Below are 41,198 nucleotides of genomic sequence, written 5' to 3'. Positions count from 1 at the left end.
TATGTCGAAGGAGACAAGGCCACAGTGATCCTCTCCACTCAAGTAATTGGCATTACGCGTAAGGAAGTGGCCAAACGCCTGGACCTGGAATTGGAAGCTGTTAATGTCATTCCCACATATCTCGGAGGAGGCTTTGGCAGGCGCTTGCATACACCACATGCAGTTCAGGCTGCCGTGATGTCCAGAGCTGTTGGGAAACCTATTAAATATTATTTCTCACGACAGGAGGAATTTCAACACGATATGTTCAGACCACCAACACATCATATTGTGAGGGGTAAAGTAAGTGAAACAGGCCAATTACAGGGATTTGAGCACCATTTTGTGAGTGGTGATGTAGCGAATAATTCCGCCTTGATGCCTAAAGTACTCCCTGGCATCATCGGTGCAGATATTGGCGCTGTCAGAGGTGGTATGATCCAATATACCGAGATCCCAAATTATCGGGCAGTATATTGGCATGTAGATCTGCCTTTCGCTACAAGTTGGTGGCGCAGCCTGGGGTTATTGGCCAATACCTTTGCCATTGAAAGCACCATAGACGAGCTGGCATTGCAAGCAAAACGTGATGTTATTGAATTCCGAATGGAAAACCTTGGGGAAGACCCAATGAGTGTGCGTTTAAAATCTGTTATTGAAGCTGCAGCAGATAAGGCTGGTTATACTGAAGAAATTAAAAATGGCAGAGCAATGGGGCTAGCTTCTTCAATTGATGCCGGAACGCCATGCGCACAGGTAGCAGAAGTCTCTATTGTAGATGGAGAAATTAAAGTACACAAAGTAACCGTAGCCATGGATCCCGGGATTGCCGTGAATCCAGACCAGGTTCGGGCGCAATGCGAGGGTTGCGTTATCATGGGAATGAGTGCATCCATGTTTGAAGAAATGACGGTAGTTAACGGATCCCTCCAGCCCATCATTTATGGCCCTTACCGTATGGCATTGATGAAGCATGCACCCAAAGAGATCGATGTGGTTTTATTGCAAGGCATAGATAAACCCGGTCCCGTAGGGGAGCCGCCACTTGGGCCTATAGCGGCAGCAATTGGGAATGCGTTAAGGCGACTCACAGGGAAGCGGTTGACAAGGATGCCTTTGAATTTATCACAAGCCTAGTTCTTCACTGGAGCATTTAGAAATTCGAGTGTATTTACGGCGGTTAGCATGGCTCCTTCATCTACTTCATCATTCTTGAAGATGAAATAGACATCTTGCTTCCCTTGAACTTCTTTAGTAAGATTGGCAGCAATTGCTTTCATGTCCATATCGGCCAAAGCCACTTCTATAGTAAAAGTACCTATCAGATCGCCTTCCAGGCCACCAAGCCTCACTTCTACTTGCCCACCTTTAACAAAGGCCGATGTAACGGCGAAAGTTCCGGATACAGCTTTAACACCACTCAGGTCCAGATCTTTGAACATCAGATAAGAATCTTTCAGCCCAATTACAATGCCCATATCTTCGACTAGTCCGGGTACCATATCCGGCGTAATGGTCATTTTAGAGGCAGAGCCTTCATCGTACGATTCTGCTTCTACCATGGGGTGCTTGAGCATAAAGGAATTCTGTGCTGTAAGCGGCTCAATTTCACCTCCTCCGTTATCAGTATAACTGGCAGTGAAAATATAAGTCCCATGGCTTTTAGTTTCCAGATGATCAGCACTGGTAAAGCTACCTTGGGTTGGTTGACTCTCTTCTTGTGCACCCGATGGGCCATACAAGGAAAGAATATATTCTACCATTTGCCTGGATTCGGCTTCTGAAATACTGGGATGTGCTGCCATAGCCGTTTCCCCCCAATTTCCTGCACCGCCATTCCTGATCTTTTCAGAAAGCATCCCTGGCGCAGTTTCCTGACCGGCGTATCTTTCTGCGATCGCATAATAAGAGGGGCCTATGGAGCTATCTTTTTCTTTGTGACATGCCAGGCAGTCTGAGCCTTCAATCAGGAACTTCCCGATATTTGAATATGCGACATTGGCCATGTCTGCGTGTGTCTTCGCGCCTATTATATTATCACTTCCCTGTGGCAGGTAATTGTATGAAACGGTCACACGTGAGGGGTCTAAACTGCCTTCAGAAAGGCTGCCATCTTCCTCATCCTGCACATTAACCTTATATTGGATATCTAATTGCTTATCCGGCCAATAAAAGCTGCTATTGCCATTAACGATCTCCCAAGATATCTCAGGTAATTCATTGCCAACTAATATTTCTGTCTCTGTAAGGTCTGTGATCCCGGCATCGTCCGTAACTTCTAACAAAACCTTGTATCTGCCTGATTCATTAAAGGTATAGCTAGGATTCATCTCAGTTGATTCGGCCCCAGAATCGCCAAAATCCCATTTGTATGTTAAAGGATCCCCGTCATAATCAATAGAATTCCGCCCTTCAAATTGCACGGTTAATGGAAGACCCCCAATAGTTTGATCCGCGGTAATTTGAGCCAGCGGTGCCCTGTTTCCTTTTACGAATTCTATTCGTGATAAACTTGCATCTGGATTCTGGGTAAACCATCCGGTTCCGTACTCAAGTAAATATAAGGCCCCGTCAGGACCAAAGACCAGATCAATAGGATTGTATAATTTCATATTTGGAACGATCTGTGTCATTTTGCTGAATGCACCATTGTCGTCCATGGCAACTGCAAAGATCCAGCCCCGCATCCAATCATAGGCCAGTAATTTTCCATTAAAGTATTCAGGCCAATTATGGCCGCTATCTTCGTAATCATCACTGTAATATATGGGCCCTGCCATAGCATTTCTGCTACCTGAACCCAAAGCTGGAAACTCTTCCGAAGTACTATATGGGTAATAGATCATCGCCGGTTGCGCCGGAGGCAACTCCTTTAGTCCGGTATTATTCGGAGATTGATTGAGGGGTTTTAGAGAATCAAAGACCGGACCGGTAGTTTGCGCAGCAAAGTCCCTCGTATTATAGGCCTTGTTATTTGCGATAAAATGTGGCCAGCCAAAATTTCCAGCTTGCCTTGCCTGGTTAATTTCGTCATATCCTTTTAGACCTAGATTGAGCGAATCAGAATTGGCATCGGGACCTATCTCACCCCAATAGAGATAATTGGTCTTTGAATCGATAGAAAAGCGATAGGGATTACGATTTCCCATCACGTAAATTTCTGGGCGGGTCTGAGCTGTTCCTTTCGGGAAGAGATTGCCGTCTGGTATGCTGTAGGTGCCGTCGTCTTCCGGTTTTATACGAAGGATTTTTCCTCTTAGATCATTTGTATTTGCACTCGATTTTTGAGCGTCCCAAGGACTGCGGCCTTCCCGTGTATCAATAGGCGCAAAACCGTCTGAGGCATGCGGGTTGGTATTATCGCCCGTAGATAAATACAAATACCCATCCGGTCCAAATTCTAAAGATCCTGCAGAATGACAGCACTCCTCTCGTTGAGTAGGTACTTTGAGCAAGATCTTTTCTGAATCGGGAAGTAAATTAAAGCCAAATAGATCAAACCGCGACAAGTGTTGCACGTCTTCATCAGGATTCGAATAGTATAAATAAACCCAATTATTATCTGAATAATTCGGGTCGATAGCAAGGCCAAGTAAACCGTCTTCAAGTCCTGAAAATACGTTAAGAGTTGTAATTAATGAGTCGTTCTTTTCCTTTATATCATATATATGGACACCGCCTCTTCTTTCTATGTATAGGATTTTATTTTCGTTAATGAAATCCAGTTCCATAGGTTCATATAAATTCTGAATGAATGTGACTTTGCTAAACCTATTTTCTTCGGGAACCAATTCGGCATAAGCCTTACTATAATCCACAGGCATTCCTAACCCAATTGCATATTTGATACCTCCCAAAAGGTGATTGATATAGAGCGGATCTTTGAACTGTTCTATCGTATGCCCCAGTGCGGTGTAAAAAGACCTTCCCCCGTCGTATTCCTTATACCATGCCATAGGGTGAAAGCTCCCATTAGTACCTCCTTCGTAAGTGGTCTCATCGATAGTCATCAATACCTGGTTATTAGGGTCCAAAGATTTGAAATTGTAAAATTCATCATGGATCTTCCAGGTTGTCGGGAGGTGTTCTGTTGAAATATGATTGGAATTTGTCACTTGGATAACTCCATCCTGTACATTCGGATTATTAGGATGACTTTCAAAATAAGCGCCGACAAGTTCCCCGTACCAGGGCCATCCATATTCCGTATCTGTAGCGGCATGTACACCGACAAATCCACCCCCGGCCTGTATAAATCTTTCAAACTGACTTTGCTGGACGGGATCCAAAACATCGCCGGTTGTATTTAAAAAGACTACGGCCATGAAGTCCTTTAAATTCTCTTCATTGAAAAATTGGGGATCTTCCGTAGCTACAACCGTGAACCCATTTTCTGCACCAAGTTGTTCAATGGTCTTAATCCCTTTTTCAATAGAATCATGCCGGTAAACCTCTGTTTTCGAAAAAACAAGGACTTTTACTTCGGCTGGTCTAAAAAGGAAATATCCAATAATGGCAATTATGCCAACAAGGATCCCTAGTCCGAGGAGGAATTTTTTAAGCTACTTTTTCATACTAAATACGGGTTTTGTAGGGCTTTCAAAATAAATTTGAGAAAGATACATTTATTTGTTGAATCTAAAGAAGCATATCTTGTCAACAATTGATTTTAATGATCTCAGCGGTGGTTATCCGAAACAAATTGTTAATCAATGCATTACACACGATACTTGAGTCTTTCACCTATTTTTTTTTAATTCTTTTCTAGCTGTCAATAATTTAGTTTTTAAACTCTAATAATTTAATTGACCTTGCAGACCATTAGGGCGCAAAAGTAAGATCGTAAAGGTAATCAGGGAATTGATGAATGGAATATTCGACTTATGGGTAGCTTTGTTATCAGACTATGACGGGTCAATTAAAAAGAAATATGAAAGAGGCAGATGGCACAAAGGAGGCTGGGGACTTGATTCAAATTAAGTCGGACAATACTTTGGATAATGGGTCAATTAATGGATCAATGAAAAAGGAGAAAGACTTAAAAATAGGGGTAATAGGTGCTGGTTTGATGGGTCTTACTCTTGCCTATCGTATTTCGAAATCGAATGCTACAGTAAAAGTTATTGAACGGGATTCACAACCAGGAGGGTTATCTACTTATTTTAACTACGGTAAATTTATTTGGGATAAATTCTACCATGTTATCGTTCCCACCGATGGAAGTTTAATTGGATTGATCGAAGAGATCGGCCTGGGTTCTAAATTGAATTTTACACGTGCCTTAACTGGTTATTATGTAAATAAGTCTTTTTACTCTTTGAATGGCCCTAAGGATTATTTGCTTTTCCCCTTGCTTAATATTTGGGATAAAATGAGATTGGCATATACCATTTTTTATGGCTCACGTATTAAAAACTGGAAAAAACTAGAGCAAGTACACTTAAAGGATTGGTTGGTTAAAATGGGAGGCCAGAAAAACTTCAATAAATTCTGGGCACCACTTTTACTAGCCAAATTAGGAGAGAACTACAAAAGAGTATCAGGGGTATTTATCTGGACCTATATCAAGAGATTATTCAAAGCAAGGGAATACCCCGTTGAGAAAGATTATATGGGATATGTCACAGGAGGGTATAAAACTGTTTTTGACAAGTTGGAGCAGCTTCTCAATGAGAATAATTCCAGTTTGCTTTTAGATACTGTAGTTACCAGTATTGAACCCGCGGAAGGAGGAGGTATTAACGTGCATTATGGAGAGTCAGTCGAGTATTTTGATAAAGTCGTTTTTACAGCACCTCTCAATGTTTTAGAGAAAGTTACAGATCCTCGTTTATGCGAAGTTGTTAGACATGAGCGAGCCATAGAATACATGGGTGTCGTTTGTCTCGTATTAACAACTCATAAGGCACTCACACCATACTATATTTTAAATATTAGTGATACCCAATCTCCGTTCACTGGGGTAATTGGGATAAGCACGCTGGTAGATCAGGAGCAAACCTCAGGGCTTCAGCTTACTTATTTTCCAAAATATATACCTGCTGATCATGCTTTTTGGTCTAAGTCGGACTCCGAATTAAAAGCCATATTTTTAGAGGGTGTTAAAGATCTTTATCCCGATTTTGACGAATCGGATATCGTATCTGCCCACATAAACAGGGCATTTAAAGTGCAGCCTTTACAGGTCTTGAATTATTCCGAAATAATCCCTAAAACACATACTAAACATCCAGATTTTTACGTACTTAACACCTCACAATTCGTTAATGATTCAGTCAACAATAACTCAGTTGTTACGCATGTAAATTCATTCATAGATGAATATAAACATGAATTTCAGGCAGTTAATAAAAAATAAACCAAACTCGTATTAGGATGTCAAAACCTATTGCCAGCCTTTCCCTGGACTTGGACAACCAGTGGTCTTATATGAAGAACCACGGGGTAGACGGTTGGGAAAATCATCCTTCATACTTAGAAATAATTGTTCCTCATATACTTAGTTTACTTGAGGAATTAAAGCTAAAGATCACATTCTTTATCGTGGGTCAGGACGCTGTTTATGAGCATAATAAGCCATTTATCAGAATGTTGGCGGAGTCCGGCCACAACATTGCAAATCATTCTTTCAAACACGAAACATTCCTGCACCTGTATTCCAAAGAGGAATTAATTGAGGAAATCAATCAATCGCATGAGATTATAACATCAGTAAGTGGTAAAGAACCCAAAGGATTCAGGGGGCCTGGGTTTAGTTGGAATGAAACGCTATTAGAGATCCTGGCCGATAAAGGATATACCTTTGACGCTTCTACTTTTCCTACAAGTATTGGACCCCTAGCCCGTATGTATTATTTCAGAACGGCAAATCTAACGATGGAGGAAAGGAAGGAAAGAAAGGAACTATTTGGAAAATTTTCGGATGCCTTCAGGTTGCTACGGCCTTATTTTTGGAATTTGAAAAATGATCGGCAATTACTTGAAATGCCGGTCACCACAATGCCATTATTCAGAACTCCTATGCATATGACGTACTTGATGTATCTGAGTTCTATATCCAAAAATTTAATGCTGCTGTATCTGACATGTGCTGTTTATTTATGTAAGCTGACCCGAACTAGGCCTAGTTTTTTATTACATCCATTAGACCTGATCGGTGGCGATAAGGTAAAGGGGTTGGATACCTTCCCGGGAATGAATATTTCGAGTGAAGAAAAAGAGATAATATTTAAGAAAGTAATGTCGGTGCTTCAGAAGCACTTTACATTAGTTACTATGGAAGAACACGCTTCCACAGTATTGAATAATGCCAAACTAAAGTATATAACACCATAAGTAAGGTAAGGCTATAGGTAAGAAAAACATTGCCTATTATACCCAAAAAGACAGCGAAAATTTTATAATATAGAGAGAAATGGAAACGGCACAAAAACCACATGAGAAGGCCAATACAGTTAGGGAGGGTTCAACCAAACCTTCAGTGACAGTCTTATTGCCCGCATTTAATGAAGCCAGTATAATTACTGAATGCTTAACTATTCTAGCGAATAAATTGAGTCTGCTGGATCAGAAATACGATTGGGATATACTAATTGTTAATGACGGCAGTAGTGATGATACGGGATCCCTGGCAGAAGAATTCGCAAAATCACGAACTAATGTTTCCGTATATCATAATATCGTCAATCAGAATTTGGGCGGCGCATTGAGACGCGGATTCAAAGAGGCTGAAGGCCAGTATATAGTCGTATTGGATATTGATCTTAGTTTTGGACCTGAACATGTAGAAAAATTGATGGACGCAGCGATTAAAGAAGATGCTGATGTTGTAATTGCCTCGCCCTATATGAAAGGAGGTAAGACTACAAAAGTACCTTTTCACAGGCTTTTGTTAAGTAAAGGCCTTAATAAATTAATGCGACATACATCGGGCATAAACTTGCACAGTTTTACGGGTATGGCTCGTGCTTATCGAAGGGAGTTTCTTGACACCTTAAACTTAAAAACCAACAATTATTCTATCAATCCAGAAATCATTCATAAGACCGAAATATTAAGAGGGCGCATCATTGAGATCCCCGCACACCTGGATTGGACTTATCAAGTGGAATATGGGCAAAACAGGACATCCAGTGTTCGCATCTTTAAGGGTATAATGAATGGACTTATGTCTAGTTTTATATTCAGGCCCTATGGGTTATTTATGATGGTTGGATTGATATTGTTGTTTCTATCACTTTACATGATAGCATGGATATTTTACCATGTATACGCGATTTATCCTGAAGTACAGGTGGCAAATGAATTTTTTGACGATCGATTCACAGAGGCGGTGTCTCAGGTTTATAATAAGAGGCCCCATGCTTTCCTTATCGGTGGATTTACTTTTGTAACAGCCATACAATTTTTAGGCCTTGGATTTATTTCGCTTCAGAAAAAGCGGTATTTTGATGAGTTATTTCATCTGAATTCAGCTATTCTGAAGCGCACTAAAGACTCATAGTTAAATGAAGGAATATTTCTCCGGAAATCGAAGTGTATGGTGGATATTTATTCCACTATTCCTGTTTTACTTTTTGATCATCCTGATTTTTAGTGCTGATACCTTGAGGGGTGATGAAACTCGGCATATGCACTATGCCGTGAATTTGACAAACGGCTTTTATACTTCCCCAGATGATCCGGAATTAATTAATGGTCCTGGTTATCCATTGGTGCTAGCAGCATTTCTATTGACCAAAGCTTCAAAAATGGTCATGATTTTGGCAAATGCCGTATTCATGATTTTGGCTGTTGTCCTTTTTTATAAAGTAGTATCTCTCTTTTTAAAGCCAAAACAAGCTTTGCTCCTGAGTTTAATATTTGGATTGTATCCGCCTTCCCTAAAGTGGATGGTTTATTTATATTCAGAATCATTGGCCATCTTCCTAGCATGCGGTTTTCTTTATTTCTTTTTTCAGGTACACAACCAAGAACAAAAGCGTAAACGAAATATGGCAAAGGCTGCTATATTTTTAGGACTTCTCACGCTCACCAAGGTGATATTTGGGTATGTCATTATTACAGCATTACTGTTTTATCTATTGGTTTACCTTTTTACAAGATCTAAAAAGGCCCTGGCCGGTATATGGGTACTGATTGGTGCATTTTTTGTTTGCTTGCCTTATTTGATTTATACACATTCACTGACGGGAGAACCCTTGTATTGGGGTAGTGGAGGAGGCGAAATATTGTACTGGAGATCATCACCTTATCCCAATGAATATGGGGATTGGATAAGTACGGATGTAGTTTTTGGTAAACGGACTGATGATTATTTTGATACAAGCAATATTGTGGAGAATCACAGACCTTATTTTGAAAGTATTCAGTCATATACGCATATTCAACGGGATAAGCTGCTTAAAGAAAAAGCCATTGAGAACATAAAAGAATACCCATTAAAGTATATGCAAAACACACTGGCAAGCGGACTCCGGTTATTCTTCAATTACCCTTATTCCCATACACAACAGAAAATGGCATCTTATGTCTATATAGTGCCAAATGGACTCTTGCTACTTCTTTTGTTACTATCTGCATATCTCGGAATAAGAAGGCCTTCCTTTCTCCCTTTTGAAATACGCTTTATTGGGTTTGTAGCACTTGTTTTCATTGGGGGACTTGTAATGGCCAATGGCATGATCAGGCATCTGCTGACTATTTTTCCTTTACTGTTGATTTTTATCGGATTTGTGCTTTCCAGGGGTATCCGGATCACATTAATTCCGGAGTGAACTAACTATATTATCTAAGATCGATAGGTGCTTGGATAAATAAGGATCTAACACTTATTGCGGACTAACTTCGAAGTAAGAGTTTTTCCCATAGTTGACATCTCCCGGTTTTCTCGTTATCATCCTGATGGCCCCTAGATAAGTCTCCAATTGTGTTATTCCCTGGTTTAATGATTTTTGCACTCTTGCCTCCTCTTTCCAGGGCCATTTGTAAATACCCCACTTGGCATTACCTCCCCATGGAGCATCAGAAGTAACGGTAGCAATTTGTTCATCATAGACCACCTCATTATTAATCCAAACCTGCAAAAGGCCATTTGAGTGATCGCCCCATATAACATGTATTACTACATCAATTGTCTGGCCTGCTTGGGGAGTAATTCCGGTGCTTGCATATTTCTTATCACCAGTTCCTGCCTTGTTCACCACATAAATTTCACCGGCAGCATGACCATTAAATTGATCTCCGTGAATCACTTCCAAGCTGATTTGTGGGCCCCCACTTGCTGTTCCTGGATACACCTGGAAAAACTTCCATTGATTATTTTGATCAATTATATAAGTATCGCCAAATTCATAGCTCCAGCCAAACCATTCTTCAGTTCCCAATTCATTGCGCACCTGCCAGGGAGCAGTTCTTACTTCCGCACGCATATTGAAGTTATTGGAACACCAGGAACCAATTTCTGGGCCCAGGGGATTAACTCGAAATCTTAGTTTATTGCCTGATTTAGTTACTTGTTGCTCATAACATTCGGAATCTATAACGAGTTCTTTGTTACTGAATGAAACTCCTTTACTATTCGTATAAACTGGAAGGGTAATATCTTCCCAACACCATACTTTTAACCCGGTATCGCCAGCACGACCACCATTAGTTACACACTCCTGGCTTTCCACTTGATCTTCGTCATTGGAATCGGATGCTTCCGAACTATAGTCTATAGTCTGATCATTGGATTCATCAGCTATTTGCTCTTGTTCTGCAGATGCCGGATTATCGGAATAATCATTTGCGTCGTAAACTTCGCAGGATATAAATTGAATAATAAATAGAAAAAAGACACTTATCATTAGGGATTTCATGCCATGCAGTTTTAGGATCTGTCACTTCCTTCACTAACTTTTTGCGACAGATGTAGGTTAAGTTCTAATTACATGTCCAGTATGCTAATAGCAACTGGTTTTGGGCAATCTATCTATATTGGTTGTTGGTCGATGCTGTTATAAGGTTAATGGCCTTAATTTAGTTGCTTTGGGACAAGACAACTTTCGGACCATTATTCAGCATGTTTATTAAACGTTTAAATCATAAAAATGTTGTTTTATTGAGGGTGATTTTAAAGATAAGACTTAATGTCAATAAGTACGCTGATACAGTTCAATATAAGCTTTGGTCATTTCTGCTAAATTGAACTTCTCGGCTACAGTTTCACGGCCTTTGCGCCCCATTGTACGAGCTTCTTCTATATTTTCAAGTAAATAGTGTATTTCATTCGCCAAATCCAAGGCAGAATGGGATGGAATTAATATGCCTGAAATACCATGTTCAATTATTTCGGGAGTACCACCTCCTTTTGTCGCAATAACAGGCTTTTCTAAGGCCATGTACTCAAGAATAACGTTCGATATACCTTCGCCATGAATATGTGAATTTGTCGACAATACACCAATGTCAAGGATGTTAATCACAGATTCTACATCGGTTCGAATACCCGGAAATATAAAATTTGACCTGTACTTTGACGGAACCATTTGCAGGTGTTTCCCCAATTCAGGTCCCTCACCTACGGCCAGGAAGGTTACATCGGACCTTTTGCCAAGTATTTTTATTCCAGCTTTGATAAAGGTCTCAAAGTCTTTTCTTTCAGAGAAACTTCCTATCATACCAACTACCTTGGGAGTTTGAACCTTGAGTTCATTTTTTAACTCAGATCCCTGTTTGAGATTTGAGATCCTATTACTATCAAACCCATTATAAATACAAATGGCCTTATGTTTAGGCACTTTATATGCATTTAACCCTGCTTTTGAGTTGCTTACTATGAAAGATGAAAAGGGATAAGTTAATCGAGCCCGAAATAAACGCTTGTCAAAAAAGGACAATCCTTCAGGCGCATCCATTATATTTCCGTTGATCAGGGAGATGCCTAATAGTTTTGCAGTTGGGATAGCCCAAATGGCAGACATAGTTCCCCAACAGTGGATTAAATCCGGCCCCAATTTCTTGCAAAGCTTATAGAACCGAACGAAAACCATTGGATTCTTCTTGGGCACCCGTTTTAAGATAGTGATGGGAATATCCAGATCATGGATCTCTGGATAGGCAATTGTTTCTGAAAAGACTACAAGATTCAGTTCAATTTCCGGATATCGCTTCAGGCCTTTGACAAGTTCTATTAACCTCCGTTCCATCCCGCCACGGGCAAGGCTATCTACAGCGAGTAAAATCTTCATTGAGGTGTGTTTCATCGATCCGGTATCTTAACGAAAAATCGAATAGCCATCCCACGACTTCCCATTAGCAACACTAATATATCAGCAATTAGCTATTTATGGCAGAATTCACCATTTCTTTCAATATCCTATCCATATTATAATCGTATTCAAAATCGGGGTAATGGGCTCTGAATTTTCTAATATCTGAGACATACCAGATATGATCTCCTGCACGTGCTTTGTCTGAAAGCGTATAAGGAACTCTTTTACCACATATCTCCTCGATCTTATTTATCGCCTCTAACATGGAAATATTAGAATATCTGGATCCTCCCATGTTATATACTTCACCGCCTCTTGGATTTTGGCAGTACAACCAAAAGGCTTTAATTAAGTCGGAACTATGGATATTATCCCGCACTTGCTTCCCTTTATACCCAAAGATTGTATAAGGTTTCTGATGGATCGCACACTTGATCAAATACGCTAAAAAGCCATGTAATTCTGCTCCCTGGTGAGCGGGACCTGTTAGACAACCCCCACGAAATGCAACTGTTTTCATTCCGAAATATTTGCCGTATTCCTGGACAAGCACATCTGCAGCCAATTTGCTTGCACCGAAGAGACTGTGTTTGGATTGATCCACTGACATATGTTCATCTATGCCATGTTCAAAATAGGGGTGACCTTCTTCAGGCTCCCATCTGTATTCTAACTCTCTAAGAGGCAGTCCGTTGGGCGTATCTCCATATACTTTGTTAGTACTGGTAAAAATGAAGGAAGCATCGGGGCAGTAGATCCTCGTCAATTCCAACAAGTTTAAAGTCCCGGTGGCATTAACGGAAAAATCAGTCAATGGCTCTTTGGCGGCCCAATCATGAGAAGGTTGTGCAGCTGTGTGGATGATCACTTTGATATCTGAACTATACGTTGAAAATAGAGTTTCCAATTTGTCGTAATTCCGGATATCTATTCTGTGACTTTTAAAATTAGCCAAGCTAGCGTTCAATTGATCTTCTACCTCTAAGGTACTTGCTTCTTCACCAAAGAAATAGCTTCTCATATCATTGTCAATGCCGATCACAGAAAATCCTTGCCTATCCCAAAACTTACAGGCTTCACTACCGATTAATCCTGAGGAACCTGTTATTATTGCTATCTTCATTTGTTGTTTTTACTATGTGCTACCCCCGCTTTATTTGAAATAGTATTATTGTCATTTATTTTCGAAGTAAAATTGCCCAATAGCTCCAGCATTCTGCCTCCATGCTGGGTATAATCAAAATTTTCCAGCCCCATTTGCCGCCCGTTAATACCGATGGAAGCCGAATTCTCAGGATCGGTTAATATGAACTGCATCTTTTGGGCATAGGATTCCTTTTCAAAGTCTTCCGCAATAAGCGCAGTTTTACCATCTATAAAATCGTAATGAGCTATTTCCCCAAAAGCTGTGGTAATCACAGGGCGTCCGGATGCCAGATATTCACCAATTTTGTGAGGAAACCTTGCTGCATCCTGCACGGTTGGCCTAAGGGGTATCAATAAAGCCGATGCTTTCGCATATAAACTCGGAATTTGATCATGAGGTACGTTCGTTACAAGATTGATGTGATCCTTATTTCGCGCGGACGCTATGCGATCGACAATTTTTGATATTTGCCCTTCTTTACCACCCAGAACAAGTTTCAGGTAGACATCATCGCGATTTATATTCAAATGATCGAATGCTTCGATTACAAAATCGACCAGTTCGAAGTAAGATGCTGCCCCGCAATACAGGAATTCAGTCCCATTTTTGTTCTTGGGATAATACTGAAATTTCTCAAAATCACATAAAATGGGAAGTTTTAGGCAGGGTTTATTGGGCGAGATATGCATGTAGTATTCCATCAGTTTTTCGCTGATAGGGAAAGCGCCATCTACTAATCGAAGGAATAAATTGTCGTATATGTAATCATTTGTCTTTTTTAATATCGAATCCCTTTGCTTCATTGATGAGGCCAATTCTACGAAATTCAATACAATTGGAAATCCAATAACCCATGAAACAAGGCGATATCGGATCAGGTGAAAGCTACTCATGGTAGATAAAAAACCAATATCAAGTTTCCCTTGTTTCTTAAGTGAACCTAAATAGACAAATTCCCTATAAATACCCCTAAGCTTTTCCATATTTCGCTTGAAAAAACTCTTTGGCCTGTAGATACTTTTAGAGGTGTATATGTAATCAATTTCTTTGTACGTACCCCTTAAAGGAAAATCATCTTGCGCACCTCTTTCCCAAACGCCTTTCCTGCATACAACTTGTGTGGCACATCCTGCATGGACCAAAGCTCTGGCCATTAAGGTCATTCTTTGGATAGCGGCAAGCCCTAGGGGGAATCCAGCTTCTCCCAGAAATACTATATGTGGTTCGTTACTATTGTTTTCCTTTTCCAAAATCTGATTTATGACTTATTATTGGTTACTGGGTCTAATTTTTCATACCGATGCAAGTGTCGATGTATGCTGAGTTGTCAACCATTGATCCAAAAATATTAAGGACCAGATCTTGCGACTAAAATCGCGCATGCCATTATTATGATCGTGAATTATTTTTCGAACATAAGTTGGATCCAAATATTCGTACAACGGACTATTTGTTGATAAAAGTCGATCATTAACATATTCTTTAAGGTCCTCTTTGAACCAAAGTTCCAAGGGAACGCTAAAACCTTGTTTCTTGTGTGAAATAATGGAAGGAGGTAGCAGATCCTTCATGGCTTCTTTAAAAATGTACTTACTCGTCTTACCTTTTAGTTTCAGCTTTGCAGGTATATTGAATGTCAATTCGGCAAATTCATGATCCAGCAAGGGTACTCTGACTTCCAGGGAATTCTGCATACTTGCACGGTCAACTTTTGTCAGTATATCATCTACCATATAGGTTTGCATGTCCATACGCTGCATATTGAACAAATAGTTTGACGAATTACCATTCGTATAGAAGTAAACCTTTTGTTGTTCTGCTGGTGACGCTTTAAGCATTTCCCAGCATTCTTTTCTAAATAGTTGCTGGCGTTCATGAAGCTGCCATATTGAATGGTAGGCGGGAGCGCTGCTTTTAGGTTTGGAGAGATAATAGGTAGCTCCTTTGCCTTTTACGCCGTTTGGTATAATGTCGTGAAGTCCCCCCCATAGATAGCGGCTTAAGGACGAGGGAAGAATATTGTACTTATGTATCCTTTTAAATTTCAAATGATGATGATATCCCAGGAATAATTCGTCACCTCCGTCACCAGACAAGGCCACTGTCACATTTTCCCTGGCAAATTTTGACACATAATATGTGGGTATAGCTGAGGAATCCGCAAAGGGTTCATCATAGGCATCTATTAAATCGGGTAAGAGGCTTACGGATTCTGGTTCTACAATTAGTTCGTGATGTTCTGTTTGATATTTGGCAGCTACCTCCCGTGCATATTTTAATTCATTAAACCTGGCTTCCTTAAATCCAATTGAAAATGTCTTTACAGGAGAGGAAGAATGCTGGGCCATAAGCGCAACTACGGAGCTGGAATCTATTCCACCACTGAGAAAGGCTCCCAATGGAACATCACTCATTAAATGGGATTTGACTGTTTCTGAAAGCTTTTCCCTTAGCAATTCACTCCATTCACTTTCTGATTTGCTGTAGTCCGGTTCATAATTTGCATGCCAATATTTGGAAACTTGTATGTGGCCATTGTCTTTTAATAGCAGACTGTGCGCTGGCTTTAACTTATGGATATTTTGAAAAATTGTGCCGTCCTGAGCGGAATAACCAAAGGCTAGGTAATAGTCAAGAGAAAAGATAGACAAGTCCATGGAATTCTTACTCTGACTCATAATGCATTTCATTTCCGATCCAAATAGAAAGGTATCCTTTTCAAGACAGTAAAAAAATGGCTTTATGCCAAAGCGATCCCTCGCACAAAAAAGACTATTCTCATTTTCATCCCATATGGCAAATGCAAACATACCCCTCAGATGGGATACACAATCTACCCCGTATTCTTCATATGCGTGGACAATAGTTTCTGTGTCTGATTTAGTCTTAAACTCGTGCCCCTTTTGGATAAGGGATTTTCGCAATTCGTTGTGGTTATAGATCTCACCATTAAAGACTATCCAGATTGTGCCATCCTCATTCGATAACGGCTGATGGCCTTTTTCCAGGTCAATGATACTTAATCTGCGGAATCCGAGCCCTACATTCTTTTTTAAATATTGACCACAATCATCCGGCCCCCTATGACGAATTAAATTAGTCATAGTGAGGAGATCATCTTTCCGGACGGGTCTGTCCCGATCAAAATGAATTTTACCGCATATTCCGCACATATTTCTCGTTTGGCTACTAGGATATTAGAAGATGCAAAATAATCTAAAAACTAGCAGTTTACACAGGAATTCGCACTAATAAAATTCAAGAAACGATGAAGTGATCTAAATTGAGGTTTAAGATGTATTCAATACTTTATTTAGAGTTAATTAGCTAGTCGTGATAGACACTAACAAAAGGCATCGATTTATACTCACATGAACCTAATGGAATATAAGGCAAGGGGTAGGTGTCTGATGTAAATTAATTACCTTTTTGCTAACAATTGCTCATAAAGTGCTCCGTACTTTTGTGCAACTACTGCGCTGGAATATTCACTGATGACCCGTTTTTTTGCACGTAATGACATCTCTATCATTTTCGAAGTATTGGTCATGGCCCAGGAGAATTTATCTGCTAAATCGGTACTGTTATTCGCTTCAAAATAAAGAACTTCATCCAAGGCAAAAACTTCAGTGTTTTCCGGAATATCACTGCAAATAATAGGTGTAGTTCCCCTACATGCTACCTCAAGCAGCATGAGAGACAAGCCTTCGGTCAGGGATGGAAAAATGAAAAAATGGGATCTGTCTATAAGCCCCATTAGTGTTTCTTTGCTATCAATGTAGCACAAAAACGACACATCCAATCCTTCGGCTAATTTGTTAATTGATCTCATATACGCTTTAGCGTGTGATTCCTGACCTGCAATGACGACTTTACCCTTGTAATCAATTAAATGAAGTGCTTCGAGTAACGTATGACAGCCTTTGGTGGCCATAATCCTTCGGGCGGCAAAGAAAATGAACGGTTCCTCACCACTAATATCATGTTGTTTTAATAGCTCTGCTATTGGAGGAACTTGCTCATTCGTATTGATATTTACACCATTCGGGATATAGTGTACATTTTTAGCATATCGTTGCATATAAACCTTGGCTAAGGGATTAGAAACAGAGGTGCGTACCGTTGAGCCATAGATGAAAAATTGCTCCATAAGACGCATATAGGCCTTTCCGAGAAAATTCCACTTATCGCGTAAATATGGAGCTTCCTGAGAGGTGGCTATGACCTTGGCTTTTAGCCTTAATAGCGGAATAAAGATGGCGCTATCTGTCTTATGTACATGGATCACATCATATTTCTTTGAAAAAAGAATATGCAAACAGCACAAGAAATAATATAAGAAGACCCCAACTTCTTTTAGTGGGATTCTAGGTAATTGTATTGCCCTGACATTTTCCAAATGGGTTTTAGCATGCTCGTCATTATAACAATAAACTGTGATGCTGTATTTCAACTGGAGTTCTTTGGCAATATTTTCAGCTATTCTACTTGAACCTCCTTGAGAGGGAAAGTATTTAATTCCGAAAAAAGCTATTCTCTTAGTATTCATCAATCGCTTGTAAAGCGGTCAAAACTACCTAATATTATTGGTTTTCGCCCAAATTTTGGCACCAGTTACATCTATGCCCGATATATGGCCCCACAGAGCACTAACGGAAGTACGAACAGCTGTTGCTTACCTCCATAAATTCTCTTAGTTTAGTCATTCGACCTAGGTCGATCTCCCTTAAGCATTTTACCTAAATGAGCTATGTGGGTGGCTGCCTATTATTTAATTCTAATCTTTCCTAGTCTAAAAGAGGATTATTAATGTACATTTTGATCAGATCCAAACAATGAAAAAATTATTAGATGAACTTTTAACTGATATTAGAAGCCTGTCCAGGAAGGAGCATATGATCTATTGGATTATCCCCCTCATTGTTTTGGGTATTTGTTTGATATTCTATTTTTCAGAAATACCAGCTTTGGTATCCATTATTTGCCCACCTGGAAATTGGGAATGGGGAGTCGTTGAGAATTTACAACTACTAATTATTCTGGGTATTTGTATTGTTGCTTTTAAAGGAATGACCAGGAAAAAGGATCTTTTATTGAAATGGGGTTTTGGGCTGACTGCGCTCTTTGCCATTTTTGTGCTCTTAGAGGAAATGGATTATGGGGAACATTTCGCACAACTGATTATGGGGGTAGAGGAGGTATTTTCCGAAAAGTTCATTCCCATAGATAACCTCCATAATAGAGGGAATAATGCAAAAATATTTAAGAGGTCTATCTACTTAGTTATGTTATTGATCTTTATTATAGCCCCATTTATCAAGCCCAGGATAAAGAACCGGCACTTACGTTATTTAATTCCCCGTCCCAGTATTGTAATTGTCGCTGCCCTAACCATAGTTGCCGATCTTTTGCCTCGATTCATAGTCCTATTTCAATGGCGTAAAGATGGGGAGATATATGGCTATCTTGTAGACAAATGCAGTATGCTGAACACGAGATTAAGACTTCAAAAATATTCACACAAAGCACTGATTTACAGAAGTTAATAATAAGAACATTAATTTCTGTTTACAATTTTTTTATTCCTTACAATCCAAACCCGAGAAATGAAAGTTATTCTAGTTGGTGATTATCCGAAAGATGATAAAATTCAAACCGGAGTTCAAGGGGTATTAGTAAGTCTGACCGATGAATTGCTCAGGCATGATGAAATAGATCTTATCATTGTTTCCCTTTCGGAAGGGACCTTTCTTGAGAAGTATCACGGAAAATGTACCATTCGTAAAGTAAACCTGAGATCTTCGATACTCAAGGCTAGACGCGAATTTAGATCGATAGTTTTGGATGAGGATCCGGACATCATCCATCTTCAGGGCGTGGTGCCTGGCTGCCTACTTTATTCCAGAAAATTCAAAGATATGTTTGTGGTGACACAGCACGCTATTTTGCGCAAGGAACGGCTATGGCAGGTGTCACTTTTTCGCAAGATCAAATTTTTTATTAAGGGGATTGTAGAGCGCTATTATTTGAGTAAAATTCAGAATATAATCTTTATCTCGGATTATAATAAAGAGCTGTATAAACGTGGCTTGAATACTCATATTTCCGTCTATCACGCTACCATTCCCAATCCGGTAAATAGACTTTTTGAAACAGGAGAGCAGAATACAAAATCCCCGTGGAATAGCGAGCTTTATTTTGTTGGAGAATTAAAAAAACGCAAGGGACTCCATGTATTAATTCAAGCCTTAGCTCAATTAAAAGAGGGCAATTATAACTTTAAACTCCATGTGATTGGGGGATTTAAAGAAATGGCGTATAAGAAGTATATTAATGCTCTGATCGAGGAAAAGGAACTCGCTGCTGAAATCCATTTTTGTGGATGGAAAGATACCTCCGAGATCATTACGTATACGAAAGAGATACCCATATTTGTTTTACCTTCCTTTCAGGAGACCTTGCCTTTGAGTGTTGCTGAGGCGATGACCCTGGGTAAATTGGTCATAGCAAGTGATGTTGGCGGGACAGATGAAATGATAAAGGACGGCAGGTCGGGGTATTTGTTCAAACCTGGTGATTTTGAAGGACTTACCGAAATTCTGTCGGTTGTTTTCAATAATATGGAAGCGCAAAAGGTACTAATGTCTGCTGCGAAAAAAGAAAGTAGCAAATACTCGATAGAAACAATAGTGGAGCAAACATTAAACTTCTATAGGACCATCATCTAACAAGGGGTAAATTGGACAGTTTGATTCAAGTTACTTGCTGGCAAGCTGATTAAAAATGTTTATCAAATCGGAACATATTTTCTCTCCGTCATTGCGAACTTTTGCCAGTTCCCGAGCCTTTTCACCCATAATTTGAGCGCGTTCTGGATTTCTATATATATCTAAAATGGCGCCCGCTAATGCGTAGGGATCGTTGTTTTGAACCAATAGACCTTCCTTGCCGTCGGTCAATAAACTAGGAGTTCCGCCTACGTTAGTCGCAATCACAGGCATGCCTAACAACATTGCCTCCTGAACAGCGTTCGGACTGTTTTCAATATGTGAAGGATGAACATACAAATTCGCCGAAATCAGTTCTTGAACGACTTCCTGGCTGGACTTAAGTCCCAAAAATTTCACCATGGACACCATTGAGGAAGATACCCTTGCTCTTTCTAGGGCTGTTTTTACATAGGCGGTATCACCAGAAATACCAATAATTCTCCATTCAATTTTGAGAGGTGTTCTATTTACAAGTAATTTCAATGCTTCAAAAATAGTTTCTAATCCTTTGTACACATTATTTTGAATGGTAGTAGTGATAACAAACTTCTCACTTTCACGTCTCCCCTTCCATATTGATTTATGAAATGGCATTCGCATGGGTTCATCACAATGATAATAGTTTGCCTGAGGTGCCATTGTGCTCACTACACGACGATCCCAGTCAGTTCGCCCAATAAAATTTTCAGCCCCACGGAAAATTTGTTTTTCTCGCTTTACCAGTTGTTTAAAATGCAAGTAGCGATGAAACAATGAATCGCCTTTTAAAACGTCTTTAAACTTCTCATTCAAAAGAGTCTTGTAGATAGGGATTCCAATTTTATACATGCGATGGTAGACAGTAAGATTCCCTTGGAACCATATTAGTGTTGGAACTTCTAATTGCGGAATAAGCAATGCATAGTCTGATTCTGTCCCAAAAAACAATATTACATCTGGCCGAAATTCGTCTACAATAGCCAAATAACTATCAAGTGGTTTTCTAGAGGGTCGACCGCCGGTTATACGGTTTATCCATCGATTAAATTTACTATATGGGTGTCTTGGTACAACAAAATACCTTGTTGTCATTGAATCTGAGCGGAACCCATGACCAGTTCCTTGAACACAATTCCAAGCTCAATTTCTGAATGCATTGAGATAAGCTGTTCAAGCGACTCGATCCAACTACCGCCCACAGTCAACTTTCCAGATTTAGCTGCTGGAGGCTGGGAATTAGTAAACCAGAGTACGCGCATTTATTCTTTTATTAGTTCAAAGATGGCAATTATTATATTCTCTATTAAAATCAGGCTCATTGGTTCCAAATCCCTCTGGCAGCCCCAGAAGTTATTTTCTTGAATTGTATCGGAGCGATTAAGGGACCATATGCAATGCAAATGATACTTGCAATGATCACGCCGCTAGATCCTAATTCTAGGCCACTGGCAAAAAAATAGGATAAGGGAATGTTTATTATTGCTCCGATCGATCCCAAAATCATTTGAAGTTTTATTTTCCCAACACCATTAATGAATACAACAAATATATTCCCCCACGCAAGGATATTAACATACAGGCAAATGAGTATAGAAAGCACAAAGGGAACCTCTATTTCAGGTACCCAAATGTGATAAAATGTCGGGGAGATGGTTAACATGACTGCGCTTAAGGCCACAAGCGCCGCCCAAATTTTAATAAGTTTTTTGTTAGTTGAATATATCCAATCCATGTCTTTATTTACATAGGCCTCAGTATATGCAGACCAGAAAGGGACAGAAACAATGGCAAAAGCGGCAGTAATTAAACCAAAATACTTGTGTGCCACGGCATATGCGGGCACTTCAGCCGGCCCTAGAACCTGGGCAATAATAATATTATCGGTCGAAAAAATTACAATGGCGGAGATCTGTATGATAAAAAACCGCACACCTAAGTTCATCAATTCCTTAAATTGAGGAATACTGATATGTCTAAATGATGGTGAGATTGAACGATATCTTCCCCTGAACATATAGATGCTTGAAATTGTCAGAATAACCAATGGACAGAGTCCAAGTGCTAAGGCCAAATACAACAATGAACCTTGAGTTGTTTGTGTCAAAACGAACACAATTACAAGAGCGGTTAAATTACTCAGCAAATTATAGAATCCGGAATTCGCAGGTCGTTGGTCTGCTAGATAGATCGAATAGATCAATTTTAAAACAAAATTGATACAGAAGAAAGAGAAAGTTGCCAAGGCAATTAAACGGAGTTGATCCGCATCAACAGTGTCTGTGTTCAAAATTGCTTGCCAATCAAGTAAGGGCTGTACCAGGAAAAAAAGCAGTAAAACAACAAGAAATATCACCCCGAGGATGGCATAGGTTGAACTTACGAATATCCTTGCCTTTTCCATATCTTTATTGGCAAAGGCAACAGCGAGCTTGTTTCTCAGACCATGGCCCAAACCTATATCAAAAAAGCTGAACCATGCAACTATAGAATAGAGCGTTAACCAAATCCCATATTGTTCTTTCTGAACATATTCTATGGTTAATGGAACCATCAGAAATCCAATCAAAAGACTCATTCCTTTAATAAGAAAAGAAGCCAGGATGTGTTTTTTAGCCTGCACAGACCTTTTATGACCCTTATATATCATATCCAGGATCTTGTTTTTAATATGTGAGATGGTTTTTAGCAATATTGTTGATTTCAGATTGGGCAGGGTAGGGGCTAGTATTCTAAGGCTGATTGAGCTCCTTTTTTTCTATTAGTTACAAGGTGCGGAATTTCCTGGGTTTCAGAATACAAATGATTGGAAAAAATAAAAGCTAGTATCAAGCCAGGGTAGAACAGATCCAGTTCAACAAGGGTAAGGTTTGCAATGAAAAAGGCTAAAATGGCATAAAAGCCTCCCCAGTAATTTGAAAATTTGGCCCTTCTCCACAAGCGTTTTAATAGGGAATAGGTAAATCCCAAATACAACAATCCACCCACTAAACCATGATAGTAAAATAGCTTTAAATAACCTACATGAATTTGCGAACTGCGGCCTTCGATCAATCTTAGCATTTTGGAGGTATCAATTCCTCCTGTACCTAAAATTGGATTGTCTGGAAAGACCTCTAAAAATACTTCAACGGCTAATAGTCGTGTAGAAGCACTGTTGGAAAGCAATCTATCCTGCGTAAAGCGCTGGAGATCTATCCCCGAAATATAAGCGATGACCGCAATAAATAAAATAAGTGTTATGCCATAGACTAAATATTTAATTGAATTAGAGATTTTATTTTTCTGTGTCCAAAAATATTGACTTCCAACAACGACAAAGTTTAACATGATCCATCTGGCACTTGACAGGAAACTTACCATTGCTGCAGCCATAACATATAAAGCTAGTTTTGCTTTGTTCTTAGTTTTATATGCCAACAACAAGCTAAAAATGGCTATAGTGTCTATGCCAACTGAGATCTCATTTATGTATGAAAATATTGAGGTTCGATATCCCTTAAAAAGCCTCGAAACACTGTTCGTAGACTCATCGGGATTAGAGCTGTAGTATTCACCTATTCGTTCATAGGATAATCCCTGTATCAGGTACTTACTTTTTGTAAAGAACAGAGGGTCGAAAATTTGAATAACCGACACTGTAGCTGCTAAAACTAAAATAACGCCCAGGGCTTTAGCAGATAATGCGATCCACTTTGACGGAAAACTAATGTTTTCAATTATTAGAAGTGCCAAGAACGTATAGATATGGAGATTGGTATAGAAATATTTTTGAACCCCCATTTCATCCTCCAAATCGGTAAGTAGCATTCCTGATATTATCGTATAGGCGGTAAAGAGGCCGTAGAATATCAAATAGTTAGGTATTATAAGATTTGTCCCAGCCCGATAGATTTGCAATATAGTATGCAACATAAAAAGAAAACAGATCACGCCAAAGACATAATGAGGTACCATTTCGGCACCAGCAGATACTAAATAGGAAAATATCGGGTATAGTATCAGTAGAAGAAAAAAGATAAGTTTCGGTAGATTCTTCATATTGCAAGCTAAGACGTTTTGTCCTGCAGAAAGCGCAATTCTGCGACTACACCGTCAGTGAATCATTCACCAATTTCGCTTCTTCATTTATGCCATATTTGGGTCCATAGCCGTATTTATAGTCGCGCTTCAAAGCATCGTTATATATGATACAGCTCTTTTTCTTCTTGCCTTTAGGATTGAGGTTTTCCAGATCTTTCAAGAACCCAATTTTGGCAATCTGACGTCTAACGACAAAGAGATTTATATCTATATAGTCCCAGAATAACAGGAAGTCGGAAACTAAGCCTACAGCCGGGGTATCCAAAAGGACATAATCATATTTCTCCTTCAATTCGGATAACAATGATCTCATTTTATTACTTGATAATAATTGATGAACATTGCCTTCAGCTACTGCAGTAGGGATGAAGTGTAATTTATCCAGTTCTTTATGTGGATGGATTATGTCATCATATTTTTTGACCTCACCAGTTAAGTAGTCGGATAATCCTTTGCCTGCCACTTTGTTTATCCCTTTTACCAGGCTGGGTTTACGCAGGTCTGTATCAATTATCAATGTTTTCTTACCTGCTTCTGCAAGTGTTATACCCAGATTGATCGAACAATATGTTTTACCTTCTTCCGGCATTATTGAGGTCAGTGCGATCACACATTTTTTCTTTGTGGTAAAGAACCTAAGTTTGGCTGTGAGATCACGGAAGGACTCTTTTACCTGCCAGAGTGAGGTAACGGCTCTTGGTCCCGAGGAGTCAGGATCATGATGAATGATGCTGGCTACAAGCGGCATCTCTGTATTTGTTGTTATCTGGAGCTCATTTTCTATAATGTCATTCGGCGAGAACCAAATCAGCCATGCTGTTGGTATCATTAAACCCAGGATCAATGCCAAAGACATAATGAGCGACTTTTGTGGTGCTATTGGTTTATCTCCTACCATGCGCGCCTCATCCAAAATTCGGGTATCAGAAGTGTTCTCTGCACGGGCGATCCCGGTTTTGGCTAATTCCTGGCTTAGATAATTAAAGAGATTCTCGTATAAGGTGTTTTGTCTTTGTAAAGACAACAATTGCTTTTCGCGTGTTGGTAATGTATTGATGAGATCATCATAATTGGACAGCTGTGCTCGTACGCCATTGAGCCGGGTATTGGCGGAAGCAACAGCATTCTCCAGGTTAGTCAACAACTTTTGTGTGGATTGACTGATCTGTGCATTAAGGATATTCATCTCCTCGTTATTGCCGGTAACAAAGAATCGCTTACGCGACCGTTCTGCGTATAAAGTCTGCAATTCCGTAATATTCTGATTGATCATCGGATCTTCAATAGTGCTTGAGTGCGGCAAAACGAAATCGCTACCATCCCTGTTGTTATCAACATACTGGATCATGTCATTGTAATATTGTATGTCAAGGCGGAGTTTAGCAATACTCATTTGCAAACGCTGCGTTCTATTCATCGCACTGGTCGCAGTAGCACTAAGATCGATCACATTACCGCCTTTTTTGAATCCTTCCAGACTTAGTTCGGAATTTAAGAGTGAGTCAGTAATGATCGCCAGTTGGTTCCTGATAAACGATTCTTTAGTAGTAGCGATATCATTCCGCGCGTTCAACTTATTATTGATATAATTCTCAGTTAGCTTATTTAGAAACGCCACCTCTTTTGCAACTATAGTTCCTTCGGAAACAATTCTAAAGATACTTGCCTGGATATCAATGTTGTCAACTTCCAGATCCCCCATCAGGCCTTTTGTTATGTCTTCAGAGGAATGTATCACAAAACTTAGCTCCTCTCCCTTAAAATCATCTGTATTTGTAGAATAATTAGGAGTATCCAGGATGAAGTTGAAATATTCATTGATTACCTCTTCCCCAAATGCATATTCTTGAGAGAATTGGATGCTTCTTTGCACCTCATGGGTTGTTCCGTTCCTAGGATTAGATACCTCAAAATTGGATGCGTCCAGGGTCAATTTGTATTTTCTGTTCGATAAGATCTCCACCTTAAAAGGTACATTGAATAGTTGAGGCATATCACGCTGTAGTGCTACTTTAAAAGGAAAATATCCATATTGTTCCCGCTTTTTAGGCCAACTTCCAGCATAGTACGTAACGTCTAACCCAAGATCCTCAACGGTTTGGTTGATCAAACTGAATGATTTTATAATACCAATCTCATTGTAGAGGTTCTTTTCCATTTCGATCAGGCCTACACCTCCTTCCACGTATTGACTTTCCCCCAGCATCCTGTTACTGCCTGAAGGATCGATCAAGATGGATGTAGAAACTTCATATTCAGGTGTAGTCATGGCTATATATAGTACGGCAAGAAGTAAAGCCATTCCTATACTTATCAGAAACAGCTTTTTGTTGATGAATACTTTATGAAGAAAAAGTTTCAAATTAACCTCTTGTTGTGCACTAATGATCGTGTCTTTATTTGATCTCATTTCTTTGGAATCAAAGGTTGTTTGTTAATTGTCCCTCGAGTGTCTCCTCCTTTAATCTATGATGCTCAAAGAAACATTGCAAAGTAGGAATTCTACATGGCATTACAGGTGCGTGATCTTTATAATGTAGGTACATACTTTTTGGTTTCAACTAAATAGCGTGAAGCCATCAATTAGTGCTGGTAACTTCGAAAACTAATAGCGTGGTAGCAATGGCAGACAGCATGATAGAGAATACGCTTAAATTGTTTCGCACAATATTTTGTTTAGACGTCTCAACATAGATCACATCATTGGGGTGTAGTAGGTAGTAAGGAGAGCGTATGAGCGACGGATCTGTCAGATCCAAATTTACTACAGTCGTTTTGTCACCCTCTTGACGGATCAATTTTACATTTTTTCTTTTGGCCGAAATATTCAGGTCGCCAGCAGCACTCAATGCTTCAAAGATGGTCGATTGGGTATTATATACATATCGTGTACCTGGGTCTTTAACGTCGCCAAGAACCGATATCTTAAAGCTGGTGAGTCTTACAGATACAGTTGCATTACGTAATAATGCGTCTATTTCACCTTGGACTAAAGACCTTATTTCTTCGACGGTCATGCCGCTTACTTTTAGTTTACCTATCATGGCCATGTTAATCATCCCCTCCTTGTCTATGGAATACCCGGTAAGATATAAGTTGGCTGGGTTTGCATCCTGCCGCCAGTTATCCACGTTATTAAGATTAAAAAAATCAACTTGCTCGGGATCCATACTCTGTACTTTAATATCCAAAACATCATTAGGTTGCACAATATAAGGGGTTGTCTGCATCTGCGTATCGTACCTGTATTGGTCTGATTGCAGATAATCTAAGCTTTGTGAGCTGTAACAAGAGGATAACAGGACTGCCAGGCATATTATGATAAATTTGAACCAACTTTTGGATAATGTCCTGGGGGTAAGGTTGTTCAATATAGATGACTGATGTTTGAGATCAAGAAGCAAAAGATTTTTCATATGTGATTCATTTTATTCTATTGATAAGTTTAGACTTTCCGAGCTTGGGTTCATTTGAAAAACAAGTTAAAAAGCCTTTTTATGATGCCTGCCGAAAAGTGTCAGAAATATGATCTTTAAATCAAGCCACAAACTCCAGTTTTCAATATACCATAAATCGTGATTTACACGTTCATTTTTCTGTTCCTCAGTTACAGTTGGACCTCTCCATCCATTTACCTGAGCCCAGCCCGTGATTCCTGGTTTTACATAGCTTCTAACCATATAATTGCTGACACTCTTTTTAAAGTCGTTCTGTAAATTAATTCTATGTGGCCTGGGTCCGATCACACTCATATCACCTCTAATAACATTGAAAAATTGCGGTAATTCATCCAGGTCTGTCTTCCTTAAGAATTTTCCAACACGAGTGATTCTTGGATCGTCCACTACCGTAGACCTTGCCCCGTTCACCGGGTTGTCACACACGTGCATCGTCCTGAACTTATAACATTTGAAAGTTTTTCCTGCTTCTCCTTTTCTAAAGGGAGAATAGAAAAGAGGTCCTCGCGAATCAAGAGCTATGATCAGACTAATGAACAGATATACAGGAGCGAGTAAGATCATGATCAACCCCGCGAAACAAAAATCGAACATGCGTTTTATGACCGTCTTACTGAAATTATCCAACGGGGATTGTCGCAACCTGAATATGGCAAGGTCGCCAATTGTTTCTGCCTTATAATTTCTTGCAATGAGTAGTGGATTTTCAGGAATTAATTTGACGCGAACTCCGAAAGAATCTGCAATTTTGATTGCAGATTTGATCTTTTCCTCATCCAGGTGCGACATATCTATAAAAACTTCGTCGATCGTATATGCTCTAAGTACCTTAGGCAGGTCTTGTAAATTCCCGAAGATCTTTAGATTTAAAACGTTTTTAATCATTATTTCCTTGTCATCCAAATAACCCACTAAATTGTACCCGTATTGATTCATTGCTTTTTCGAATTCGGGCAGTCTGTTTGATTTGTAGCCCGAACTAATTAGGAGTGTATTGGAAAATAGATATGCCCCTCTTTTCTTCAGGAATTGTAATATGTACTTACGGCATATCAAATTCAGATAAGAAAAAACAACAATTGGTAAGAGGTAGGTTAAAGGGCTAAAGAAAGTGAATTTAAACACTATGGCGAAAGAAGTCACAACTCCAATGAAGACTAACATGGAAACTAGCAAGTTCCTGAGAAAACCATATTCTGTGCTAATATAGAATTGGTTATCCCTGACAAAGAGGACGATAAAAAGCCAACTGATATTGTATATGATCCCAAGCCAAAGAATATTATTCATTAATTCTGGATCATTGAACGAAAAATAAAAAAAACAAAAATAGAGGAAAAGGATCAATAAGTTGGTGAATATGAATCTATTTTTAGAATTCATTTATATGGGTGATTAGTTACCTAAGATCAGGTACAAGTACCTAACCCTTTTACCTCATTGTTTTGAATTGCCAGTTTTATTGGTTTTTCCTAGTCATTTGTCGATGAGCTCTTATCAGGAAGGAGGTGCCAAATTAGCCTCAATACCACGATTCCTTAAAAAAACTAGATTAAAGGCTAAAAAACCGTATGTAAAACATGCAAATAAAAACTTTAACCATAAAACAGACCATGTTCATAAATATCAGGGACATGATCGACTTGTGAATATCGATCTGTTTAATCAAACAATAATTAGGGAGTTGGCTGCTTTCTCTGATCTTTGATCAGAAATAAACCTACAATCACTAGTATTTTGATTCGTAGGGTACGCTAATAAAATTTCTATGAAATCAGTTAATTATTTATAGTTACTGAAATGGTTAATTGGCGTGCAATATAAGTAATAATCCCCTTTTTTTATAATAGGTTCTAGGAAAAATTACTGCGGGTTGATGATTAAGTGGAAAAAGTGCATAACCATTACAAAATTCTTATTTTCCGATACAAAAATTGGCAAAGATATTACCCAAAAGATCTTCGGTAGTTATCTCCCCTGTGATCTCACCCATATGATATAGCGCCAGTCGGATATCTACCGCCAAAAGATCTCCTGAAACCTCTTCAGATAGTCCTTTTTCCACAGCATTTATGGCGGTTAGTGCATGTTGCAGGGCTTCATAGTGTCGGGAATTTGTTAGTAGGGTTCGGTCTGAGCCTAATTCTCCATCTACCGCCATTTTGTACAGGGTATCCTTAAGTTCCTGAATGCCTTTGCCAGTCTTGGCTGATATCCCAAGGGTACTGGCATAGGTAGAGGGGGGGATGCCAGTTCCATTTGGTGCCAGATCCGACTTGGTGAGAACATGAACGATCTTTTTATCCGGGTATTTGGACGACAACTCTTTAAGCTCATTTAAGGAGTCATTAATCGTACTCTGATACTCAGATAAGTATAGAACTAAATCGGCTTTATCTATTTTTTCAAACGTTTTTTTAATCCCAATCCCTTCAACATGATCTTCCGTTTCCCGTATCCCGGCTGTATCAATAAATCGGAACCCAACACCCTTTATACTAATTTCATCCTCTATGGCATCCCTGGTCGTTCCGGGAATTTCAGACACAATGGCTCGTTCTTCATTAAGCAAGGCGTTGAGCAAGGTAGATTTCCCTACATTAGGTTCCCCAATGATCGCAACAGGTATCCCGTGCTTCACCGCATTGCCGAGGGCAAATGAATCTACCAGATTTCTAAGCAGATGCTGAATTTTTGAAACCAATTCTTTTAGTCGTTCTGTATCTGCAAAATCTACATCTTCCCCTGAGAAATCTAACTCCAGTTCAATTAAGGAAGCAAAATCTGTTAATTCATCCCTGAGTTTTTTGATCTCATTACTAATGCCTCCCCTCATTTGCTGCATAGCAAGTGTATGAGAAGCTTCATTCTCAGATGATATTAGATCTGCGACTGCCTCGGCCTGACTCAGATCCATTTTTCCATTTAGGAAGGCGCGCAAAGTGAATTCACCTGCATGGGCCAAGCGGCAACCATTACGGATGAAAAGTGCGATAATTTCCTGCTGAATATAACGGGAACCGTGACATGAAATCTCGATGACATCTTCCCCTGTATATGAATTTGGACCCTTAAACAGGGATAGTAATATTTTATCTATAATATGCTGTCCATCAATTAGATAGCCTAAATGTATTGTATGAGAGTTTTGATCAGATAGTTTCTTTTTTTGAAAAGGCTGAAATAGTCCCTCTGCAATAGCAATTGCTTCATTACCTGATACACGGATTACGGCAATTGCACCAATACCAGGTGCTGTAGATAGTGCAGCGATCGTATCATTTGAAACCATTAGGTGCATTTTGGTAAAAATAAGTAAATCGGTCTACTTGTCTCATGATTATTTCAATCGGTCATTGTAGTATTTTACTATCTTTCTACTATCAATAAGTAGCAACTATGAAAATATTCCTAGTATCACTAACAGCTTGTATCCTAATTTTTGGAATAAATGATTCTAGAGGCCAGGAATCTCGTCCATCACCGGCACCGGTTTCCATAGAAAAGGAAGCAAAAGAGATCAAGAAACAAATTGACAAGTCGGAACGCAAGGAACGAAAATCAGAGAAAAAGAATAAAGCCAAAGAGAAAAAGCAAAAAGAAAAGGATAATCTCCAAGAGGACATAAAGAATAAAGAACGATCCATTGCTAAAGACGAACAAAAACTCAAGAATCTTGAAGAAAAATTAAATAAAAATCGATCCAGAAATTCGTTTTCCGAAGTGGAAGAGGAAAAAATGAAGGCCAAGATCGCAAAGCTAAAATCAAAATTAGCAAAGAGTAGAGAGAAACTTCGCAAACTCGAGAAAAAGACCTAGAAGGGATTTGGATATCACGAAAAGTACCAAGTGTAACAAAACAAAAATATTTGCTACATATTAGTACAGCTAACCCTTAAAATTGTAAAAATGGAAGTCATCAATCAAACAACAACAATGCGTACAGACCGTCATTTATTGACAGCAATGCATTTAACGCAATTATCGTCATATTTCATCGGTTTTGGTGGACTGATCATCCCTCTGATCATTTGGCTGTCTACCAAGAACACGGTTCAGGATATGGACGAGCACGGAAGAAACGCCGTCAACCTCCAACTTAGTCTGATACTGTACATCATTCTTTCTATTCCGGCTATCCTATTGTTAGGACTCGGGATCTTAACGTTGATCGGCGCAGCTATACTAGGCTTTGTCTTACCCATCGTAAATGCGGTACGAGCCAGTAATGGAGAATCTCCCAGTTACTTTCTGACAATACCTTTTATCTAAAAAAGAAATCCAACCATTACGGTTGGATTTCTTTTTTTATACTATTCTATTCTATTCCTTTTTAGGTATTTAGCATTACGGGCATGACCAGCATGGTTATATGCTCGCCTTCATCGAGCCCATCCATAGGGGTGAGGATCCCCGCCCTGTTTGGCATGCTCATTTCCAGCGAAATATCACCGGACTGCAGGCTGTTGAGCATCTCGACCAGAAATCGGGAGTTGAATCCAATTTGCATATCGTCACCCTGGTATGCACAGGTCAGGCGCTCTTCCGCCTTATTACTATAATCAATGTCTTCAGCTGAAATATTCAATTCAGCGCCTGCGATACGCAAGCGTATCTGGTGTGTAGTTTTATTCGAGAATATAGAAACCCGTTTTACAGAGCTCAGGAATTGATCTCTTGAAATAGTCAGTTGATTAGGATTCTCTTTTGGAATCACGGCTTCATAATTCGGATATTTTCCGTCTATAAGCCGACAAATCAATACAGTTTCGTCAAAACTGAATTTCGCATTGCTATCATTGTATTCTACCAAAACGTCTTCTTCACTGCCCAGGAGGATTCCTTTTAAAAGGTTCAACGGCTTTTTAGGCATTATGAATTCTGCTACCTGTGAAGCCGATACATCGGTGCGTTGATATTTAACCAATTTATGAGCATCTGTAGCGACAAATGTCAGATTCTCCGGAGAGAATTGGAAAAATACCCCGCTCATTACAGGTCTGAGGTCGTCATTTCCTGCGGCAAATATGGTTTTGGCAATTGCCGTCGCCAGGATATCACCTTGCAAGGTAGTAGCGCTTGGCTCTGCTAATTCTATAGCCTTGGGGAATTCGGCTCCGTCTGCATATGCCAATGCATATTTCCCGTGATTAGAACTGATCTCTACCGTATTGTTATCTGCTACCAGGAAAGTCAGAGGCTGCTCCGGAAATGTTTTTAAGGTTTCAAGGAGCAATTTTGCCGGAACGGCAATGGTACCACTATCTCCTGAATCCACTTCTAGTTTCGAGCTCATGGTTGTCTCCAGATCAGAGGCTGATACCTGAAGATTTTTTTTGTCCAGTTCGAAAAGAAAATTATCCAGGATGGGCAGGGTATTACTCGCATTAATAACACCTCCAAGGACCTGTAGTTTCTTTAATAAATATGTACTTGATACTATAAATTTCACCTGTCTGATTTTAGTCTGTCACCAAATGTATTCATTTCTTCCAAATGCCCTGAAAATGGCGAACAAGCAAATATATTTTAAATGTAGTACTCCTTAAAACAAACTTATCAACACTTATCGACCATATTTGCGTTTTCGCCATGCCTTATATGTAAAACCAAAACCCAGTAATACCATCAAGGGTACGCCAATGTTGATCATTTGCCAGGTTGATCGTGTATCTGCAACCTTTTGAAGATCGAGGGTAGGAATGTTAACAGCCCTGCTTCTCAAAGCCACCAAACCTCTTTCGTCCAGCATATAATTGATCGCATTCAATAAGAATGTTTTATTGCCATAGAAGTTATTTGTCCATTTATCGTATCCCAATTCAATAGGCCGACCTTCATTCAATTGGTTTTTGATGACATCACCATCTGCTATGACCAGAATCGAATTCTCAGGCCCGGTATCTTTTACATCACTCAATTGTACGGGGGCAATTCTATTTGTATATGCCGAATGAACAGGTCCTTCCAGGAGCACTGCCAGTGGCATTCCACCTCCGGAATAATTTTTCGGGTCCGGCGCAGAATTCAACAGCTCCAAACTGATCAACTTTGGGATGCCTTCTGATTTTGAAAGCGGTGAGCTCCTGAGTAATACAGTCTTTTGCATGCTGCTCTCGACGGTATCTAAACTACTGCTGAAGAGGAATCGGAGTGCCTCAATATTTTCTGTTATGGGGTGATCATTCCACGGAAAAACCATGGGATGATATACCCAGGGAAGGGGATTGTACTGTGAACCGGAACCTTCGCCAGAGGCCAGAACGATCTGTGTACAATACATGTCATTTACCAGGTTCGGATTGAGTCGGACGCCATATCTAAAAAGCAAGTCATTAATATTCAGCTCATTAGGAAGCGCGATCGAACTGCCGGTTTCGTTTAGCAGACTGTCTAACTCAATTCGGGCTCCATCCATCAACCATATAGACTTACCTCCTTGAACTATGAATTGATCCAGCACATATTTCTCTTCTTCTGTAAAGGCAAGGCTCGGCTTAGCCAGGATTGCCATGTCAAAATTATTCAGGCTTTCCAGGGTGCCTTGTGCATTAGTGGCAACAGAGTCAAGTGTGACCACCCCTAAGTTGTAATAGTTGCGTAATTCGCCAAGTAAATCGGCTATGTAAATGTCATCTAGTTGTCCATTCCCTTTTAGGATCGCTATTCGCTTCTTTTCTTCAATAGTTAGTTTAGTCAATGCATCGGCAAAGGCATATTCCAATTCCTGGACAGAGGCATTGATCCTATCTTCTGTGGTGGATCCCAGTTTATTGATCAATAAGGGAACCCTAACAGTTTGATTCTTGTAATTGGCCATTGCCCAGGGAAACACAAGCTCCTGGGTTGTTTTACCTTCTTCCTCTACTGAAACATTGGCAGGTGTTAAGCCACGGGATTGAAGCTCTGCTATTAAGGCGGAACGATTTTCAGCATCCTCGAGCGGAGAGACAAAGTTTATTTTGATGAGGGAATTTTCGGTGTGAAGCTGATTTAGAAATTGCGAAACCTCCGTTTGCAAACGCGAGAATTCCGGGGGTAAATCGCCGCCCAACAGTACATCGATGATCAAGGGAGAATCAATCTGATCAGTCAATGACCTTGTAGTTTCCGAAAGTGTATAGCGGCTATCTGCTGTGAGGTCTACCCTCGGATTGACAATGCTCGTGAGTCCATTTAGGCCTATTATGATTAGCAGTCCCAGTAACAGGGAAATTAGTACGGATCTATACTTCACGGCCGGTCGGATTTGATGGTAATATTTGTTACGTACAAAAACAAACCTATGAAACTGAAAAAGTAGAGTATATCACCGAGACTGATGACGCCTAATGCCATAGTCTCCAGATGGGATTTCATCCCCAGGGAACTGATTATCGAATAAACACTCCCACTGAATAGAGAGGCAATACCATCCATCCCGGAATAAACCAACCAACAGCATATCAGGGTCAATAGAAAAGCAACTACCTGATTTGGAGATATAGCTGAAAGAAACAGCCCTATAGCGATATACACTAATCCTAAAAGAAATAATCCAAGATAAGCGCTTAACAGCACGCCAAGGTCCAGCGAATTGTTGTCTACCACTAGAGAAGCAAGCGTCCATATATAACTCAAGGTAGGAATCAGGGCGAGCAGTAATAGACATGCACATCCCAGGAATTTACCTGCAACAACCTCCCAGGTCGAGACTGGTTTGATCATGAGTATTTCAAAAGTGCCTGTACGTTTTTCTTCGGCAAAACTCCGCATGGTAATAGCCGGTATGAGAAAAAGAAAAATTAGAGGGGCTAGCAGATAAAATCCTCCTAAGTCCGCGAATCCATTCTCCAAAATATTATAAGGACCTTTAAGCACCCATAGGAATAATCCGCTTATCAATAAGAACAGGCCAATGATCAAGTAGCCCGTCAAATGGGAAAAAAAATGTCGGATCTCATGTTTGAATACTGTCTGCATGGTATGACGATCAAATAAAATTAATGCTTATAGTATCCCTGTATTCCAGGCCCAATAGCGTGGCGGCAGACCCCACTGTCTGGGAATCGCTTTTATAAATGGCCAATTCAATAAATCCGGCACTATTGAAAAGAGCCAGAAGATCGCCCGGCCCTTTACGCTGATTTTTATCAAGGTCAAAATTGATAATTTCGCTATAGGTATGGTAGATCTCTGTTAATATCTTATTTCGGGCACTCAGTTCAAAATCTCTTCCATTCCGATAGGCCTCAAACAAGTGTTTTTCAATATTGGTAATCACATTGCCAAAATTATCGATATAGATAACACTGCCCACAATGGTTTTGCCTTCATTGAGGATTCGAGGTTTGAATTCCACCAACTCTTTAAGAACTGCAGCAGGTTTGCCAATAACATCTAAGGAACCGCCTCTCGCCAGATGGCAGGCTACCTGTACAAAAACATCAAGGACAGGGAAAGAACCATGAACGGGATTTGGTATGTCGATCTCGACAACTTTCTCGGGTTTGATCTCTGAAATGATCAAACTGATCACACCATTATTGGCACTGATAAAATAGTGTCCATCCACTAACATGGCTACATGCCTGTTTTCTGGTGATGGTTCAGAGTCTACACCTACTATATGAATGGTTCCTTCGGGAAACGCTTTGTATGAATTCTTTAAAATATAGGCGCACTCCGGAATATTAAACGGCCGGATTCCATGGGAAATATCTACGATTGTAGCTTCCGGAAGTTCCCGGTATATAGTGCCTTTTATGGCGCCTACAAAGTGGTCTTTATGCCCAAAATCTGTAGTTAAGGTGATGATTGCCATGCAGCATCGATGAGAGTTTTAAGGCCTCGAACCAATTTTTTAGTTAAATTTGTGAACAAAATTACGCAAAATTAAGCGAAGGAAAACAGGATTATTTCATCCCTCACTTTTAACCATTTTTCTATTTGAACGAGCTTAAGTTAGAACTCACCGATATTAGTCCAAGAGAGTTTTTTGGACAGAACAACGAACATATTGATCTCATTAAAAAGTACTTTCCCAAGTTAAAGATCGTAGCCAGGGGAAGTAAGATCAAAGTATTTGGCGAAGACGACCAGCTGGAGGAATTTGAGAAACGATTCCAAATGCTTAGCGATCATTTTGCCAAGTACAATTCGATCAATAAGAATAGCATAGAACGTATCCTGACCAGCAATGGCAAAGAAGATTACACTTCTTCTGAATCCAGTGACGACGTCCTGGTACACGGTGTTAATGGTCGGCACATAAAAGCGTTGACGGTAAACCAACGTAAATTAGTTGATGCTATTGGCAGTAATGATATGGTATTTGCGATCGGACCTGCAGGAACCGGAAAAACATATACCGGAGTTGCTTTGGCAGTTCGTGCGCTGAAGAATAAAGAGGTAAAGCGAATTATCCTTACCCGGCCGGCTGTAGAGGCAGGTGAGAATTTAGGATTTTTGCCTGGAGACCTTAGGGAGAAACTTGATCCCTATATGCAGCCATTATACGATGCACTTAGAGATATGATCCCATCAGAAAAGCTGGCCCAGCTTTTAGAAGCCGGTACGATACAGATAGCGCCTATGGCATTTATGCGAGGGCGTACGCTTGATAATGCATTTGTGATCCTGGATGAAGCACAGAATACAACGCATGCTCAAATGAAAATGTTCCTTACCCGAATGGGTAAGAATGCCAAATTTATTATTACAGGTGACCCGGGACAGATCGACTTGCCAAGACGTGTTTTATCAGGGCTCAAGGAAGCCCTGCTGATCCTCAAAAATGTAAAAGGTATTGCCTTTGTGAACCTGGACGACAAAGATGTAATTCGCCATCAATTGGTAAAGCAGGTGATTGATGCGTATAGAAAGATCGAACATCAAAATTAAGTTGCCATGATCGATACGTTGATGGAAACTCATTTTCAGTTCCCCGGCCAGGTGGGCGTCTACAAGGGGAAAGTTCGTGAAGTTTACACATTGCAAAACGATATTCTGGTTATGGTTGCCACGGACCGATTATCCGCTTTTGATGTGGTAATGCCAAGAGGTATTCCTTTCAAAGGCCAGATCCTGAACCAGATCGCGTCAAAGATGATGAAGGCCACTGAAGACTTAGTGCCAAATTGGCTAATGGCAAATCCGGATCCCAATGTTGCTGTGGGTATGGCGTGCACACCGTTTAAGGTAGAGATGGTCATTCGTGGGTATATGGCCGGACATGCCAGCAGAGAATACGCTTCAGGCAAACGAGAATTGTGTGGAGTTTCCCTACCAGAAGGATTAAAGACCAACGACCCTTTTCCGGAACCTATCATAACACCGGCCACGAAGGCTGAGAAAGGGGATGAGGATTATGCCCAACTCGAAGACTACACCCATAAATTGTTCAGGAAGGGAACCGAATTAGCCGCCGAACGCGGATTAATATTAGTAGATACTAAGTACGAATTTGGGAAAGACAGAGACGGTAAGATCAGATTGATCGATGAGATCCATACTCCGGATTCTTCACGGTATTTTTATTCCGATGGATACGAGGAACGACAGGAAAGGGGAGAGGCCCAAAAGCAATTATCCAAGGAATTTGTTCGCCAATGGTTAATATCTAATGGCTTCCAGGGATTAGACGGCCAGGTATTGCCTCAAATGAACGACGAATATATCTTATCAGTTTCAGACAGATATATTGAATTGTATGAGCATATTACCGGGGAGACATTTATAAAAGCAGAAACCGCACAAATTGAGTCGAGAATAGATCAAAATGTGCGGCAGTATTTAAATTCTGTTTCGCTATCCAAATAAGCTCAATTAACTGCGAGCTTTCCTGAATACGATTTTTCTGAATTATCTGCTCGTATAATATACAGGCCTTCATTGATATTGGGTACCATATATTCAAAATTACCATGGATATCAGCGACCTGTTTCTTGATCATTTCTCCTGACATAGAGAACAGAGTTACTTCATAAGTACCTTGCAATATACCATTGAGGTCTACGGTTTGGTTAGCGGTTGCGGGATTTGGATAGATGCCCATTGGAATGTCATCGTCAAGGATGGTCCCAAGTGCTGTAGAAACTACTTCATTTAGATCTTCTTCCGGATGATCTATCAAATTTAATATCAGGGTCTCATCCCCTTCATTGTAATTGTCTTTCTTTGTCTGTATTGTGAACATTGCCGAAGTCTCACCGGCAGGAATCAGTAAGATATCCTCGGGATATACAAAGTCAGCGTTATGAGCAGTTCCTCTAACGACTTCTATTCTAAGCTCTAAGGATTTCTCCAGGGGCTCAGACAATGTAAAATTAAACTCCAGTTTTCCACCTTCATAGACAGATGCATTATTGATTAATAAATTAGGCTTGCTTTGTTGCGTTTCTTCTTCAGCTTCCTCTCCTGCACATTGCGTTGGAGACAGATTCAGGTCAGTTCCGTCGACACCGGATTTACTTAGGGTAATACGATCAATAAAATGTCCTTTTGATCTTGCTGCTAATTCCATTGTATAAACACCGGGGCTGTCAAATGTAACATAGATGAAGTGGCCATCATTGTCGCTTGTATAAGTAGACCAGGTCCAGTCTGTGTTTCCACCACTACTATATACCTTAAACCAGCCGTCGGCACCTGCGCCATTCGGAAGAGGTGTTTGACCACTCCCACGTGGAAAAACCTTGCTTCCATTTGACTTTTCGCCGTAAAAACCGTCTGCATCCGGGAATCGCAACCAGGTATCATTACTTTCTGTCGTATTTGATCCGAGACCAACTTTGGAATGCCATTGGAAGAGATAGGTACCTGGATTTTGGATTTGTATACTCGCATTGATCGTTCCGGTTGTGGGCGACTGAAATTGATCTTCTCCCAGCCATTCGAGATAGCCTGTACCCGTATAGCCATCGATATCATTTTCAAGAGACCAATCCCCATCATAATTCAGCGATTCTGCTTCAATGACAATGCGATTGTTTACTTCCATGTAGTCTGCACTACAATTATCTAAATTCTCATTTTCTGCATTATCGTTCTGATCACCGGGAGACTCATTATTTTCTTCTTCGTTATTTTCTTCCTGAGCTGCGATCACTTCAACGGTCACTTGAGCAGCAAAGTTTCCATCAACAGATGTAACTGTGATCGTTGTAGTGCCCTCATCTATACCAGACACTACTCCTTGAGGGCTCACACTAGCGACAGATTCGTCTTCAAAACTCCAATTTACTGCCTGATTGGTGGCATTAGTAGGTGAGATCTGCGCATTTAATTGGTAATTCTCTCCTACTTCAATTGTAATATGGGATGGGGAAACATTAATGCCATTGACTGCAACAGGATCCGGGTCAGAGGAGGTGCAGATGGTTTCTTCCAAGCTCAATTGAGTACTTCCTTGGGGATCCAGTGCTAGAACCATCCGGTCTATCAGGTGATGATCAGACCTTCCGGACAATTGCATAGTATATACGCCCGGACTGTCAAACGTCACATAGATTTCATGTCCGTCATTGTCGCTTGTATGTGTAGACCAGGTCCAGCTTAAATTATTCACATAGACCTTAAACCAATTGTCAGCTCCAGCTCCATTTGGATTCGGACTTTTTCCACTTCCTTTAGGATAGACTATATGGCCATTTTCTTTTTGGCCAAAGAAGTCATCAGCATCAGGAAAACGGAGCCAGCTATCATTAGCTTCAGTGGCATTAGATCCATGTCCGACCTTAGTTCGCCATTGGAATTTATATGTACCAGGTTGATTGATCTTTATACTTGTACTAGTCGTTCCATTACCGGGTGATGCAAAGGAATCTCCGCCCGTCCATTCCAGATAGCCATTTCCAGTATATTCGGAACTGCTTGAATTTTTCTGCCAGCCTCCAGGAGTATCAATACTTTCGGCTTGAATGATTACCCGGCCATTTACCTCCTCAAAATTATAATTACAATTCCCACCAGAAGAGTTTGAATTGGTTTCTTGGCCGGGGTCATCGCATGGATTTTCCATTAATTGCCTTGCATCATTGTGGTCAGGTGTTTTATTACCCCCATCAAAAGGACCTCCTGTAATCAGAAAATAGGACATTCCGGCATCGGAGGGATCTATTTTATTACCAAATGGATTCCTACTAAAGATCCACTGATTGTATTCATATGAACTGTTGTCCATCCATTCCCAATTAGAAGGGGATGAGCTGAACCCACCATTTTGATCATTCAAACCCGAAGGATCATTACAACCGCCATTTGAGCAGTTGCCTACAAAAAATACACCTTGCGCAATGAAGTCAGATAAAAGATCATTCCAGTCGTGATCATCAGAACAGTGAACATGGCCTTCATTCCAGGCTGAATGCGATATTACTGTTACGTGCTCATGACCTTGTGAAGCCATATTTAAACCACGCCACACAGTTTCCATCGGTCCACCAGCTATGATCCATAATTTATTGGAGACAGTAGATTGTTCAATTTGTGCAGCCATTTGAGTCGTAGAGGCCGATGCCTGTGTTTCAAAATCGTAAAAAATGTTTG

The 41,198-nt window shown here is 40.1% G+C and carries 30 protein-coding genes; 11 read left to right on the top strand and 19 right to left on the bottom strand.

Annotation, left to right across the window (positions count from 1 at the left end; translation table 11 throughout):
* Nucleotides 1-1,116, top strand: a 1,116-nt coding sequence (locus Q0X89_RS16625; RefSeq protein ID WP_297696260.1) for a molybdopterin cofactor-binding domain-containing protein, incomplete at its 5' end; no start/stop codon positions are given.
* Here the strand turns inward: Q0X89_RS16625 and Q0X89_RS16620 are convergent.
* Nucleotides 1,113-4,490, bottom strand: coding sequence for a ThuA domain-containing protein (locus tag Q0X89_RS16620; protein WP_297696262.1), 3,378 nt, complete (start codon nucleotides 4,488-4,490; stop codon nucleotides 1,113-1,115). The two genes, Q0X89_RS16625 and Q0X89_RS16620, sit on opposite strands and share 4 nt — an antisense overlap.
* Nucleotides 4,491-4,909: 419 nt before the next feature.
* Here Q0X89_RS16620 and Q0X89_RS16615 point away from each other — a divergent pair, with 419 nt between their 5' ends.
* The 4 genes from Q0X89_RS16615 (at nucleotide 4,910) to Q0X89_RS16600 (ending at nucleotide 9,755) form a co-directional block, all read left to right on the top strand.
* Complete coding sequence (locus Q0X89_RS16615; RefSeq protein WP_297696258.1) at nucleotides 4,910-6,337, top strand: NAD(P)/FAD-dependent oxidoreductase; 1,428 nt, start codon at nucleotides 4,910-4,912, stop codon at nucleotides 6,335-6,337.
* A gap of 17 nt (nucleotides 6,338-6,354) precedes the next feature.
* A complete protein-coding gene (locus Q0X89_RS16610) occupies nucleotides 6,355-7,314 on the top strand; it encodes a polysaccharide deacetylase family protein (protein ID WP_297696256.1) in 960 nt (319 codons plus the stop codon).
* Between the two features lie 79 nt (nucleotides 7,315-7,393).
* Nucleotides 7,394-8,482 carry a glycosyltransferase family 2 protein gene (locus tag Q0X89_RS16605; RefSeq protein WP_297696254.1) on the top strand — a complete coding sequence of 363 codons (1,089 nt, stop codon included), beginning with the start codon at nucleotides 7,394-7,396 and terminating at the stop codon, nucleotides 8,480-8,482.
* Nucleotides 8,483-8,486: 4 nt separating this feature from the next.
* On the top strand, nucleotides 8,487-9,755 hold the full coding sequence (locus Q0X89_RS16600; protein WP_297696252.1) for a glycosyltransferase family 39 protein: 1,269 nt from the start codon (nucleotides 8,487-8,489) through the stop codon (nucleotides 9,753-9,755).
* Nucleotides 9,756-9,809: 54 nt separating this feature from the next.
* Here Q0X89_RS16600 and Q0X89_RS16595 read toward each other — a convergent pair whose 3' ends face one another.
* The 6 genes from Q0X89_RS16595 to Q0X89_RS16570 all read right to left on the bottom strand — a co-directional run bounded on the left by Q0X89_RS16595 (nucleotide 9,810) and on the right by Q0X89_RS16570 (nucleotide 17,932).
* Nucleotides 9,810-10,841: a heparin lyase I family protein gene (locus tag Q0X89_RS16595; protein ID WP_297696250.1), complete on the bottom strand. Its 1,032-nt coding sequence runs from the start codon at nucleotides 10,839-10,841 to the stop codon at nucleotides 9,810-9,812.
* A 273-nt stretch (nucleotides 10,842-11,114) separates the two neighbouring features.
* Nucleotides 11,115-12,212: a glycosyltransferase gene (locus Q0X89_RS16590; RefSeq protein WP_297696248.1), complete on the bottom strand. Its 1,098-nt coding sequence runs from the start codon at nucleotides 12,210-12,212 to the stop codon at nucleotides 11,115-11,117.
* Nucleotides 12,213-12,300: 88 nt separating this feature from the next.
* Nucleotides 12,301-13,359 carry an NAD-dependent epimerase/dehydratase family protein gene (locus tag Q0X89_RS16585; RefSeq protein WP_297696247.1) on the bottom strand — a complete coding sequence of 353 codons (1,059 nt, stop codon included), beginning with the start codon at nucleotides 13,357-13,359 and terminating at the stop codon, nucleotides 12,301-12,303.
* On the bottom strand, nucleotides 13,356-14,633 hold the full coding sequence (locus Q0X89_RS16580) for a glycosyltransferase (protein ID WP_297696245.1): 1,278 nt from the start codon (nucleotides 14,631-14,633) through the stop codon (nucleotides 13,356-13,358). The genes Q0X89_RS16585 and Q0X89_RS16580 overlap by 4 nt, the downstream gene beginning before the upstream one ends.
* Nucleotides 14,634-14,675: 42 nt before the next feature.
* Nucleotides 14,676-16,556: an asparagine synthase (glutamine-hydrolyzing) gene (asnB, locus tag Q0X89_RS16575; protein WP_297696243.1), complete on the bottom strand. Its 1,881-nt coding sequence runs from the start codon at nucleotides 16,554-16,556 to the stop codon at nucleotides 14,676-14,678.
* Between the two features lie 248 nt (nucleotides 16,557-16,804).
* Entirely contained in the window at nucleotides 16,805-17,932 is a 1,128-nt protein-coding gene (locus Q0X89_RS16570; RefSeq protein ID WP_297696241.1) for a glycosyltransferase family 4 protein, read from the bottom strand.
* Nucleotides 17,933-18,218: 286 nt separating this feature from the next.
* On the opposite strand from Q0X89_RS16570, the gene Q0X89_RS16565 reads away from it, so the two are divergent.
* Nucleotides 18,219-18,929 carry a hypothetical protein gene (locus Q0X89_RS16565; RefSeq protein ID WP_297696239.1) on the top strand — a complete coding sequence of 237 codons (711 nt, stop codon included), beginning with the start codon at nucleotides 18,219-18,221 and terminating at the stop codon, nucleotides 18,927-18,929.
* Between the two features lie 60 nt (nucleotides 18,930-18,989).
* A complete protein-coding gene (locus Q0X89_RS16560) occupies nucleotides 18,990-20,111 on the top strand; it encodes a glycosyltransferase family 4 protein (protein ID WP_297696237.1) in 1,122 nt (373 codons plus the stop codon).
* Nucleotides 20,112-20,141: 30 nt separating this feature from the next.
* Here Q0X89_RS16560 and Q0X89_RS16555 read toward each other — a convergent pair whose 3' ends face one another.
* From Q0X89_RS16555 to mnmE, 7 genes are all read right to left on the bottom strand, one after another.
* Nucleotides 20,142-21,224, bottom strand: a complete 1,083-nt coding sequence (locus tag Q0X89_RS16555; protein ID WP_297696235.1) for a glycosyltransferase — start codon at nucleotides 21,222-21,224, stop codon at nucleotides 20,142-20,144.
* 223 nt (nucleotides 21,225-21,447) lie between these two features.
* Nucleotides 21,448-22,821, bottom strand: a complete 1,374-nt coding sequence (locus tag Q0X89_RS16550) for an MATE family efflux transporter (protein WP_297696233.1) — start codon at nucleotides 22,819-22,821, stop codon at nucleotides 21,448-21,450.
* Between the two features lie 32 nt (nucleotides 22,822-22,853).
* On the bottom strand, nucleotides 22,854-24,170 hold the full coding sequence (locus Q0X89_RS16545) for an O-antigen ligase (protein ID WP_297696231.1): 1,317 nt from the start codon (nucleotides 24,168-24,170) through the stop codon (nucleotides 22,854-22,856).
* A 46-nt stretch (nucleotides 24,171-24,216) separates the two neighbouring features.
* Complete coding sequence (locus Q0X89_RS16540; RefSeq protein ID WP_297696229.1) at nucleotides 24,217-26,622, bottom strand: polysaccharide biosynthesis tyrosine autokinase; 2,406 nt, start codon at nucleotides 26,620-26,622, stop codon at nucleotides 24,217-24,219.
* Nucleotides 26,623-26,791: 169 nt separating this feature from the next.
* The gene (locus Q0X89_RS16535; RefSeq protein WP_297696227.1) at nucleotides 26,792-27,442 is read right to left on the bottom strand and encodes a polysaccharide biosynthesis/export family protein; all 651 of its coding nucleotides are present in this window, start codon (nucleotides 27,440-27,442) and stop codon (nucleotides 26,792-26,794) included.
* Between the two features lie 252 nt (nucleotides 27,443-27,694).
* Nucleotides 27,695-29,053, bottom strand: coding sequence for an exopolysaccharide biosynthesis polyprenyl glycosylphosphotransferase (locus Q0X89_RS16530; RefSeq protein ID WP_297696225.1), 1,359 nt, complete (start codon nucleotides 29,051-29,053; stop codon nucleotides 27,695-27,697).
* Between the two features lie 532 nt (nucleotides 29,054-29,585).
* A complete protein-coding gene (mnmE, locus tag Q0X89_RS16525) occupies nucleotides 29,586-30,962 on the bottom strand; it encodes a tRNA uridine-5-carboxymethylaminomethyl(34) synthesis GTPase MnmE (RefSeq protein ID WP_297696223.1) in 1,377 nt (458 codons plus the stop codon).
* Nucleotides 30,963-31,069: 107 nt separating this feature from the next.
* Between mnmE and Q0X89_RS16520 the strand changes: the two genes are divergently transcribed.
* Nucleotides 31,070-31,489 (top strand): hypothetical protein, encoded by a 420-nt coding sequence (locus tag Q0X89_RS16520; protein ID WP_297696221.1) that lies wholly within the window; start codon nucleotides 31,070-31,072, stop codon nucleotides 31,487-31,489.
* A gap of 90 nt (nucleotides 31,490-31,579) precedes the next feature.
* A complete protein-coding gene (locus tag Q0X89_RS16515; RefSeq protein ID WP_297696219.1) occupies nucleotides 31,580-31,942 on the top strand; it encodes a DUF4870 domain-containing protein in 363 nt (120 codons plus the stop codon).
* Between the two features lie 61 nt (nucleotides 31,943-32,003).
* Here the strand turns inward: Q0X89_RS16515 and dnaN are convergent, their stop codons facing one another.
* The 4 genes from dnaN to Q0X89_RS16495 form a co-directional block, all read right to left on the bottom strand.
* A complete protein-coding gene (gene dnaN, locus Q0X89_RS16510; RefSeq protein ID WP_297696217.1) occupies nucleotides 32,004-33,122 on the bottom strand; it encodes a DNA polymerase III subunit beta in 1,119 nt (372 codons plus the stop codon).
* 114 nt (nucleotides 33,123-33,236) lie between these two features.
* The gene (gene gldG, locus Q0X89_RS16505) at nucleotides 33,237-34,907 is read right to left on the bottom strand and encodes a gliding motility-associated ABC transporter substrate-binding protein GldG (RefSeq protein ID WP_297696215.1); all 1,671 of its coding nucleotides are present in this window, start codon (nucleotides 34,905-34,907) and stop codon (nucleotides 33,237-33,239) included.
* A complete protein-coding gene (locus tag Q0X89_RS16500) occupies nucleotides 34,904-35,632 on the bottom strand; it encodes an ABC transporter permease subunit (RefSeq protein WP_297696213.1) in 729 nt (242 codons plus the stop codon). The genes gldG and Q0X89_RS16500 overlap by 4 nt, the downstream gene beginning before the upstream one ends.
* A gap of 10 nt (nucleotides 35,633-35,642) precedes the next feature.
* Nucleotides 35,643-36,473 (bottom strand): SAM-dependent chlorinase/fluorinase, encoded by an 831-nt coding sequence (locus Q0X89_RS16495; RefSeq protein WP_297696211.1) that lies wholly within the window; start codon nucleotides 36,471-36,473, stop codon nucleotides 35,643-35,645.
* A gap of 125 nt (nucleotides 36,474-36,598) precedes the next feature.
* On the opposite strand from Q0X89_RS16495, the gene Q0X89_RS16490 reads away from it, so the two are divergent.
* Both Q0X89_RS16490 and Q0X89_RS16485 read left to right on the top strand, forming a co-directional pair.
* Nucleotides 36,599-37,552: a PhoH family protein gene (locus Q0X89_RS16490; protein WP_297696209.1), complete on the top strand. Its 954-nt coding sequence runs from the start codon at nucleotides 36,599-36,601 to the stop codon at nucleotides 37,550-37,552.
* Nucleotides 37,553-37,558: 6 nt separating this feature from the next.
* A complete protein-coding gene (locus Q0X89_RS16485; protein ID WP_297696207.1) occupies nucleotides 37,559-38,470 on the top strand; it encodes a phosphoribosylaminoimidazolesuccinocarboxamide synthase in 912 nt (303 codons plus the stop codon).
* A gap of 2 nt (nucleotides 38,471-38,472) precedes the next feature.
* On the opposite strand, the gene Q0X89_RS16480 is transcribed toward Q0X89_RS16485, so the two are convergent.
* Nucleotides 38,473-41,198: Ig-like domain-containing protein (locus tag Q0X89_RS16480; RefSeq protein ID WP_297696205.1), on the bottom strand; the 2,726-nt coding region annotated here is incomplete at its 5' end.

Origin of the sequence: uncultured Eudoraea sp., assembly GCF_947258525.1 — a bacterium.
GTDB lineage: Bacteria > Bacteroidota > Bacteroidia > Flavobacteriales > Flavobacteriaceae > Eudoraea.
The sequence above is the reverse complement of the archived record's forward strand: the minus strand, read 5'-3'. Positions and strand labels throughout refer to the sequence as shown.

Coding starts and splice junctions, on each gene's coding strand:
- Q0X89_RS16615 (WP_297696258.1), top strand. CDS start 4,910: ATGAAAGAGGCAGATGGCACAAAGGAGGCTGGGGACTTGATTCAAATT.
- Q0X89_RS16610 (WP_297696256.1), top strand. CDS start 6,355: ATGTCAAAACCTATTGCCAGCCTTTCCCTGGACTTGGACAACCAGTGG.
- Q0X89_RS16605 (WP_297696254.1), top strand. CDS start 7,394: ATGGAAACGGCACAAAAACCACATGAGAAGGCCAATACAGTTAGGGAG.
- Q0X89_RS16600 (WP_297696252.1), top strand. CDS start 8,487: ATGAAGGAATATTTCTCCGGAAATCGAAGTGTATGGTGGATATTTATT.
- Q0X89_RS16595 (WP_297696250.1), bottom strand. CDS start 10,841: ATGAAATCCCTAATGATAAGTGTCTTTTTTCTATTTATTATTCAATTT.
- Q0X89_RS16590 (WP_297696248.1), bottom strand. CDS start 12,212: ATGAAGATTTTACTCGCTGTAGATAGCCTTGCCCGTGGCGGGATGGAA.
- Q0X89_RS16585 (WP_297696247.1), bottom strand. CDS start 13,359: ATGAAGATAGCAATAATAACAGGTTCCTCAGGATTAATCGGTAGTGAA.
- asnB (WP_297696243.1), bottom strand. CDS start 16,556: ATGTGCGGAATATGCGGTAAAATTCATTTTGATCGGGACAGACCCGTC.
- Q0X89_RS16570 (WP_297696241.1), bottom strand. CDS start 17,932: ATGAATACTAAGAGAATAGCTTTTTTCGGAATTAAATACTTTCCCTCT.
- Q0X89_RS16565 (WP_297696239.1), top strand. CDS start 18,219: ATGAAAAAATTATTAGATGAACTTTTAACTGATATTAGAAGCCTGTCC.
- Q0X89_RS16560 (WP_297696237.1), top strand. CDS start 18,990: ATGAAAGTTATTCTAGTTGGTGATTATCCGAAAGATGATAAAATTCAA.
- Q0X89_RS16555 (WP_297696235.1), bottom strand. CDS start 21,224: ATGACAACAAGGTATTTTGTTGTACCAAGACACCCATATAGTAAATTT.
- Q0X89_RS16545 (WP_297696231.1), bottom strand. CDS start 24,170: ATGAAGAATCTACCGAAACTTATCTTTTTTCTTCTACTGATACTATAC.
- Q0X89_RS16540 (WP_297696229.1), bottom strand. CDS start 26,622: ATGAGATCAAATAAAGACACGATCATTAGTGCACAACAAGAGGTTAAT.
- Q0X89_RS16535 (WP_297696227.1), bottom strand. CDS start 27,442: ATGCAGACAACCCCTTATATTGTGCAACCTAATGATGTTTTGGATATT.
- Q0X89_RS16530 (WP_297696225.1), bottom strand. CDS start 29,053: ATGAATTCTAAAAATAGATTCATATTCACCAACTTATTGATCCTTTTC.
- mnmE (WP_297696223.1), bottom strand. CDS start 30,962: ATGGTTTCAAATGATACGATCGCTGCACTATCTACAGCACCTGGTATT.
- Q0X89_RS16520 (WP_297696221.1), top strand. CDS start 31,070: ATGAAAATATTCCTAGTATCACTAACAGCTTGTATCCTAATTTTTGGA.
- Q0X89_RS16515 (WP_297696219.1), top strand. CDS start 31,580: ATGGAAGTCATCAATCAAACAACAACAATGCGTACAGACCGTCATTTA.
- Q0X89_RS16500 (WP_297696213.1), bottom strand. CDS start 35,632: ATGCAGACAGTATTCAAACATGAGATCCGACATTTTTTTTCCCATTTG.
- Q0X89_RS16495 (WP_297696211.1), bottom strand. CDS start 36,473: ATGGCAATCATCACCTTAACTACAGATTTTGGGCATAAAGACCACTTT.
- Q0X89_RS16485 (WP_297696207.1), top strand. CDS start 37,559: ATGATCGATACGTTGATGGAAACTCATTTTCAGTTCCCCGGCCAGGTG.